Consider the following 43,019-nt stretch of genomic DNA (forward strand, 5'->3'; position numbering starts at 1 on the left):
ATGCTGGAGGCCATGGCCTCCGGTTGCCTGGCCCTGGCACCGGATCGTTTGGCTTACCCGGAGTATGTGCCCCAGGCACAGCGGTACACCCGGTTTGATGACGACGTTGAACAGGAGTCGCAAGGCGCAGCGATCACCCTGATTCAGCTAATGGCAGGCAATGAGGCTCCGGCGGTTCCTGAGGCGTGGCGGTTGTCCCGGCTTGGCCGGCGATACCGTGAGCTGATTCAGGAGCTGCTGGGATAAGGGGGCTACCCCGGCCGATGGGCCAGCTGCCGCAATCGCTCATCCAGTGCCTCTGAGGGCAGCGGTTCCGGGCTGATGATCTCCAATCGCGATACCTCCTGGCGGCTGGCGGAAGTGATCGAGACGGTATCGTCCGCGACGTTAATGGCGCGCCAGCCGGAGGTGGTATGAATCACCCCTTTGATGCGGAGAACCGGTAACCCCGCGGTCAGCGCCAGCAGCTCCGTTTCCGGGAAGGTGAAGCGGGGGTGCAGCCGCCAACCGAGACTGAAGTGGCCAAGCCCCTTATTGCTGACCTGCTGCCAGGGTTGATCCTCCACGGACACTGGCGGCGCAAGAGGCTCCTCGTGATGGTGGGGCCGGTGGTGGCTGTCAGGCGGGCTGGGGTCGGTGCCGGCGTGATGGCCCTCTAGCCAGGCCAGTTGCAGCTGGCCGTTCCGGGTGTGGTGGATGGCCCTTTTGGTGGGCCTGAAACCCTGGGCCCAGGCGTCAAAGTGGTGCAGTTCCCCGGCCGAGCATAGGTCCGTCTTGTTGGCGACCAGGATGTCGGCGGTGGCAGCCTGATCCCGAAATTGCTCATTCTCCAGCACCCGCGGGTCGGCCAGCCTGCGGGGGTCCACCAGGCCGATGACGGGGCCAAGCGTCAGCACATCCCGGTAGTGTTCGTTGGTCAGGGTCTGGATGATCTGGCTTGGATGGCCCAGCCCGGTGGGCTCAATCAGCAAGCGGTCTGGCCTGGCCTGGTGGATCAGCCGGTTCAGTCCGATCTGCATGGGCAGTCCGGCCACGCAGCACATGCAGCCTCCGGGTATTTCCCGCACTACGGCGTTTTGATCGGACAGCAAGGCTCCGTCGATACCGACTTCACCAAATTCGTTGACCAGAATGGCCCAGGATTCATGGGCGGGCTTGAGCTGCAACAGGTGACGGATCGCGGTGGTCTTGCCGACGCCGAGAAAGCCAAGTATCAGGTTGGTGGGAATGGCGCGCTGCACGGGTTCTGCCTTTGGAGCGGTGGGTGGCTGAATTGTTATAATATAACAGTTGAGGCTGATCTGAAACCGCGATGATCTCAGCTGTATACGACCACCTGGTTCCGCCCGGCTTCCTTGGCCTGGTATAGGGCACTGTCGGCCTGCTTGAGCCATTGCTGACAGTTTTGAGCGCTTTCAGTCAGTACGGCAACACCAATGCTGACGGTGATCTGGATGGCGCCGCTCGGGGCATCCAAGGAGAACTGGGCCAGGCTGTCCCGGATTCGTTCGCAAATGCAGAGAGCCCCTTTGGCATCGGTTTCCGGCAGGATAATGCCAAATTCGTCACCACCGAAGCGTCCGGGACGGTCCGCCTGGCGCAGCTTCTCCCGAATGGTCTGGGCGGTTTTCAGAATGACTTCATCGCCACGTAAGTGGCCATGGGTATCGTTGATGGTTTTGAAGTGGTCGATGTCCAGCAGGGCCACTGCTGCGTGGTGGCCGTAACGGAAATAGCGTTCGTATTCGGCGTCCAGCAGGTTTTCCCAGGCCACGCGGTTGAACAAACCGGTGGCGCGGTCGGTGACGCTTAACCGCAGCAACTGTTCATTGGCCTGTTCCAGCGCCCGCTTGCTGGAAGCCATGTCCGTGACGTCATAGACCGTCAGGCAGACCTTCTCCACCGAGCCGTCAGTGCCATTCAGTGGGCTGATGGTCAGGTTCTGGAACATATACTCTTCAATGCCGGTGACGGGCCGGGTATTGCGAAAGCGAAAGACCCAGGGACGCTGTTCCCATGAGGTGAAGGTACGGGTATTCAGCGTGGCCACGGTGTTGATCTTGCGGACCAGCCAGGCCTTCGGCAGCTCGGGAAACAGGTCGAACAGATTGCGGTTGTGCACACGGCTGGCGGTCAGTCCGCTGTGATTCTCCATAAACCCGTTCCAGGCCTGGACCCGATGATCGAGATCCAGCACCACCAGACCCACTTCCACCGATTCCACCATATCCACCAACCAGTGGAAGGCATGCAGATCCGCGTCCTCTGAACTCATGGGGCTACTCCACTAAAAATTGTAACTGCTGTTCCAGGTGGGGGATCGAATCCTCGGTCAGTACCACCAACAGGTCGCACTGGGTCTGGTGCCCCTCGATTTCATAGCGGATCTCGATGCACTGCAGTTCTTCCTGCCGCCCACCATGATGCTCCAGCAAGGCCGCCACCGGCTGATGCTGGCCGAGAACGGAGGGGTGTCCCAGGGACAGTTTCAGGTTCAGCTGGTCGCCGAAGCTCTTGATGAAAGCGCCGAACAAAATGCTCGACAGGTCCATCAGCACTTCAAGCTCGACTTCTCCGGAGTCCTCTTGATCGTACCCCAGCAACGTGGCCAGATCCCGGACGTGAGCATCGGTGAAGAGCAGTAGGGCTTCGCCCGCCACCCCGGCGCCGGTAAATCCCTGGCAGACGGCGGAATAGGCCGCCCGATTGTCCGCAGCGGAGATGGCCATATAGAGCTCTGACCGCGCCAGCTTGGCCACCTTGGGTACCGGCAGCTTGACGAAGGCGTTTAACAGACGCGCCATAAGGTCCGATGCCTGGCCCATGGCGACGTTGGCGATTTCCTGGAGGAATTCCTGGCATCCGACGGCGCCGGGCTCCGTCGTCTCCGACGTGGGCAAACTCGCGGCTTTGGCCTTGGCTTCGCCTTTGTCGTTCCATTCGCCATCTTCGTCCCGGAGTATGCCGTACTCCCGCAACAGGGCTTCCACCTGCTCTGGCTGTGTGGGCTTTCGAATGAAGCCCAGTGCGCCCATCTTCAGTACCCGCGCCTGCGCCTGTGGCTGCACATCACCGGACACCACGATAGTCATCACGGGCAAATCTTCCTTGGTAATGGTGCGAAGCACCGAGTAACCATCCATTTCCGGCATGTTGAGATCGAGAAACAGCACATCCCAGGCACTGTCGCGAAGCATGTCCAGGGCTTGTCGGCCGTGTTCGGCAAAGCCGATGTCGGGCGTCCACTGTTTGGGGAGGGCGCGGGCCATTTGTTTTCTGGCCAGGGCGGAGTCATCACAAATCAGGACTCGAAGGGTCATACCGGCGGGCGCTCATATCAACGGGGCGGCCTGGTTCAAAGGCATCGCAGCGATCATGTTGTTTTGGCTAGCAGTATAGCAGTCGTGCAGAGAGTCGGCCGGTGTCTGTTTTTCGGGGGCTGTCATCTACCAGTAGATCCCAAGGGAATGAGACCTGGATCATAAACCGTCGGGGTTAACGCTTTTGTAATGGCCGGATGTGACCGGCCTCACTCAATTGGTCGCAGCGACTTGATTATAGTGGCGCTGCGGCAACAAAACGTAACAAAGCGACACATAACAAATCGCCGCGGTTGGCCAGACCAAGCGTGATGACCTTGAGCACCAGAACCCAGGGCATCAGCAAACCGAGCATTCGAACTCGGCGGCCAGCCATCAGAGACCACCGGTGTACCCGTGCAGCCCGCTTGGCGGGGGACGGATGTTGCGGGCGCCGGTATAAACAGAATCGATCAGAGACACATCAACACCATGACCAGGAATGCGATAGGAAGCGCGGTCCTTGTCACCTTGTGCCTGGCTGGAACACAGGATGTCCGGGCCGAACTGCAACCTATTTCCGATACGGAGATGGGCGCGGTTCAGGGACAGGCGATGATTGCGGTAGATCAGGTAATGGGGGGCAGTCAGCATTTCACGCGTATCACCATGGGGATGGACGTTGCTGTCCAAACCAATGTGAATGCGCTCGCCATTGGCGAGACGGCTGCTGGAACGGACCTTGCTGTGAACCAGTTGTCACTGGGGCATATATCCGAGGATGAATCCCGGGTTCAGCTGGACGGGCAAACCTACGCCGTTGGCGACATTGTGCCTTTCGAGGCGGCGAACCCGTACTTCGAATTGGCGCAAGTCAACGATGAAGTTGTGGGATTCCGCCTCGGGCTCGGTCAGGCCCGGGGTACATTGTCCGGAGAAATGGCCAGCTTTTCCGGCCACCTGGGGCTGCAGCTGGAGGACGCCAGCGGCACCGCGGCTGCGGCCACCCTCTACGACGCCACCACGGCGGCCACAAACTACCAGGCCACCCACGTGGGCTTGGCCGGCGCCACCACCGATTGCGCCAGTGGTGTCCAGTGCGCGCCACTAACCAACCTGAAGACCTTTGAGGTTGGGGCGGATAACGGTGACGGCACCGTGGGCTTTGCGAAGGACTTCTTCCTGGCGTTTCAGGAACAGGCGGTGGATTGGCAAAGCCTGGACGGTAGCCGGACGGTGACGGCCGCTCCGGGGGTTCACCTCAACTTGCCCACCGCGATGACTATAGATCTGCAAACGTTGCAAAACGGCATTCCTCGGGTGCGCACCGAGTACATCGACCGCGGACTGGGGGTGTTCTGAGTCCGATCCGCCGGGCCGGTAGGCCGATCGGAACGAAGCGGATGCTGGCCGGCATAGCTCAGGCCGGTATCCGCCGCCCCTTTCTGCTAGACTGCGCCGATGCCACATTTATGGACAGGTGCAGGAGTCCTTGCAGTGATACGGTCGTTTTACTGGCACGATTATGAGACCTTTGGCGTGGACCCGGTCCACGACCACCCGGCCCAGTTTGCCGGGGTTCGTACCGACGAAAACCTCAACATCATCGAAGATCCTCTGGTTATTTACTGTAAGCCGACGGACGATTACCTGCCGTCGCCCGAGGCCTGCCTGATTACGGGGATCACCCCACAAAAGGCGATGACCGACGGTTACCCGGAGGCGGAATTCATTGCCCAGATCAACGAGGCGTTCAGCCAGCCGGGCACCTGTGTGGTGGGCTACAACAGCTTACGGTTCGATGACGAGGTAACCCGTCATACCCTGTACCGCAATTTGCGTGACCCCTACGCCCGGGAGTGGCAAAACGGCAACTCGCGCTGGGACATCATCGACATGGTTCGCCTGACCTATGCCCTTCGCCCTGAAGGTATCGAGTGGCCCACCAAAGAGGATGGCAGCCCCAGCTTCCGGCTGGAAGAACTGACCGTGGCCAATGGCATCGCTCACGAAAGTGCCCACGACGCCATGTCCGATGTTGAGGCCACTATTGCGGTGGCCCGCCTGATCCGGGAGCAACAGCCCAAGCTGTTCGATTTCGTGCTCAACAACAAGGACAAGCATTCGGCGAGGGCCTTGCTGGATACCCAGAGTATGAAGCCGGTCTTTCACATCTCCTCAAAGTATCCGGCAAGCCGAGGCTGTTGTGCGATGGTAGCGCCGGTGGCCGAGCATCCCAGCAACAAGAATCTGGTGATTGCCTACGACCTGCGGGAGGACCCGACCGAACTGATCAACGCGTCGGTGGAAGAAATCCGGGAGCGGGTATTTACCTCTCAGGCCGAGCTGGGGGAAGGGCGATCCCGTTTCGCCCTGAAGGGCATTCAATTGAACAAGTGTCCGGTTCTGGCTCCGGCCACCATGCTAAAAACGTTGTCGGCCGAGCGGCTGGCGGCGCTGGAACTCGATGGCGATACCTTAAGGGCCAACCTGACCAAGCTGCGTCAGGCCGCCGACCTGCCAGCCCGGATCGCGGCGGCGTTCGATCAGCCCCATGACTCTGAGCTGACCGACCCCGACGAGCAGCTCTACGCAGGCGGCTTTATCAGCAAGACCGACCGCGAAAAACTGAACTGGGTGCTGAAGCAGCCGGTGGCGTCGTTGGGCGAGCAGGACGTCCGGTTTGACGATGATCGCCTGTCGGAAATGCTGTTCCGCTATCGCGCCCGCAATTACCCGGACACCCTAATGTCTGAAGAGCAGGAGCGCTGGGAATCGTTTCGGCAACAACGGCTGATGCAGCCGAAAGCGGGCTGGCGTTCGCTGGAAGGCTACTTTCAGAGCCTGCAGACCCTGGCGGCGGACCCGGAACTGGACCCGGCCAAGCAGCACGTCCTGGAAGAGCTGCACCTGTATGGCGAGTCTCTGATTCCCTACGGCTGATCGGCTTTGGGAAGGCGGTAGCCGCGGTGATGCGATTCGCGTTGCTCATCGCATCCTACGGGGTGGTGTTGGTTCGGGGGCAGACCGCCGCAGATAGGGGACAGACTTGAAGTCTGTCCCCCGTCCATCCTCTTTGCCCGAGGCGCTAGCGACGTTTCAGGAAGTACAGGCTCAAATCCTGCCCCATCAGGCTTTGCACTTCGCTGCCCCGGGCTTCGGCCTGCAGCTGGCCTTGCACCGGGGGCGTGGCCAGGCTGTGACCATCCGTATCCCGCGCCTTCAGCAGTTTCCAATGTACTTCGTTGCTGACCAGGCCCATCAGTTCCCTCAGTTGCCGCGGGTCTTCGGCACGAAACCAGCGATCCTGGCATCCGCCGAGTCCGAAGAAATCCGGCGAGGCCAGTAGCGTCTGCCACTTTGGGTCTTTGGGGTTGTTCAGGACCATCTGTCGCAGGCGGCGTAAATTGTTGCGGCTGGGTTGCAGGCCGTGCTTGTCGATCAGCGTACGCATCTGGCGGTCGCCAGGGGTTTGGTCCGATACGGTAGTGTGCAGGTGGACCACGCTGCCATTGGACGTTGCCGAATTGATCAGGGCGGCCAGGGAAAGGTCGGTCATGGCGGCCGATGGTAGCCGGCCAACCTCAATCCAGTGGACGGTCTGGTTGTCGGCGACGAAACGTTGGGCCACCGACCAGGGCCAGAACACGATGTTGCTCATGGCCAGCTCCTGAGCCCGTCGCGTCGCCATGGCGATATTGGGCAGCGACTCGTCCACCGCGATCACTTCCACGTCATCCAGATAGTGAGCCAGCTCAAGTGCTCGCTGGCCGGATTCCGCACCGCAGATCATAATGCGCAGCGTTGACGGCAGGGCGCTGGTGTCCAGGCCTAGCTCCGATGCCATCAGCGCTTTCAGGCTGCTCTGGTTTCGATAGGCCAGTTGCGACCAGCTCGGCCAGGCCTGGGGTACATCGACCCGGTCCAGGCAAAGCTCGGCGGCTTTTTCATCGAAGTTCTGTTTGATGGCCTCTTCGGTGGCCCGGTGGTAGTAGCTGGCAGCCATCATGGGCTGCAGCGCCAGCGGCCAATCCACCAGGCACCACTGGCCTAGCTGATGAGCAAAGCCCTGATGGAACAGCGCGCCGTACATGGCGCTGACCAGCAACGATCCGATCATCGCGTCCATCGGTTCTGTCATAGCCAGCTGCGCGACGATACTGTCGTTAATGGTGGCGATCAGGCGCTCCTCGTCGTCCGCACTGATCAGGGCATAGCCGGTGCGATCACTGTACCGGGCAATGGCCAGGGTAAGCCGTTGCAGTTCATCCCGCAGCTGCGCTGTCTGCGCCACTTCAGCCAGGATCTCCCGGCGTAGCAGGGTGATCAGCTCTTCCACGGCCGCATCCGGCATCAGGGTCTTTTCCAATGCCAGGAGCAGCAGCTCATCCTCGCAAGCCGCGGCGAGAAAGATGGAGGCCTGGGGATTGTCGAGATCGTACTGCGCCCGGACAATCGCGCCCACAAAGCGGCCGATTTGCTGGTGCGGGAGTTCTTCCCGGCTCAGCAGGGCAATGGCGTCCATGGCCAGTTCGTGGTCGGCTTTCGCGACCGCCAGGTTTTCGGCACAGGTCAGCATTCCGCTGTACACCGATGGCCAGCTCAGTCCCAGCTGCATCAGCTTGCGGTAGTGGAGATAGGCACTGTCGAACTTGCCTTGACCCCGCTTGGCATGGGCGATGCCGCAAAAAGCGGCGGCAGATTGCCGATCCAGCTCCAGCGCCTCCAGAAAATACTGCTCGGCCAGCACTGGCCGCTCGGTGGCTAGAGCCCAATATCCGAGGTTGGCGTATTGCTGGGGCTGCTGATCGTCGACGTCCAGGCTTTGCCAGAATAGGGTATGGGCCTGTTCCAGGTTGCCTTCATCCATCGCCAGACGCCCTAGCAGGCCAATGGCTGTCGGCTGGTGGGGCGATACCTGCAGGATCGATTCCAGCATCTGACGGCATTCGCGACGGGCAGCCAAACGGTCCGGGAGTGAGCGCTTGGCGTTATTGGATTCCCGGTAGGCTTCGTTGGCCTGCAACAGGTTCCTGGCGATGTCTGCCTGGTTAACCAGCGATGTCTGGGGTTGATGCTGTGCATGCATATCTACACCTCGTAAGTGGCACCGCGGCAATGGGAAGCGGCAAGAGTCTGCAGTCGGAATGTGTTTTGGATCAGTTGAAGGGGACAAAGCGAAAGCTATGCCAGAAATGGAGCAATTGAGTGCGTATATACTGAGGGAGCCTAAGGTTGCGCTTATAGTTAAAGGCTCCTTGAGTTCTTGACTGAAAGGTACACTGCCATGCGGGACATTGAGCGTATGAGTCGACTGGAGAAAATTCAGGCGATGGAGCAGCTTTGGGAATCGTTAACCAGTGAGGGGAGGCTTCCTGAAATTCCTGAGTGGCATGGGGAAGAACTAGCCAGTCGAACTGAAAGGATCAGTGAGAAGAAAGTTTGTTATATCGGGCTAAGGGAATTGAAGGAAAGGGGGCGCGTTGGAAGATGACGTAACCATTGTTGTTGCCGTGCTGGGCTTCCGTAAAAATCCAGGTTACACAAACAGAAAGTTGTCCTAAAAACGAAAACAGCTGGCGAGTGCCAGCTGTTTTCGTTTCGCCGGAAGCTTACCCTTGCAGCAACTGCAACACCTGCTGGGGCCGCGCGTTGGCCTGGGCCAGAACCGACAGCCCGGCCTGTTGCAGCACCTGGGTGCGGGCCAGTTCGGCCGATTCGGCGGCAAAGTCGGCATCCCGAATGCGGGAGCGGGCCGCCGACAGGTTCTCGGAAGTGGTGCTCAGGTTGGCGATGGTGGACTCCAGGCGGTTCTGGGCGGCGCCCAGGTCGGCGCGGATGCCGCTGATGGTTTCCAGGGCGGCATCGACAATGGCCAGGGCATCGGTGGCCCCGTCCACGGTGCTGATGTCAATGCTGGCGACATTTTCCGGCGTTGACCCGGTCGCTACGTCTGCCGCGCTATTGAGCACGCTGCCGGCACCCGGGGCCACGTCCGAGGTTGCTGCGAAGCTGACGGACGAATCCAGGGTTATCTCTCCGGCAACTCGGGTGGCGTTCGCTCCTCCCGTGGTCAGCTCGATCGGGGTGGGATCGCCGCTGCCTTGAACCGCCAATTGCTCACCGGCGCCTGCGGTGAAATCCTCTATGGTGATGTCCTTGCCCTGTTCCTGTACCAGGGTGATGCTGCCATCGCTTTCCACTTCGGCGGTGACGCCAATCTTGCCCGACGCGGAGTTGATCTCCTGGGCCAGAGGGGAGAGGTCGGTCGCATCGGTGATCTGAGCGGAAATCGTCGCCGTGCTGCTGCCATTGCCGATGGTCATGGTGATGGTTTGCGGCACAGCGATTGGCGTGGTGGCGGTATTGCTTAGGGTCACACTGGTCCTGGCCATTGCTGCCACGCCAGTGGTGGAGGCAATGTTATTGATGTCTGCGGCAATGTCCTCCGCGGTATCCCCTGCGGTAATCGGCACCACCACGGTATCCAGAGAACTCGATAGCGTCAGGTTCTGGGTACCGATGGTATTGGCGGCAGGCAGAGCGGCTGCCGCGGCGGTGGTGGAACCGGTGCCCTGGTTCAGGGTTGCGTTCTGTGCGGTGACAGTGTTGTTTGCCAGGTCTTCGGTTCGGGCGCCTTTAATGGACACCGCAATGGTTTGGTTCTCGTTGGCGCCAGCCTGGAATTTCTGCGCCTGGAAGGTGCCATCCAGCAGCTTAAGGCCGTTGAATTCCGTGGTGGTGGCGATTCGCTCCAGTTCTTCCTTTAGCTGGTTGACCTCAGCCTGCAAAGCCTGGCGGTCGGACGCGGAGTTGGTGGCGTTGGCGGATTGCACGGCCAGTTCCCGGATACGCTGCAGGATGTTGCCGGATTCCCCCAGGGCGCCTTCGGCGACCTGAGCCAGAGAGATGCCGTCATTGGCATTTCGTATTGCCTGGTTCAGGCCTTCAATCTGAGAAGTGAACCGTTCCGAGATGGCCAGGCCCGCGGCGTCGTCTTTGGCGGAATTGATCCGCAGCCCTGACGACAGTCTTTGCAGCGCGGTGTCGGCATCCCGCTGCGAGGTGTTGAGGTTCCGTTGGGCATTCAGTGATGCGGTATTGGTATTGATGATCTGAGGCATATCGTTTCTCCCAGTTCAGAGATGCCGGTCGCTCAGTGCCCAATCACAAGGACGCCCTGCCGGCCAAAGTCCAGATTTGTCGGTTTGCCAGGGATAAGCGAACGCTATGCCAGTTCTATAAAAATAATAGTATCTAGCTGTTATTAAACAATAAAAATCATTTTGCTCTGGGACGTTTTGAAAAGCGCTTGCCGGTTTTTTGACTAGGCTGGGGGAGAGGGATTGCCGCTTATTACCCGTTTTTACAAACCTTAACAATATATGCCGCTTTTTTTCTAAAGGATTTCTGGGGTGCGCCGTTAAGCATTCCAGCAGGGCGGCGTACCCAAACAAACGAGAACGGGCGCCAGACCTCTTTCAGCAGAAAACAACACTGTTTAAAGGAGAAGCACTATGGCTCTCGGTATCAACACCAACGTCGCATCACTCAGCGCCCAGAACCAGCTGAACAAGTCCCAGGGTCTGGCTGATCAGGCGCTGCAGCGTCTGTCTTCAGGTCTGCGCATCAACTCGGCCAAAGACGATGCGGCCGGTTTGGCGATTTCTTCCCGTTTCGAGTCCCAGGTTCGTGGTTTGAACCAGGCGGTTCGTAACGCTAACGACGGTATCTCGCTGGCACAGACCGCCGAAGGCGCTCTGGGTGAAACCGGCAACATCCTGCAACGGGTTCGTGAGCTGGCGGTGCAGTCTGCGAACTCCTCCAACTCTTCTGCTGACCGTCAGGCGCTGCAAGACGAAGTGAACCAGCTGGTTTCCGAGCTGGATCGTATCGCCACCACCACTAACTTCAACGGCCAGAACCTGCTGGACGGCACTTTCGGTACTGCCAAGTTCCAGGTGGGTGCGAATGCCAACGAAACCATCACCGCGTCCACCGCCAACCTGCGCACCAGCAAGTACGGTAACAATCAGGTGATCTCGGAAGGCCCGGCCGCAGCGGCAGCGGCATTCGGTGCCAACGGCATTACCGCCGGTTCTGTGGCGATTAACGGCTCGCTTGGCTCAGCTACGGTGACCATTGGTGCCAACGAAACGGCACAAACCATCGCCACCAACATCAACACTCAGACGGGCGACACCGGCGTAACCGCCACAGCTCGCACCGAAACTGAGCTGGCATTCGGTGCCGCGGGCAGTTACACCCTGAACCTGCGTTCCGACAACGACGCGGATCAGTCCATCTCCTTTACCCTGGACGCCGCTACCGGAGCGGACTCTCTGTCGGCTGCCGTTGCCGCTATCAACGATCAGTCTTCCAAGACTGGCGTCACCGCCGAAGTGGCGGAGGATGGCAACTCCATTATTTTGAGCAACGATACCGGCAATGATATCCGGGTGGCGGACACCGCGGTGGCCAATGCCGGCAACGTGACCGTGACCAAGCAGGCTCGGGATGCCGATGGCGAATTGGTGGCGGTTGCCGGTGCCGTAACTCTGACCGCGGATACCACTGCTGACGATTCCATCACCAGTGGCTACATCCAGCTGGATTCGGACAAGTCCTTCTCTACCGATGTGACTACGTCCAACGCCTTTGCGGATGAGGCTTCCACTCTGAACAAGGTGTCTGAGCTCGATATCACCTCCTTCGAGAAGGCTACTCAGGCCCTGAAAACAGTGGACGCCGCTCTGAGCTCCGTCAACGCCCAGCGGGCCAAGTTCGGTGCTCTGCAGAGCCGCTTTGAGACCACCATCTCAAACCTGGAATCCACCTCCACCAACCTGAGCGCAGCCAACAGCCGTATCCTGGATGCCGACTTTGCGGCGGAAACCGCCAAACTGTCCAAGTCCCAGGTGCTGCAGCAGGCTGGCATCTCAGTGCTGGCGCAGGCCAATGCCCGGCCGCAGCAGGTTCTGTCCCTCCTGCAGTAATAGGGATGATCGGACGGTAACGGAGTCGGCCCCGCCAAGGGGCCGGCTTCACGCCGTTAGAGGATAGCGAGGTGCGCTATGAATGACGTAAACCTGAACCGCCCGGATTTGAAGCTGGTAAGTTCCAGTGACCATGCTCCGGCTCGGGCACCTACGTCACCTCCGATCGAAGGCAGTGATGTCTCCGCTCAGTCTGTGACTTCAGCCAGCTCAACACCAGACGTTGCCGATGCTGTCCGCCCGAAGGGCGAACCGCAAGCGCGGGAAGGAGAGAGGGTGCAGTTGGATGATGCCGTTTCCAGGTTGAATGATTTTATCCAGAACGTACAGCGGGACCTTCAGTTCGAGATAGATCATGAGCTGGGGGAAACCATTGTGCGGGTGGTGGATCAGCAGACCCAGGAAGTCATTCGGCAGATGCCTGATGAAGTCGCATTGAGGTTGGCAGAAAATTTGCAGCAGGATGAACCGCTGACGTTGTTTAACCTGAAAGTCTAGCGGAATGCCTGTTTAGGCTTTCGGCTGACAACGGTGTTTCAGCACCGCCGCTCCCACTGGGACCGGCGGTGCTCTGCGTTTTGTACCTGCGCACCAAGAGGTACATACTGTTACAAAATGCCGGCTGGAAGGGGCAAAGTTTTGCCGCCTTTGGCCGATAACTTCAGTAGTGAAACGATTGTGCCTTCCTGAGGGGCTGAGTCATGGCGGGAATATCATCTTTAGGCATCGGTTCCGGTGTCCTTACATCGGACCTGGTCGATCAGCTGGTTGCGGCGGAGCGTAAGCCTACGCAGGCTCGCCTGGACTTCAATCAGCAGAAAGCTGAAGCCCTGATCTCTGCTTACGGCGCCTTTCGGAGTGCGATTACCGAATTGCGGCTGCCCATGCGCCAGCTCAGCTCGGCAGAAAGCCTGATGGCATTTTCGGCGACCTCCTCCAATGACGAAATCGAAGTGTCCATTGACAGCACCCAGGCCAAACGGGGCAGTTATTCCGTGGTTGTGGATCAATTGGCACAAGCCCAGTCGCTGGCTTCCGGAACCTTTGCGGATAAGGACACCGCCACCCTGGGCACCGGCACCCTTACCCTGAATGTTGGCGGGGAGAGTAAGGAGCTGACCATTGACAGCTCCAACAACACCTTGCAGGGGCTGGCCGATGAGATCAATGACGCGGGTATTGGTGTCAGTGCCGGTATTATCGACACGGGCAATGGCTTCCGCCTGGTGTTGTCCGCCGAGGAAACCGGCGTGGACAATGCCATCACAATCTCCGTTGCCGACGACGATGGCAACAACACCGATACCACGGGCCTGTCCCAGTTGGCCTTTGATGGCACCACCAATAACCTGACGGAAACCGTTGCCGCCCAGGATGCCATCGTGCAGGTCAACGGCATTTCCATTTCCCGGCCCACCAACACGGTAGCCAACGTGGTGGATGGCGTCACCTTCGAGCTCAAGGCAGAAGGGGCGACCTCGACCGTTAAGGTAGATCAGGATTTTGGCGCCGTGGCCGATCGCGTGCAGGCCTTTGTCGACAAGTTCAATTCGTTTCAACAGGCCATCGACAGCCTGGCCGGCTACAACGCCGAGACCCAGCAAGGTGGCCTGCTGACCGGTGATGCGACGGTTCGGGGTGTTCAGCGGCAGTTGAGGAGCTTGCTCACCGGTATCGTTCCTGGGCTGGAAAAGGGCGCGGTTCGATCTCTGGCCGATGTTGGTATCACCACCAACGCTCAAACCGGCCAGCTCGATTTTGACCGCACGGTGTTCCAGGACCAACTGGAAAAGAATTCAGACGATGTCATTGCCCTGTTTGCGGAACAGGGGCGGGCCAGCGACGGACAAATCGAATTTCTTCGCAGTGGCAGCAGTACCCAGCCTGGTAACTACGCGGTTAACATCACCCAGATTGCCACCCAGGGTTCGCTGCAGGGTGAGAATGTCGGGACCGGCTCGGTCACGATCGACGCCGATAACGACGAGCTGACCCTTGTGGTTGATGGCTCGACGACGGCATCGATTCAGCTGACCGCCGGAACCTATACCCGGGACGAGCTGGCGGCGGAGATTCAGAGTCAGCTGAGCAGTAATTCCGCCCTGGGCGCGGACGGCCGCTCGGTTCAGGTAGAGTTTGATGCGGTGAACGGCGTATTTTCCTTCAAATCGGGAGAGTATGGCGGTGATTCCAATGTCAGTCTGACGGCTGTGGACACCAATTCGGCCGCGACCCTGGGCTTGTCGGTCAAGACCGGCACCTTGGGCAAGGATGTCGCTGGCACCATTGGCGGTCAGGCCGCGACCGGTGAAGGTCAGGTCCTGGTGGTTGAGGGCAGTGGCGGTGCCTCCGGTATGCAGGTCCGAATCACCGGTGGTGACACCGGCGCCCGGGGATCCATCAACTTTATCCAGGGTGTGGGTGATCGAGCGGTTGATCTGATCAACAGCATTGTGGGCGCCGATGGTACGCTGGAGAGTCGCACCGACGGTCTTCAGCGTGAGCTCGAGTCCATCGCCGAAGACCGGGCCCGGTTGGAAGTCAGGATTGAATCCTATCGGGAGCGACTGGTTAAGCAGTTCAGCGCGGCGGATTCGCTCATTGCCCAGCTGCAGAGTACTCAGGATTTTGTCAGCCAGCAGCTTGCGGCTCTGGCTCCGCGGAACAACCAAAATAACTGATCCGGCCTCCGGACAGTGAGAAGGGGTTAATTATGAATGGCTTGCAGGCCTACCAGCGTGTCAGTACACAGACCAGTATCACCGACGCGGATCCTCACAAATTGATCCAGTTGCTGTATAACGGGGCCTTGGAGCGTATTAATATGGCCAAGGCCCGTATGCAGGCCGGGGATATCGAAGGCAAGAGTCGGCTGATCGGCAAGGCCATTGAGATTGTCGGTGGCTTGAAAAGTTTTCTCGACTTTGAGCGGGGCGGAGAGCTCGCCGAGCGGCTGGAAGGTCTCTATGACTACATGGAGCGGACCCTGTTCGAAGCCAATGCCAGGAACGATGTCGCCAAGCTTGACGAAGTCGCCAGCCTCCTGCGCCAGATTAAAGAGGGCTGGGACGGTATCCGCGAAGAAGTGGTTCAGCACCAGCAGGCGGTTTAAGGCCCTTAGTCGATAGAGGTCGGGGACAGATTTGAAATCTGTCCCCTTTGCGTTTTTCTTTTTTCTCTCGCCATTTGTCCATCTGGCCCCCGGCCGTTGACTGCCGTACAATATCGGCCCTTATCTGCAGGAGCCTCTGAATAACTCCTGTTGTTCATCGCCTCTGGCATTAGAGAGGCCCAGGTATTGTTCAGAGGCTTCCGAATCCATCCTGTTCAGTCTGGAGCAAGGGCATGTCTGATTTTAAAAAGGTGGTGCTGGCCTATTCCGGTGGCCTGGATACCTCGGTTATCGTTCGCTGGTTGCAGGACACCTACAACTGCGAAGTGGTCACATTTACCGCCGACCTGGGTCAGGGCGAAGAAGTAGAGCCAGCCCGTGCCAAGGCCGAAGCGTTGGGCGTGAAAGAAATCTACATTGAAGACCTGCGTGAAGAGTTTGTTCGCGATTACGTTTTCCCCATGTTCCGCGCCAACACCATCTACGAGGGCGAGTACCTGCTGGGCACCTCCATTGCTCGTCCGCTGATTGCCAAGCGCCTGGTCGAGATTGCCAACGAGACCGGTGCCGACGCGATTTCTCACGGCGCAACGGGCAAGGGCAATGATCAGGTGCGTTTTGAACTCGGTGCCTACGCTCTCAAGCCGGGTGTCCACGTCATCGCCCCCTGGCGAGAGTGGGATCTGAACTCCCGTGAAAAACTGTTGGCCTACTGCGACGAGCGCAATATCCCTGTTGAGAAGAAGAAGGGTAAGTCCCCTTATTCCATGGACGCCAACCTGCTGCATATTTCCTATGAGGGTATGGTCCTGGAAGATCCATGGGCCGAAGCAGAAGAAGATATGTGGCGTTGGAGCGTGGCCCCTGAGCAGGCGCCAGACCAGCCGACCTACATTGAACTGACCTACGAGAAGGGCGACATCGTTGCCGTCGATGGCCAGGCGATGAAGGCCCACGAAGTGTTGGCGCACCTCAATAAAGTGGGCGGCGAGAATGGCATCGGCCGTATCGACATCGTCGAGAACCGTTACGTGGGTATGAAGTCCCGTGGCTGCTATGAGACTCCGGGCGGCACCATCATGCTGCGGGCTCACCGCGCCATCGAGTCCATCACCCTGGACCGGGAAGTGGCCCACCTGAAAGACAGCATCATGCCCCGCTATGCCGAAGTGATTTACAACGGTTACTGGTGGTCGCCAGAGCGTGAGGCGCTGCAGGCATTGATCGACCAGACGCAGACTTACGTTAACGGGACCGTGCGGCTGAAGTTGTACAAGGGCAACGTGGACGTTGTGGGCCGGAAGTCCGAAGATTCCCTGTTCGACGAGAAGATTGCCACCTTTGAAGAAGACCAGGGTGCCTACGATCAAAAAGATGCGGAAGGCTTCATCAAGCTGAATGCGTTGCGGCTGCGGATTGCGGCCGGTAAGGGGCGCAAGCTCTGAGTTGTTCGGTAGGATGCGGTTTGGCTGCGCCTCACCGCATCCTACGGCACTGAAATGAGAACGGGGGCAGCTGTGATGGCTGCCCCCGTTTTTTTGTGCGGCAAAAATACAAAAAGGCCAGCTAAGAAGCTGGCCTTCGAATAAGGGAACAAGGGTGCCTGAAAGTCCGTGTTCTGTGGAGGGCCCCATAAATCGGCGAAGGGACTGCTTAACTTCGTGACGGTACTGCTCGATTCCGGCACGAGACGACTTAACTCCTTCGCCGTGGGGGATACTGCTTAAATCCACGATGTCAGAATACGGTTTGGCATCTGTCCTGTCTGTGCATTAAGTGTGTCGCGGTGTTACAGAGTGTTTTTCTGGCACCCGTCAGGCAAGTTCAGCAATTTCCGGCTGGATTTCGGTAAAGCGCCGGGTTTCATAAGCCTCCATCAGGCCTTGAACCGCAGCCCGTTCGATTTCTTGCACCGAGGGCGTACCGAGTTGGGCGTCGGCCCGGCACAGAGTGATGCCTGCCTCCACAGAGATATAGCCGGCAGTGGTCTTAAGGGCTTTGTGGTTGATGCCGTCGAAAATTCGCCGAAAGGCCGCGGTTGTACATTGATCGCTGTGCGGGAAGTGGGCGATAACGGCGTATTGGTTGTCGCCTACACGGCACAGAGCATCCATGGGGCGGATCAGGTTGCTGAGTCGACGTGAGATGCCGACGGCGAGTTCGCTTATGATCGCGGGCGTATGCTGGCGTTTGAGGTCCTGCCAGTTGCGAATGCCACAGAGCAGATAGGCGGCGGAGCCGCCCCGGGCTTCTGTCTGGCGCAGGCATTTGCCCATGCGTTCGCGGGCGTAGCGGTTGTTACACAGACCGGTTTCCAGATCGATGATATTGCTGGCTTCCAATTCCCGATTGTTTTCCATGAGCAGGGTGTTCGCCCGCAGCAGGGCGTTCTGCCGGTCGGCAATTCGATCAGCCGCGTAGATCCGCGGAATGAGCTGCTTGCTCATGTCGGATTTGTAGACGAAATCGTCCACCCCCCGGTCGAAGGCCTCTGCCAGGGCTTCCACGCTTTCCTTGGCCGTCAGCAGAACGATATAGGTATAGTGATTACTCTGTTCGTCCTGTTGGCGTACCCGGTCGGTGAGTTCCAGGCCGTCCATCTCCGGCATCAACCAGTCGGCAATCAGGACGCTGACGGGCCTTTCTTCCATTAACTTAATCGCTGCGGGGGCGTCGTTGGCGACGCGAACATCCCGGTAACCGGCATTGCGCAGGGCTCGGCTGACCACCATGCTGCTGAATTTGGCGTCGTCCACCACCAGAATCGATAGGTCCAGGTTTGGCATACTTCTACTACTCACCAGTCCATTGTCAGATGCGGTACCAGCCCTGACTTGTTATTCTTTGGCATCTTGCGATGCGGCGTTTCCGGCCAGATCCTGGCGGGGTTTGCAAAAGAGGCCATTATAGCCAATCGAGGCAGGCCGAAAGCCTTGAAGTGTTAAACATGCGGAATTGGCACCCACGGATTGCTCTGGACGTGACGGCCTCCACATTTTGGGGTGTTTGTGCCTCCCGCAAGGTAACATTGCCGCATTCAGTCAGCCTATAACTGGTTCAGTACCTGGCGTTTCCAGTAATTAACGTGCTGAACAAAAACCAATCACCTTGCAGGAGTACCAAGCATGCCGTCCTTTGACATTGTTTCCGAAATCGAAATGCACGAAGTGTCCAACGCGGTGGACCAGGCCAAGCGGGAACTGGGCAATCGCTGGGATTTCAAGAATGTCGAAGCGGACATCGAGCACGACGACAAAGGGATTACCCTCAGTGCCGAGCAGGATTTCCAGCTGGAGCAGTTGCAGGACATCTTGCGCATGACCTTTGCCAAGCGGAATATTGACAGCCGCGCCCTGGCCGAAGATGGTGACAGCAAGGCTGGCAAACTGGTCAAGCAGCATTTCATCCTGCGCCAGGGGATCGAAACCGACATGGCCAAGAAAATCGTCAAGATGATCAAGGACGCCAAACTCAAGGTGCAGGCCAGCATTCAGGGGGACAAGGTGCGGGTTACCGGCAAGAAGCGGGATGACCTGCAATCGGCAATTGCCCTGTTGAAAGAGGCGGACCTGGAGTTGCCGCTTCAATACAACAACTTCCGCGACTGACTGGGGGCTCGTTATCCAACCACAAGCGCGTACGACGGCGTTGCTGGCACTGATCCGCATCTACACCCGGTGGCAGGTCATTGCATTGCTGTTCCTGGGATTTTCTGCGGGCTTGCCGTTCCTGTTGGTGTTCTCAACGCTCAACGCCCGGCTGGCGGACGTGGGTGTGGATACCGCCACCATCGGTTTCTTCAGTTGGCTGGGCATTACCTACTCGATCAAGGTGCTTTGGGCGCCGGTGGTGGATCGGCTTAAATTGCCAGTACTCGACCGTTTGCTGGGGAAGCGGCGCAGCTGGATGCTGTTGGCGCAGGTGGGGATCGCGACCGGCCTGTACCTGATGGCCCAGGTTGACCCGGTGTCGGCGCCGCAGATGATGGCGCTGTGCGGGCTGATCGTCGCCTTCTCATCCGCCACTCAGGACGTAGCCATCGATGCCTATCGTATCGAGATCGCCGATGAGCGATTGCAGGCGGCGTTGGCGGCCACTTACATTTTCGGTTATCGGCTGGCGTTGCTGGTGGCTGGTGCTGGGGCGCTGTATCTGGCCGAATACTGGTCCTGGCAGGTGTCCTACCAGGTGATGGCCTTGCTGGTGGGCGTGGGTGTACTGACCGTTCTGGTGGTTCGTGAACCTGAGGTGAATCATTTCGCCGCCGCGAAGGACATCGCCGAGCGGGTTGCCCGGGAGGCTCACAAGCGTGCCCATCTGGGGCCTCGGCTGGCTCGATTCGCTGGCTGGTTCTCCGCCGCGGTGGCCGGTCCGTTCCTGGATTTTTTCAGTCGATACCGGCAGTTTGCCCTGCTGATTCTGCTCACCGTGGCGGTGTATCGGATTTCCGACATCGCCATGGGTGTCATGGCCAATCCGTTTTACCTCGACTTCATGGGCTTCTCCAAGATTCAGGTGGCGGACGTGACCAAGATTTTCGGGTTTTTCATGACCATCGCCGGTTCCCTGGTGGGCGGGATTCTGGTCGTTCGCTACGGCGTTCGCAGGATTTTATTGTTGGGCGCGGCCATGACCGCGGCCACCAATCTGCTGTTCGTGTTGCTCGCCCAATACCCGCCGAACCTCTACACCCTGGCAGTGGTGGTCAGCGCCGATAATCTCAGCGGTGGCATTGCGAACGTGGCCTTGATCGCCTGGCTGTCCAGCATGACCAGCGCCTCGTTCACCGCTACCCAGTACGCCCTGTTCAGCTCGCTGATGACCCTGCCGGGCAAGTTTATTGGTGGTTTCTCCGGTATGGTGGTGGCGGGATTCGGATACGCCGAGTTCTTCCTGGTGGCAGGGCTGATGGGCGTTCCGGCGATCGTGCTGGCGCTCTACATGATCCGCCATGGCGCGACACTGGATGCCTTGGCCCCGAAGAATCACAGCGATCACTCTGGTGAACTAAAAGGGCAGGGGGCTGCGTCCCAGGGAGCGGGTTAGGCGGGCCTGGTGTCCCTAACAGAAGCTCGCCTCAGGGTTCCCAGCGAAAACGTGACATGGAGACCCTGCCGTTGGCGACCTCCACACCGTCCTTCGTGAGCAGTTCCACTTGCCGCCGGAACTGCTCGGACCCCTCAGGGAAGGCGATCTGCCCATTGCTGCGGATCACCCGGAACCAGGGCAGGTCATGGTCCGACGGCAACATGCCTAGTGCCCGCCCGACAAAGCGAGCCTGTCGCCCCAGGCCAGCCATGGCGGCCACCTGACCATAACTCACCACTTTGCCTGCCGGTATGGCACTGACCACTTGCCAGATACGTTGTTCGCGTGAGGGTTCCATCTGACCATCCCGAGAGATATCACCGAAGCTCGAATGTGGCGAATAAGAGGGCTTCTGGAGCAGCGGCAAGGACGCCGCGGTGCCCGACCAGGTACAGGACGTACCTTGGAGGGCAGCGGAAGAAGCCCTCTTATTCGCCACTGGCTCTGAAATGGCAGGCTGCGTTCATAGCGGCCAATTCAGGCTGAACTATTAGAGCCGCAAAGCCCCATCCACCTCAATCATGCGCCCGGACACGTAATCATTCTCCACGATAAACGCCGCCGCAGAGGCTATGTCTTCCGGCTTACCCATCCGCTTGAGGGGAATACCCGCTGTCATTTTCTCCTGTGCCTCCGGCTTCATGGACGCGGTCATTTCGGTTTCGATAAAGCCCGGCGCGATGCCCATCACGCGAATGCCGTACCGGGCCAGCTCTTTTGCCCACACCGGCACCAGCGCAGCAACGCCAGCCTTGGCGGAGGAATAGTTGCTTTGGCCCATGTTGCCAGCACGGGATATCGAGGAAATATTGATGATCACGCCTTGATTGCCATTCTGGATCATCTGGGCTGCGGCCTCGCGGCCGCACAGGAATACGCCGGTCAGGTTGACGTCAATCACCGCCTGCCATTCCGCCAGGCTCATGCGCTTGACGATTTCGCCATCCTTCACTTTGAGCATCAGTCCGTCGCGGAGAATGCCGGCGTTGTTGATCAAACCGTTGAGCTGGCCAAAGTCGGCGCTGATGGCGCTAAAGGTCTGCTCGACTTCAGCTTCCTTGGCCACGTTGCAGACATAGGCCTTGGCATCCCCTCCGGCCTGTTTGCAGGCCTCGACCGCGGTTTCCAGTTTTTCAGGCACCAGGTCGATCAGCGCGAGTTTGGCGCCTTTGGCGGCCAGATACTCGGCCATTGCGCGTCCCAGGCCCTGGCCGCCACCGGTAATTGCAATCACGGAATCTTGAAGTTTCATTATTTGCCCTAACTGATTGAGTGAGGGAACGGCCGAGCGGGCGTTCCTTAAAGAGCCTCTGGTTGGGCGAGTATATCAAAGCCCCAACCTCCCCAAAGACTAAATCAAAGGCCGTTGCATGGGCATTTTTCTTCTGCTTTTCATCATCATGCCAATCGTTGAAATGACGATCCTGATCAAGGTGGGCACTCTTATCGGTGCCCTGAACACGATTGGGCTGGTGTTGTTGACGGCGGTCATTGGGGCAGCGCTGCTACGGCATCAGGGCTTTGCGACCCTGCTCAGGGCCAACGAGCGGTTGAACAGTGGTGAATTGCCCGCCAGGGAAGTGGCCGAAGGCCTGATTCTTGCCGTCGGCGGTGCCTTGTTACTGACCCCCGGTTTTGTCACCGACACCGTCGGGTTTTTGTGTCTGTTGCCTGGTAGTCGCCACTGGCTGGCGGCGCAGGCGCTGAAAAAGCTGGTCGTGAGCAGTCAGCACCAGGGCTTTCGGTTCACCATGGGCACTGGCGAGCCGTTCCAGCCTGGACGCGGTCCGCGCGGGAAAGACGACATCATCGAAGGTGAGTACACCGACGAAACGGAGCGGGGCCATGACCGAATCGAAAAACGATAATTTTTTTTCGTCCGGGCATTGAAAACCGGTCGGCTGCACCCCAGATAAAGTCCACAAGTCCGCTGAGGGCGAATAATCCCGCTGAAAACAGGTGGTTATTTACTTCGGCTTTTAACGCAAGTGTCATTGCCAAAGACAACCTGACTATTGGAGATACCGAGCAATGAAAATTCGTCCGCTTCACGATCGTGTTGTCGTGCGCCGTAAGGAAGAAGAAGAGAAAACTGCGGGTGGCATCGTGCTGCCGGGTAACGCAAAAGAAAAGCCTTCCCAGGGTGAAGTGATCGCCGTGGGCAACGGTCGCGTGCTCGACAATGGTGAAACCCGTCCGCTGGCCGTCAAGGTCGGTGACGTTGTGGTCTTCGGCCAGTACTCTGGCAATACCGTAAAGGTTGACGGTGAAGACCTGCTGATCATGAGCGAAAGCGACATTTTTGGCGTTCTCGAGTAATCGGACCGAATCCTACCAACCACTCGATAGAACCAACATTGAGAGTTTAACGAACAGGAATTAAGAACTATGGCAGCTAAAGACGTTAAATTCGGTGACAGCGCCCGTAAGCGCATGGTAGCTGGTGTCAACATCCTGGCGGACGCGGTCAAGGTTACCCTGGGTCCCAAGGGACGTAACGTTGTTCTGGATAAGTCCTTCGGCGCTCCCACCGTCACCAAAGACGGTGTTTCCGTGGCCAAGGAAATCGAGCTGAGAGACAAGTTCGAAAACATGGGTGCCCAGATGGTCAAGGAAGTGGCTTCCCAGACCAACGACACCGCCGGTGACGGTACCACCACCGCCACAGTGCTTGCCCAGGCCATCGTTAACGAAGGCATCAAGGCGGTAACTGCCGGCATGAACCCGATGGATTTGAAGCGTGGTATCGACAAGGCTACCCAGGTGGCCGTGAAGGCGATCCGCGACATGTCTCAGCCCTGCGACGACAGCCGCAACATCGCTCAGGTTGGCACCATCTCCGCCAACGGTGATGAGACCATCGGCAAGATCATCGCCGACGCCATGGAGCGTGTTGGTAAAGAAGGCGTGATCACAGTAGAAGAAGGCCGTGGCCTGGAAGACGAGCTGGACGTGGTTGAAGGCATGCAGTTCGACCGCGGCTACCTGTCTCCGTACTTCATCAACAATCAGGACAGCATGTCTGCCGATCTGGAAGACCCGTTCATCCTGCTGGTTGACAAGAAAATCTCCAACATCCGCGAGCTGCTGCCGACCCTGGAAGCTGTTGCCAAAGCTGGCAAGCCGCTGATGATCATCGCTGAAGACATCGAAGGCGAGGCGCTGGCTACCCTGGTGGTCAACAACATGCGCGGCATCGTGAAAGTGGCCGCCGTCAAGGCGCCTGGTTTCGGCGACCGTCGTAAGGAAATGCTGCAGGACATCGCGATCCTGACCGGTGGCACCGTGATTTCCGAAGAAGTTGGTCTGACTCTGGAAAACACCACCCTGGATGACCTGGGGACCGCAAAGCGTGTCAACATCACCAAGGAAAACACCACCATCATCGATGGTGCCGGTGCTGAGGGCGACATCGAAGCGCGCGTTGAGCAGATTCGCCGTCAGATCGAGGAAAGCTCTTCCGACTACGACAAAGAGAAGCTGCAGGAGCGTGTTGCCAAGCTGGCCGGCGGTGTTGCCGTGATCAAGGTTGGCGCAGGCTCTGAAGTGGAAATGAAAGAGAAGAAAGCCCGCGTTGAAGACGCGCTGCACTCCACCCGCGCTGCCGTTGAAGAAGGCATTGTCGCTGGTGGTGGCGTCACTCTGGTGCGTGCGCTGGCGTCTCTGGACAACCTGGAAGTGGAAAACGAAGAGCAGGCCGCGGGTGTCAACATCCTGCGTCGCGCCATGGAAGCGCCTCTGCGTCAGATCGTGACCAACGCCGGTGGCGAGGCTTCCGTGGTTGTGGCCAAGATCCGCGAAGGCGAAGGTTCCTTCGGTTTCAACGCTGCCAAGGAAACCTACGGCGACATGCTGGAGATGGGTATCCTCGATCCGGCCAAGGTGACCCGTTCTGCGCTGCAGGCGGCCGCCTCCGTTGCTGGCCTGATGATCACCACCGAGGCGATGGTGACTGACGAGCCGGAAGACGAGAAAGCCGGTGCCGGCATGCCTGACATGGGCGGCATGGGTGGAATGGGCGGCATGGGTGGCATGATGTAAATCGGCCTCCCGCAAGCCCTGTTTCGTGCAGGGCTTGGCGCCTTTATGAAAAACCCCGCATTACTGCGGGGTTTTTTGTTTTTTCGCCATGGACTTAATGGCTGGCTTTGTTAGACTCGGGGCCATCCAAACGCCTCGATTAACCGGTATGTCCGAACCCAGTCATTCCACCTTCCTCCGCCCAGGCAAACTCATGCTGCTCATTTTTGCAGGCGTGGTTGTATACCTGTGTGCCTTGCTGTGGCTGATACCGGCCGGTTGGTTGTGGCAGCAGGTTTCCGGGCAAGTGCGTTTACCGCCGCAAGTGAAGGTGGTGTCGGTGAGCGGCTCATGGTGGGATGGCGTTGCCGGATTGCGCTTCCAGGGGCGGGATTTGCGCTTTGAATGGGCGCTGAGCTGGCCATCGGTGGCTGATCTGGAACTCCCGGTCAGCTTTGGCGTGCAGACCGCCTCGTCAAGGCTTAACGGTCACTTGGTCCTTGGCTGGCCGGACGAAGCCGCCTTGCAGGCCGCTGGCCGAATACACGTACCCGAATTCGAAGACCTGATTCGGCAGAGTAACGGTGCCCTGCTGGAAGGAGACGTCGTTATTGATCGACTCCAACTGAAGTGGGCCGAGAATCAATTGGCGGAGGCCACGGGGCGTGGGCATTGGCCGGGTGGACGAGTGACCTGGCCAGTAGGGGATGGTGTGCAAAGTGCCCAGTTCCCGGCGATGTCCGCCAGCCTGGAGCAACTCAGTGACGGTGTCACATTGACGGTTGCCCAGCAGGGCCAGCCCGATCCCGCCGCCGAGGCGGATATTCTGCGTAATGGCATGTTGGAGGTTCGGGTGTACAAGCGCCTGATCGACTTGGCAGGGCAGCCCTGGTCCGGCACGGCCAGTCCCGGTGATGTGGTGTTTCGGGTGCAGCAACCCTTGATACCAGGAGCGCGATTCTGATGGCAGCGCAGGGCTATGGACGGTGGGAACGGCTCGGTCGCCTGGCGGCCAACCTGTTGCTGGTGGCGTTGGTGCTGTATCTGGCGGTCACTCTGGCCAGGGTGACCTGGATGGTGTTGTGGCAGGAACAGCCTGCGCTGCAGATGACGACGATGGCGTCTTCCGGGAATACGGCGACCCGACAACTGTTGAATCAGCCCCTGGCTGGCTACGAACTGTTCGGGCGAGGCGAGGTCAATACCCGCCAGGTCGCCGAATCGGTGCGCCAGTCAGCTCCGGAAACCCGCCTCCGCTTGCGGTTGGAGGGAGTATTGGTAGCTGAGCGCGCGGAGGACTCCGGTGCTATAGTTGCAGGAACTGACGGGATAACGGAACACTATCGAGTTGGCGATACATTGCCTGGAAACGCCGAGCTGGTAGAAGTCGAACCGGGCAGAATCCTGATCCGGCGAAACGGACTGTATGAGACCCTGACTTTCGAGGACAGCCAACCCGAGGAGTTGGTGACGGAAACCGAGCCCGTGAATCTGGCCTCGCCTCAGGCGTTCGTTGACGATGTCCAGGCTCGGCTGGACGCTCAGGGTGCCGCGGCACTGGTTGCATTTGGTTTGAGGCCAGTTCAGGATGGGAGCGCCTCGGGCTATGTCTATGATGGCTCCAATCCCATGTTACGAGCGGTGAATCTGAAAGCGGGAGATGTGATTACCGCCATCAATGGCCAGTCTTTGGGCGATATGGAACAGGACCGGGCCTTGCTGGAATCCTGGCGTTCCCAGTCCCAGCTCGATATTGAAATCGAACGTAATGGTGCCCGCTTTTCGGTGAGCTACGCGCTGCCCGAAGAGTGGCGACAATAGCGCCGCGCTCATAGCCGTCAAGGAAATAACAATACCCGGCGAACGGGTTCTATCGATACAGGATGCGATCGTTGCATGAATAACCATAAAACCCCCTTCATCCGGGCTCTTGCGCTGATTTTTCTGCTTCCGCTGATGTCAGTGGCCCATGGACAGGAAGGCACCTGGCGCCTCAATCTCAAAGATGCGGATATCCGGGCTTTTGTAACCCAGGTGGCGGATATCACCGGCTACAGCTTTGTGGTCGATCCCCGGGTCAAGGGTAAGGTGACGGTGCTCTCAAGCGCGCCGATGAACAAGGATGAGATTTACGATCTGTTCCTGGCGGTGTTGCATGTCCATGGCTTTACTGCCATTCCGGGTGAAGAGGTTATCAAGGTTGTCCAGCAGGTGGATGCCAAACAGCTGGCAGAGAATCTTGACGGGTTCGACGAGGTGCCGTCGGAACAATTAGTGACTCAGGTCATCCAGGTGGACAACGCCAATGCCTTGGAATTGGTGCCCATCCTTCGACCCCTGGTTGCCAAATACGGACACCTGGCGGCGGTTGCGGCTGCCAATGCCCTGATCGTCAGCGACCATCAGGCCAACATAGCCCGCATTCAACAAATCGTGCGTGAGTTGGACAGCCCCTCCAAATATGAGGTGGAAGTGATTCAGCTTCAGGAGGCCTGGGTCGGGGATATGGTGACCCTGTTGCAGGAACTGGCGCCCCAGGAGCTGGGCAGTGCTGGCTCTCAGGATGCCGCCCGCAAGTACAGCGTTACCGCAGACGAGCGTAGTAACCGCCTGATCCTGAGGGGCGACGAATCCTTCCGGGACAAGATTCGCGGGTTGATTCAGCAGCTTGACCAGCCATCGGCCACCGGCGGAACCACCAAGGTGATTCGCCTGAATCACGCCGACGCCAAAACCCTGGTTGAAATTCTCAAGGGCGTGATGGGCGACGTCGCCAGCGAAGCCCCCGGTGCTTCGGCGTCCGGCGGTGGCTCCGCAGGCCGTCAGACTAACTTCTCCATTTTTGCCGATGAAGGCCTCAATGCCTTGGTCATCCGCGGCGAGCCGTCCCTCATGCAGGAGGCGGAGCTCATTGTTTCCCAGTTGGATGTCCGTCGCGCCCAGGTCTTGATCGAAGCGGCCATCGTTGAGATCAGCGACGAACTGGGTGAGGACCTGGGCATCCAGTTCGCCGTTGGCGATGAATCCGGCGAATCCACGCCGCTGGCCGGCACCAACTTTAACAACGTCGGTCGCAGCCTGACCGACGTGCTCTCGGCCCTTGTCAGCGATACCGTCATTGCCCCGGCCACTGGCGGCATCACCATTGGCGCTGCCCAGCGGGATCGGGACGGCATTACCTGGGGCGTGTTGCTACAGGCGCTGTCGACGTCTGCGGCCGCGAACTTGCTGTCAACGCCGAGCATTATCACCCTGGACAATCAGGAATCCGAGATTATCGTCGGTCAGAATGTACCGTTCCGTACCGGGGAATCGACGGTGACTGGCGATGGCACCACCAATCCCTTCACCACCATTGAACGACGGGACGTGGGCCTGACCCTGAAGGTGACGCCAACGATCAGCCGTGGCGGCCTGGTGCGACTGGTGGTTGAGCAGACCACAGAGAACATTGCGGACAGCATCGAGGACGCTTCCGATATCGTCACCAACAAGCGGGAAATCAAGACCACGGTTCTGGCCGACGACGGTGAGACCGTGGTGTTGGGCGGGCTGATCCGGGATGACTTCATGGTTAATGAGAGCAAGGTGCCTTTCCTGGGCGATATTCCCTATTTGGGCAGGCTGTTTTCCTCCCAGTCTGAACGTCGTGTGAAACGGAACCTGTTGGTTTTCCTGCGGCCGACGATCATGTTTGACAAGGAAGAAGCCGTGGCGGTGACAGACGACAAGTTCAACAGCCTGTGGGAAGTGGATCTGGGCATCCGCGAAAAGCTGGGTATGCCTGCGCCTGCAGACCCCGCGCAGCGGCCGCCCGTCGAATCGTTGTTTGATCCGGGATCACGGCCTTAAACCAGGTTGCTCAGTTGATATAAAAGCCGTGTCGATCGACACGGCTTTTTTCGTTCTGTTGGTAGGATGCGGTGAGACGCAGCCGAACCGCATCGTTCTCGTTGTTGGCCTAGAGTCGGTTTTGATGCGGTTCGCTTTGCTCACCGGCATCCTACGTGTCGTTGGTCAGTTTGGGCGTTAGCTGTCCACGGCGATGGGCGGCATCGGGCAGTCCAACTGGTCGGCCACCAATCGCAGCATTTCGTACTCGGTCACCGTGACCTGGCCGTCGTGACTGACACAATCGCCGCAGGCATCGATAATCGCCGGTTTAAGCAGTGGTGACAGGCTGTTGAGCTGCACCAGGGCGTCCCGTAGTTCCGCGATGGTGACCCTGTCGGCAAGCGGCTTGAGGTCGGCTGGGTTGGCAAAGCCAGCCAAGGCTTCGCGATACAGCTGGCCAGCACCCTCGGCCGACGAACTGCCGGCGCGGGCCATTAGGCTGAACAGGCGGTGTAGCGGGGTCTGCACGACTTGATAACTGCGATATTTTGTCGTCACCGCGGCGCCGGCGTTGACGCCCAGATGGCGCTGCAGGAAGCTGATCATGGCAAACTCGAACAGCGATACCCGTCCGTCGGCTTTCACCAGCCTCTGGGCGTATTCGATCAGTTGCCGCCGTTCCTCGGGATCCAGCTTGCGCAGAGCCGGCATGGCCAGCTCTAGTGAGGGAAAGCGGCTGGCTGCGCCCAGGGCTTTCAGGGTAGGGGTGAGCTTAGCAATCAGTGCGGGCTGGGGGGCGAGCAACGGATGGTCCTCGAGCAAGGACAGCACCTGTTCCTGGGCCGCTGCATCCAGTTGGTCCGTGAGCAGGGCATAGCAGAGCTGAACGGCGCCTGAGCGGGTATAGAGCAGGTCCAGAAAAGTGGCTGGCAATCGCTCCAGCAGATTTTTCGCATAGACTTCGCTGCGCTCAGTCACCTGCCCAACCGAACGGGATAAGCGATCGGCAGGGGTGTAGGTGATAGGAGGCAGCTCCTGCTCGGGTGCCGGTACGCCGGTGCCGGAAAAACCCGCGGCGGCCATGGGGGCAGTCTGTCCGCCACGGATCTGTGCGGCAGGCCGGGTGTCTCGCTGTCGGCTTTGCAGGCGGGCCAACAGACCGGGTTGGATGGCGTTAATACGTGCAGCGATGGGCGGATGGGAGGCCAGTAACCGTGAGAACTTCATAGCCGTGCTTTCGCCGAAGCACATGTGGTTCATGTCAGAGGCGTGACTGGTGGACTTCAGCAACCCACCCTGGAAACCGATCTTGTACAAGGCCGAAGCGATTCCTTCGGGATTGCGAGTGAACTGCACGGATGAGGCGTCGGCCAGCAGTTCCCGTTGCCGGGAAACCGCAGACTGGATCAGGCGGCCAAAGAACAGCCCCACGTAGCCGATCACCACCAGCGCCAGACCAAGGATGACGGCTGCTCCCTGTTCCTTGTTTCGGCGCGAGGAATAGCTGCTGGGGCTGGCGCTGTGAAGCAGGAAACTGCCGATCTGACCAATCATCAGTATGCCGGCGAGCACGGCAATCAAGCGCACATTGATTCGCATATCACCATTGAGGATGTGGCTGAACTCATGCCCGACAACCCCTTGCAGTTCGTCCCGGTTGAGTTGAGTAAGCGCGCCGTGGGTCACCACCATTACTGCTTCGCTGGGGCTGTAGCCCGCGACAAAGGCATTGATGCCGGTTTCCCGGTCCATGACATAGAGTTGCGGTACAGAAACCCCGCTGGCAATGGACATTTCCTCGACAATGTTGCGGAGTTTCCGCTCATCCGCGTCTTGGGTGGAAGGGTCGATCAGCCTGGCGCCCACCATGCGCGCTACACGTTCGCCGCCACCGGCCAGATCAATCCAGCGCACCAGCGAGCCGAGAACAATCAGGCAGACTACCGCGCCGGCGGTCATCAGGCCGTGGCTGCTGATCAGCCAGTCCATAAAGCTCAGGGAGGTGGTCTCGCTGCGGGTAACCAGATAGCCCACCAGGCAGACCGCCAGGCTGATGATGGCTACCGCCAGCAGGAACAGTGCAATCAGCAGCGTGGTGTTGCGCCGGGCGTTGGCCTGGCGCTGGAAGAACCCGGGATTTGCCATGACGCTACCGCTCAGAACGCGACTTTCGGGGCCAGGCGGGCTTCTGGGGATTCCAGCTCCAGCTGGGCGGTCTGCTTGAAGGCGAACAGGCCGGAGATAATGTTATTGGGGAACTGTTCGCGGAAGGTGTTATAGGTCATGACGCCGTCGTTGTAGGCCTGGCGCGCAAAGGAAACCCGATTTTCCGTGCTGGACAGCTCCTCCATGAGTTGTTGGATGGTTTCGTTGGCTTTCAGCTCCGGGTAGTTTTCTGCCACGGCGTAAAAATTCGCCAGCGCCTTGGTCAGCAGGTTTTCGGCGCTGCCGAGCTTTTGAATTTTGTTGCCATCAGCGGGGTCTCGGGCTGCGGTTTTCTGGGCGGCAACGGCGCCATTGCGAGCCTCCATGACCTGGGTCAAGGTGGATTTCTCGTGGCTCAGGTAGGCTTTCGCGGATTCCACCAGGTTGGGGATCAGGTCGTGGCGACGTTGCAGCTGGACATCAATCTGGGCAAAGCCGTTCTTGAACTGATTGCGTAGTGATACCAGTCGGTTGTAGATGAATACCAGGTAAAGCACAGCAATGGCGATGACGCCGAGTCCGATCAGGGTGGTGGTCATGGAGGCTCCTTGCTCATGGGTGTCTGGGCGCGGGTGGCGATTAGGCGTTGTTCTCCGCCATCTTACCGTGAAATTCTGCGACAAACGACACAAACTCCTGTGCAGGCAAAGGCTTGGAGAAGTAATAGCCCTGAGCGAGCTGGCAACCCCGTTGTCGCAGGTAAAACTCCTGTTCGGCGGTCTCGACACCCTCGGCGATAACCGACAGGTTCAGACTCTTGCCCAAGTCAATGATGGTGTTGGCGATACGGGTGTCGTCTTCGTTCACCAGAAGATCCTGAACAAACTGTTTGTCGATTTTCAGGTGTTGCACCGGCATCCGCTTCAGATAGGTCAGCGATGAATAGCCGGTACCGAAGTCATCGACTGCGATCTGGATGCCTTCTCGTTTCAGGAGCTGGAGTTTGCTGATGGCATCTTCCAGATTGGTCATGACGCTGGTTTCGGTGACTTCGAGCTCCAGTCCGCCCGGTGGGATCCGGTGCCGGGACAGGGTGTCGAGCACGATGGCGAGGATGTTGTCCTGGCGCAGCTGGACCGCGGAGAGGTTGACAGCCATGCGTAGGGAAAGGCCATTGGCGGCCCATTCCGCGGCTTGGCGGCAGGCTTGATCCAAAACCCAGGCTCCGATTTCGACGATCTGCCCATTCAGTTCCGACAGGGGGATGAAGTGGTCGGGAGGAATGAGTCCCCGCTCCGGGTGTTGCCATCGGATCAACGCCTCGGCGCCGATCACCCGACCAGTATCCAGGCTGATTTGGGGCTGATAGAGCAGGTGGAACTCGTTCTCGGCCAGAGCCCTGGCCATGTCTTTCTCAAGCTGCTTGCGCTCACGCATTTCCTGGTCGACGCTGGCCACGTAAAACTGGTAGCTGTTTCGGCCACTGTCCTTGGCCAGGGTCATGGTTTGCTCGGCGTACTGGAGCAGCCTGTCAAGCTCGTCGGCATCATTTGGGAACAGGGCAACGCCGATCGTGGCGGTTAAGGTGATCGAACGGTTGTGCGCGGGTACCGGCTGGCTGAACAGCTCCAGTAATTTTTCGGCCGTGATGGCCGCCTGGTAGCCTGTCGCCAGCTGTTTTTGCACCAGGACAAACTGGTCGCTTCCGAGCCTGGCTTTGAGAAAGTCGCGGTCGTTGAAACCGGAATCCAGGCGATCGGCAATGCCTTGCAAGATCAAGTCGCCGTTTTCATACCCCAACTGATCGTTGATGCTTTTGAAATCGTCGATGCCGCAGCAGAAAACGGCGGTCACCTTGTGCTGCTTTCGGGCATCATCCATGGCGCTTTTGAGCAAACTGAGCAGATATTCCCGGCTGGGCAATCCGGTGAGTTTGTCGAAGCGGGACAGTCGGGTCACCCGCTCCTCCGCTTCTCTTTGCTTTTTTTGGCTGTCGGAGATGGCGACCAGCAAGTTGTTGGTGGCATTCACCCACAGTCCCAGCTCATCCCGTGTGTGACCCTTGACCGTGGTGATCAATCGGGTGTCCGGGTGGTCCGGGTCAACCTGGGCCAGAGAGGCGATGATTTTCAACAACGGCTTGGTGAGCAACAAGTGATACACCATGAACAGCACCAGGGCGAGAATCATGGCCCGGGCCAGGCCGGAGCCAAAGGTGAGCGTGGCTCTTTCCAGCCAGCTCTCGGCGGTGGGGCCGGTATCGTAATGCATCTCCAGATAGCCATAGACCGTGGGCTGGCTCTGGTGGCGGGACAGTTCGATTCGATAGCTCCGCTCTGCCAGGAAAATGGTGTCGGTTAACGGGCGATAGGGCGCTTGCTGCAGGGGGCGGGTGCGTTCGCCAAGGGGCTGACCGTCGGGGTGAGTAATCCGCGCCAGCCGGACGGTTTGTTGCTCAAACAGGCCGTCAACCACTTGCTGGGCAAGTTCTTCATCGATACTGAACACGGCCTGGGTGGCGGCATCCCGAACCAGGGCCATGGTTTGATAGGCCTGTCGATCCAGGTCGGTGGATACCCGTTTGGCATCAATGACGATCTGGCTCGCGCTCAGCACGATACCGGAAACCAAGGCTATCGAAAGGACCCAGCGTAAAATCCGGTATCCCAGCCGGTGTTCGATCTTGAATGACGTTTTCATTGATGGCCGAGTTTGTTGTTATGGTTGCGTTGGCGTCGATAGCCGAGATAGACCGCGTAGTTAAGATATCTATTCTTATCAATTCTGGCGCCGAAGCCTATGCCGAATTGTAAGATATTAAAAAAAACGCCCGCAAAAGCGGGCGTTTTTGGGGGTGGCAGGTCAAAACTGCCACGAAAGTCCGGTTGGCTTACGCCAGGTTTTCGTTGACGAAATCCCAGTTCACCAGCTTCCAGAAAGCTTCCAGATAGTTCGGACGGGAATTGCGGTAGTCGATGTAGTAGGCGTGCTCCCATACATCGCAGGTCAGTACCGGCTTGTCGGCGGAAGTCAGTGGTGTTTCGGCGTTGCTGGTGTTCGCGATGGCAACGCTGCCGTCCGCTTTCTTGACCAGCCAGGTCCAGCCGGAACCGAAGTTGTTGGCGGCCTTGTCGTTGAACTCCTTCTGGAAGTTTTCGAACGAACCGAAAGCGGCGTTGATGGCGTCAGCCGCTGCACCGGTCGGAGCGCCACCGCCATTGGGGCTCAGGCAGTGCCAGTAGAATGTGTGGTTCCAGATCTGGGCGGCGTTATTGAACAGTGGGCCGCTGGAGCTTTTGATGATGTCTTCCAGAGACTTATTGGCATCGTCGGTGCCTTCCACCAGCCCGTTCAGCTTGGTGACGTAGGTCGCATGGTGCTTGCCGTAATGGTATTCCAGCGTTTCCTCGGAAATGTGCGGTTCCAGTGCATTCTTTGCGTAAGGCAGTGCGGGAAGTTCAAATGCCATGAGGTCGTTCTCCCTGGTTTCTCTCAGTTTAGCAATGGGCGGAGGGCGCCCATTGAAGTGTATCCTATTTGCCGAATTTTACAGTCGGCGGCTGTCAAATGGCATTCACCGATCCGCGAATACCACGCAACCACTTACTATCGGGGCCGCGGATGGCAGTTTCAAGCCCTGTCATGGCCCGGCCCGTCAGAGTCTGGTCAAGGAGCAGTCAAAGTCCGGAGAGCCGGGCAAAAACTCCACGCAATTACGCACTCGCCAGACCAGCTCTTCATAGCTGTCCGCCAGCACGTTGATATGTCCCAGCTTGCGCCCTGGCCGTTCGCCCTTGTCGTAAAGGTGCACGTGGGCGTAGGGCAGTTTGAGGATGCTGTCGATGTCGCCATGCTCACCAATAATGTTGATCATGCAACTCACGCCCCGGGGGGAGGTGTCGCCAAGGGCGTGTCCGCTCACCGCGCGAATGTGATTCTCGAACTGGCTGGTCACAGCGCCTTCAATGGTCCAGTGCCCGGAATTGTGGACGCGCGGAGCCATTTCGTTGGCGACCAGGCCGGTGGCTGTTTCAAACAGTTCCAGCGTCAGCACGCCGACGTAGTCCAGCTCGCTGAGCAGGGCCCGGATATAGCGTTCCGCTTCGGTTCGGGTGTCTTCCGACAGTTTCGGTGCCGGGGCGATGGAGTAGCGTAGGATGCCCTCGTGATGGGCATTCTCCGCCATCGGATAGAAGCTGATTTGGCCATCTTCGGCGCGGGCGGCAATGATCGACACTTCCCGGGAGAACTCGACAAATTTCTCGACGATCAGGCGCGGGTGGCCTATCGCCTGCCAGGCTGCCTCGGCTTCTTCCGGTGAGCGCAGTACCGCCTGTCCCTTGCCGTCGTAGCCTTCGGTGTTGGATTTGGCCACCACTGGACAACCCAGGGCCTCCGCGGCTTGCTTCAGGCTTTCGGCGCTATCGGCAATTCGCCACTGCGGCGTGGGAATGCCCAGTTCTCCGAACAGCGTTTTCTCCGCTTCCCGGTTTTGGCAAACTTGCAATGCGCGGGGGGAGGGGAACACCGGTTTTTCGGCAGCGATGCGTTCGGCAATCTGGACGGGGAGGTGCTCGAACTCATAGGTGACCCGGTCGACGCGGCTCAGGAAGTCCTCAAGATACTGGCCCTCCCGATCGACGATGACCTCGCCGAGCCCAACGCTGGGGCTGCCGGACATATCGTAAAAAACGAATTTTTTTGCCAGAGGGTAGCCGGCCAGGGCCAGCATCCTGCCCAGTTGTCCGGCGCCTAACACACCAATTCGCATGGGAATCTCCCGAAGTTCCAAAGGTGGCAACACTGTGGTGCTATGACGTTAGGACCCCTTCGGGTCCGGATTGTCCAGTATGGTCTGGGTCTGGGTGGTGCGGAATGCGTCCACCGCCTGCCGGACCTGATCATCGAAGGTGCCGATGATCTGAGCGGCCAGCAGGCCGGCATTGGTAGCGCCTGCCTTGCCGATGGCCAGTGTGCCTACCGCAATGCCGCCCGGCATCTGTACGATGGACAGCAGGGAGTCGAGACCGTTCAATGCCTTGGACTGCACCGGTACTCCAAGCACGGGCAGGGAGGTCTGGGAGGCGACCATGCCAGGCAGATGAGCTGCGCCACCGGCGCCTGCAATGATGACCTTCAGACCCCGCTCCGAAGCGGTCTTGGCGTAGTCAAAAAGCAGGTCAGGCGTTCGATGAGCGGAAACCACGCGGGTTTCGTACGCTACACCCAGTTTATCCAGCATATCAGCGGCGTGTTCCATCGTCGGCCAATCCGACTTGGAGCCCATGATGAGTCCTACCAGCGGTTGCATAAGAAGCAGTCCCGAAGAGTGTCAAGAAAGCCGGCCATTGTATGTACTGCCGGGGGCTCATGCAAATAACGTCCTGGGCCTATTTGGTCGGATGCCTGCAGGGCGGTATTATCAAGGCCTTATCTTACAACCGCCCGATGGTGAACTGAGGTCAGTATGGAACCGATTCGTCCCGATGACGATGAGCTGAGAGGCATGCGCCCCCAAAAATCTCCAAAAACAAAAGCCGGCAACAGCGCTGTGGCCAAGCCTGACATCGCCGCCAGTGGCGTCAAGAAGACCAGCAAGCCTCGACAGCCCAGTAAGCCCGGCGGCCGCGGGCATGGGGGTGCTGGCGTTGGGCTTTGGTTGTTGGCGTTGCTGTTAGTGGCGGGCTCTGCGCTTGGCGGGGCGGCCTGGTTCAGCCAGCAACAGCGAATCGCCGCGTTGGAATCGCAGCTTGAAGAGGCGGACTATTGGGCTCGGCAAAGCAAGTTGGCCCTGGCCCGGTTTGAAGGGGAGTTGAGTGAGACCGGCGAAAGCCTGGAAGAGACCGGGGCGTCCATGGCCGAGCGATTGCAGGCGCACTCTGGGCGGCTGGATACCGTCGACCAGGAGATCGGCAAGCTGTGGGTGCTGGCAAATGAGCGAAACCGCAAACAGTTGGTTGAGCAGCAAGCCCGGATCGGCACTCTCGGAACCGCCATGGCTGGGCAGCAGGAAGCATTAACGGCGATCCAGGCCGACATCGCCGCTCTTGGGGGCCGGCTCGACGCGGCTATGGCAAAGACCAATGAGCGAATGGACGCGCAGGGCAACCAGTTGGCCGGTCGGCTGCAAGAGCTGAGCGGGCAGCTCGACACCGTGGGTGACCAGGTGGAGCTGCGACTGCGGCGGTTTGTTCAGGAGCGCAGTCTGGCGGAGCAAGAGGTCCGTACACGGGTGCAGGCGCTGGAGCGAAGGGCCGGTCAGCAGGCAGAAGCCAGCGCACTCGATCAAGCCGAGGCCCGTCTGGCGCAGTTGGAGCAGACCGTCAGATCCATTGACTCCTCCCGTTCGCAACTTACCTCACGGTTGGTTAGGTTGTCGGACGAGGTTGCAACTTTGCGGCAACAGATGGCCACCCAATAAGAGCGGGCTAGCGCCTGTCTGTAACGGTTTGTAGTCATCTCTTGAGGCAGCTCTCAGTTCGGTGGCGTCTTGGCTGCTAGAATCAGGCATCCATAATGGCCCAAGAGATTGATAACAATGACCACGCCGTTGCTGTTCAGAACTGCTTTGGCGCTTACCCTGGCGCTCTTGTCTGGTTGCCACGTCTACCAGTCCATCGGCAAGAGCACCGGGGCCTTCCTTCACCCTGTTTCGGGGCATGATTTTGTCCACATAGGTAACGACGAGTGGGATCCGCGCCACGCCCTGATCTACTTTTATCGAACCCACTCCCAGTGGGCGGCGGATGAAATCGAGGCGCCAAGCGTCTATGTGGATGACAAGCACTACTTCAATATCCGTAACAACAGCTTTACCTGGCTGGAAGTGAGTCCTGGTGAGCGCCAGATTGCAATGCGCCGGCCCCTGATGGGCCTGGAAGGGCTTGGTGACTTCAGTTTGAGTCTGATCGTCGATGCCACGTTGATGGTTGAGCCAGGAAAAATCTACTACCTGCGCTACAACGAACTCAGCGCGCCGGAAACCGGGCATTCCAGTCTGGACCCGGAGCACCCGCTAGCGACCAGCGATCTGAGGCTGGTGACCCGGGACGAGGCCATGAGAGCAGAGGAGCTGGTCTCTACCCAGTTCCTCAACAGCGATCTGCTGGCGCCCAACCATGCCGCTACCTCCATTGCCCGTGATAACGAAGATGCCGCCTATGAGCGGGATATGGTGAGACTGCAGCAAGAGCGCGAAGAGGAAGTCGCCGCGCTGGTGGAGCAGGGGCTGTACGACGAGCCGGCTTGGTACTGGCCGTTTGGCGGCGGCGCAAGGGTTCCATTGCAGACCGAGCGAAAAATCCGCGAGCGAGAGAACGCCTATGCCCTGTTGCAGCGTGAGCGTGAACGGGAAGACGAGCGGGCTGGTGATGGTTGGTGGATTTTCTAGGTGTTAGTTAGGGCGCCGCTTAAGGGATTTCCGGTTGTCGCCTCAATAGTGTGACGCTCGTCTCGGAAAGTTTGGCCAAAATAACACTGCATTTTGTTTCGCCTGCAATTGTTCCGGGCCGACATCATTACTAGACTGAGGGAACGGTTTATTGTCGAGGAAAGGGAGTATGTCATTAAAGGAAACGGTCTTGGGGAATGTTCGGCGGCTATCTGAGGAAGTGGTCCCCGGCATTTTGACGGCAGTGGATGAGCGAGTTGGGCAGCTGAAAGAGCGTATCGATGAGATCAACTGCTCGCTGGCCAGCAGGGCGCTGCCGGCGGCACGGAGAGAACGGGTCAAGACGCTGTTGCTGGAGCAGAAGGCGGCGGTAGCCAGCCAGAAACGGAAAGCGATGAAAGTGGTCCGGGCATCGCGGCAATCAATCACTCGCGGTCGGGCTTCTTAAGTGTTGGAGTTGTATGAACTTTGTTCGGTTTTAAGTGGTTTGAAATTTTTTAAAGAAAATAGCGGGAAAAGGTTTGACAGCGCCGGAGAAATGCTTAAAATGCGCGTCTCAATTGGTTGAGACAGCAGCGCTGACTTAGCCAATGCTGGAAAGTGGGTGGTTAGCTCAGCTGGGAGAGCATCGCCCTTACAAGGCGAGGGTCACTGGTTCGATCCCAGTACCACCCACCATTTTTCAGCTCGACCGGATCACCCCATCCGGTCATCGATTCTGAATCGAAAGCGATTCGAGAGTCAATGCGGAGCGGTAGTTCAGCTGGTTAGAATACCGGCCTGTCACGCCGGGGGTCGCGGGTTCGAGTCCCGTCCGCTCCGCCATTTCTTTTCCTGGGTGGTTAGCTCAGCTGGGAGAGCATCGCCCTTACAAGGCGAGGGTCACTGGTTCGATCCCAGTACCACCCACCATTTTTTCGCACGATCTTAAATTAACCGTCTTCTGGTGAGATAACCGGATGGATGGTTTTTTTGCGTCTGTGTTTTTTGCCCGTTGCTGCCTGTGAAGGTCGTTGCGATTAACGGAATCAGGCTTTCGGGCTGGCAGGGTAGTGAGCGGGTGGAAGTCCGGCGGGTAAGGCCGGGGACAGATCTGAGACCTGCCCCCGGGCTTCGGGCTTATTGCGTTACTTGCCGATCAAAGACTGGCCGCACACCCGTACTACGTTGCCGTTGACGCCGACGGAGGCCGGGTTGCAGTACCAGCCAATGGTCTCTGCAACGTCAACCGGCTGACCACCCTGAGACAGGCTGTTCATGCGTCGTCCGGCTTCGCGGATCGTAAGCGGCATGGCAGCGGTCATCTGGGTTTCGATAAAGCCGGGGGCGACGGCATTGATGGTGATGCCGTTCTTCAGCTGTTTGGCCATGGCTTCCACGTAACCAATGACGCCTGACTTGGCGCAAGAGTAGTTGGTCTGACCGAAGTTGCCGGCGATGCCGCTGATGGACGACACGCAGACGATGCGGCCGTTTTCCCGCAGCAGTTCCCGGCTCAGCAGTTCTTCGTCGATCAGTTCTTCCGCGGTCAGGTTGACCGCAATGGCCATGTCCCAGAAATGCTCGGGCATGTTGCCCAGGGTCTTGTCCCGGGTAATGCCGGCATTGTGGATCACCAGGTCGATGCCGTCGAAGTGCTCGCTCACGAAATCGGCGATCAGCTTGGGCGCTTGGCTGTCAGTGATGTCGCAGGCCAGGGCCTTGCCCTTGATCCGGTCGGTCACCTTCTGCAGGTCGTCCATGGCGGGAGGGATGTCCAGACCGATGACCGTGGCGCCGTCGCGGGCCAGGGTTTCCGCGATAGACTCACCAATGCCGCGGGAGGCGCCTGTCACCAGGGCGACTTTGCCGGCCAGCGGTGCTACCGGGTTTGTTGCCACAGGGGGCTGAGAGGACTTGGCGATATGGGCAACCTGACCGGAAACGTAAGCGGAACGCGGAGACAGGAAGAAGCGGAGGCTGGACTCAATCTGCTTCTCTGCTCCGGGCGCTGCCAGCAACAGGTTGGCGGTGGCGCCCTTTTTGCCAATTTCCTTGCCAATGCTCCGGGTGAACCCTTCCAGGGCGCGCTGAGCCGCGGCCTGGGCCGGCTTTTTGCTGTTGCTGGGGTCTTGCCCGATGATCACTACGCGGCCGTTGCGGGCGAGGCTGCGAATGGTGGGGTGGAAAAAGTCGTACAGGGCGCGAAGCTCGGCTGGGCCGGACAGGCCGGTGGCGTCGAACACCAGTGCCGCGAACTTGCGGTCAATGTCAGAATTCAGGTCCAGAGCCGTGGCTTTGTTACCGGCTTTGGCTGAATCCGCAATGGTGTCTGCGCCACTGGCGTGAAAAACCTCGGCCGGACTGGCGCCCAGAATGCTACCGATGGTGGCAATGGCCTTGCCGCCCTGGGCCGCGCCCACCAGAACGTCGCCTTCAACAAAGGGTTGATCGGCGCGTTTCCAGCGATTGAGGGGGACGGGTGCGGGCAGGCCCAAAGACTGGGCGGCGGACTTGCCTACCGGTGTATTGACGAATCTCAGGTACAGATCTGACATGGAGCGTTCCTTTTCATCGGCGCTGGAGGCGCCGGTCTTGTGTTTCTGTGTGGTGCAATCGTATTCAAAGGCCCTAAGGTTAAGGGATCGACAGCTATTTGAATTGACTTAACGCGAATACCCTATTGTCAGGCCTGCCAATGAGCGGGAAGTGCATGGCGTTAGACTGCAAGGCAATCCAACGTTAGGGAGCCTCTGAATAACTCCCTTAAAAGAACCACGCTGACACTAGGAAAAGACTATGGCACAGAGTAAAGGCGCCGCTCAGGCAAAAGGCAAGAACAGTGGAAGTCAGACCGGGCAGATTCGCCGAGTTGCGGTACTTGGTGGCAACCGGATCCCCTTCGCACGCTCCAACACTGCCTACAGCAAGGTCAGCAACCAGGAGCTGCTGACGGCTGCACTGCGTGGCCTGGTGGATCGCTACAATCTCCAGGGTAAGCAGCTGGGTGAAGTGGTTGCCGGTGCCGTTATCAAGCACTCCCGGGACTTCAACCTGACCCGTGAGGCGGTACTGAGCTCCGGGTTGGCCCCAGAGACCTCCGCGTACGATATTCAGCAGGCCTGCGGCACAGGGCTGGAAGCTGCTATCCTGGTCGCTAACAAGATTGCTCTTGGCCAGATTGAATGCGGCATTGCCGGTGGCACGGACACCACTTCCGATGCGCCCATCGGTGTGGGCGAGGGTCTGCGGGAGATTTTGCTGGATCTCAATCGTGCCAAATCCAACAGCGAGCGTCTGAAGATTCTGGGTCGTTTCCGTCCGAGCCACCTGGTTCCGAACATTCCGGAGAATGGCGAGCCTCGCACCGGCATGTCCATGGGGGATCACTGCCAGGTCACCGCCCATGAGTGGGCCATTCCTCGCGACGAGCAGGACCAGCTGGCCTATGAGAGCCATCAGAAGCTGGCGGCGGCCTTTGAGGAAGGTTTCTTTGAAGACCTGATGACACCGCTGGCCGGCCTGGAAATGGATAACATCCTGCGTCCGGATACCTCTCTGGAAAAGCTTGCCAGCCTCAAGCCGTGCTTCGATCGTGAGAACGGCACCATGACTGCTGCTAACAGCACCGCTTTGACCGACGGCGCCTCCTGCGTGCTGTTGGCCAGCGAAGCGTGGGCCAAGGAAAATGGCTACGAGGTTCAGGCGTATCTGACCTTCTCCGAAGTGGCGGCGGTTGATTTTGTCGAGAAGAAAGAAGGGCTGTTGATGGCACCGGCCTATGCGGTGCCGCGCATGTTGGAAAAAGCGGGGCTGACCCTGCAGGATTTCGATTTCTACGAAATCCACGAGGCCTTCGCCGCTCAGGTACTGTCTACGCTTAAGGCCTGGGAAGATCCCGAGTTCTGTAAAGAGCGCCTGGGTCTGGACAAGCCGCTGGGTAGCATCGACCGCAGCAAGATGAACGTTAAGGGCAGCAGTCTGGCGACTGGGCACCCGTTTGCCGCGACCGGTGGCCGGATCGTTGCAACCCTGGCCAAGCTGCTGGAGCAGAAGGGCAGTGGCCGCGGGCTGATCTCGATCTGTGCCGCCGGTGGTCAAGGTGTGACTGCGATCCTGGAGCGTTAAGGGGAGAGAGCGGTTCTCCGCCGAATAGCCTGGCACCGTTCAAAGGCCGTGCTGGGCCATTTGTAGGATGTGGAGAGGCGCAGCCGAACCGCATCATTCGTGCCGGCATGTGGGGGCGTTGATGCGGTTCGCTGTGCTCACCGCATCCTACGACTCTTTGGCGTGGCATTCCCAGTAATACTCGACGAACCAAAAAGCTGCTTTTCCCTTTGACTTGCGAGGCCGCGCACCGTATTATGCGCAACCTCGCTGGGAAACGCAGTACCCAGTGTCCAGTTTTGATGCGGGGTGGAGCAGTCTGGTAGCTCGTCGGGCTCCCAATATCCGCAAAAGCCGAAGGGAGTCGCCGACCTTCGGATTATGAGCCCGACCAAGCGGCAGGCTCTGAAGATTCAGGCGAGTACAAGTTTTGATGCGGGGTGGAGCAGTCTGGTAGCTCGTCGGGCTCCCAATCTCCGCAAAAGCCGAAGGGAGTCGCCGACCTTCGGATTATGAGCCCGATCAAGCGGCAGGCTCTGAAGATTCAGGTGAGTACAAGTTTTGATGCGGGGTGGAGCAGTCTGGTAGCTCGTCGGGCTCATAACCCGAAGGTCGTTGGTTCGAATCCAGCCCCCGCTACCATTTTAAGAAAAGCCGGTCTGTGACCGGCTTTTCTTGTTATTGTTGGGGGCTTTTGAGTCAGCGCTCTTTGTTTGCGCTGCGCGCGGTAGGGTTGCTGCCGCAGAAGCTGGTCGCTTCTGCTCCCCGCTACCATTTTAAGAAAAGCCGGTCTGTGACCGGCTTTTCTTGTTATTGCTGGGGGCTTTTGAGTCAGCGCTCTTTGTTTGCGCTGCGCGGGGTAGGGTTGCTGCCGCAGAAGCTGATCGCTTCTGCTCCCCGCTACCATTTCAAGAAAAGCCGGTCTGTGGAGGCTGTGTGAAAACAGTCTCCGAAGCTGGCAAAATAACCGCGACATGGTTCGCGGTTATTTTTATGAGGCACAAGGAAGGCACACCTCGCAGTCAGACGCTTCTGCTCCCCCCGAGCGT

Annotated in this window: 38 protein-coding genes and 4 tRNA genes (1 of these 42 only partly in view); 26 read left to right on the top strand and 16 right to left on the bottom strand. The window is 58.8% G+C overall.

From position 1 onward, the window contains the following. A protein-coding gene (locus N6L25_RS14770; RefSeq protein ID WP_271981744.1) for a tRNA-queuosine alpha-mannosyltransferase domain-containing protein crosses the window boundary here: on the top strand, positions 1 to 246 show its 3' portion. Its footprint begins 852 nt before the window's first position; the window shows 246 of its 1,098 coding nt (coding positions 853–1,098); the start codon falls outside the window, past its left edge; its stop codon occupies positions 244 to 246. 5 nt (positions 247 to 251) lie between these two features. Here N6L25_RS14770 and N6L25_RS14775 read toward each other — a convergent pair whose 3' ends face one another. From N6L25_RS14775 to N6L25_RS14790, 4 genes are all read right to left on the bottom strand, one after another. Next, the gene (locus tag N6L25_RS14775) at positions 252 to 1,241 is read right to left on the bottom strand and encodes a CobW family GTP-binding protein (RefSeq protein WP_271981746.1); all 990 of its coding nucleotides are present in this window, start codon (positions 1,239 to 1,241) and stop codon (positions 252 to 254) included. A 77-nt stretch (positions 1,242 to 1,318) separates the two neighbouring features. After that, on the bottom strand, positions 1,319 to 2,275 hold the full coding sequence (locus N6L25_RS14780) for a sensor domain-containing diguanylate cyclase (protein ID WP_271981748.1): 957 nt from the start codon (positions 2,273 to 2,275) through the stop codon (positions 1,319 to 1,321). A gap of 4 nt (positions 2,276 to 2,279) precedes the next feature. Further along, on the bottom strand, positions 2,280 to 3,320 hold the full coding sequence (locus tag N6L25_RS14785; protein ID WP_271981750.1) for a response regulator: 1,041 nt from the start codon (positions 3,318 to 3,320) through the stop codon (positions 2,280 to 2,282). Positions 3,321 to 3,695: 375 nt separating this feature from the next. Next, on the bottom strand, positions 3,696 to 3,953 hold the full coding sequence (locus N6L25_RS14790) for a hypothetical protein (protein ID WP_271981752.1): 258 nt from the start codon (positions 3,951 to 3,953) through the stop codon (positions 3,696 to 3,698). Between the two features lie 93 nt (positions 3,954 to 4,046). Between N6L25_RS14790 and N6L25_RS14795 the strand changes: the two genes are divergently transcribed. Further along, entirely contained in the window at positions 4,047 to 4,661 is a 615-nt protein-coding gene (locus tag N6L25_RS14795; RefSeq protein WP_271981754.1) for a hypothetical protein, read from the top strand. Between the two features lie 135 nt (positions 4,662 to 4,796). Beyond that, positions 4,797 to 6,242 (top strand): exodeoxyribonuclease I, encoded by a 1,446-nt coding sequence (sbcB, locus tag N6L25_RS14800; protein WP_271981756.1) that lies wholly within the window; start codon positions 4,797 to 4,799, stop codon positions 6,240 to 6,242. A 145-nt stretch (positions 6,243 to 6,387) separates the two neighbouring features. On the opposite strand, the gene N6L25_RS14805 is transcribed toward sbcB, so the two are convergent. Then, positions 6,388 to 8,388, bottom strand: coding sequence for a hypothetical protein (locus tag N6L25_RS14805; protein WP_271981758.1), 2,001 nt, complete (start codon positions 8,386 to 8,388; stop codon positions 6,388 to 6,390). Positions 8,389 to 8,604: 216 nt separating this feature from the next. Between N6L25_RS14805 and N6L25_RS17735 the strand changes: the two genes are divergently transcribed. Next, a complete protein-coding gene (locus N6L25_RS17735; RefSeq protein ID WP_442915253.1) occupies positions 8,605 to 8,793 on the top strand; it encodes an addiction module protein in 189 nt (62 codons plus the stop codon). A gap of 118 nt (positions 8,794 to 8,911) precedes the next feature. On the opposite strand, the gene N6L25_RS14810 is transcribed toward N6L25_RS17735, so the two are convergent. Further along, positions 8,912 to 10,423: a flagellin N-terminal helical domain-containing protein gene (locus N6L25_RS14810; RefSeq protein ID WP_271981760.1), complete on the bottom strand. Its 1,512-nt coding sequence runs from the start codon at positions 10,421 to 10,423 to the stop codon at positions 8,912 to 8,914. Positions 10,424 to 10,816: 393 nt separating this feature from the next. Here N6L25_RS14810 and N6L25_RS14815 point away from each other — a divergent pair, with 393 nt between their 5' ends. From N6L25_RS14815 to N6L25_RS14835, 5 genes are all read left to right on the top strand, one after another. Next, the gene (locus N6L25_RS14815) at positions 10,817 to 12,295 is read left to right on the top strand and encodes a flagellin N-terminal helical domain-containing protein (protein WP_271981762.1); all 1,479 of its coding nucleotides are present in this window, start codon (positions 10,817 to 10,819) and stop codon (positions 12,293 to 12,295) included. A 78-nt stretch (positions 12,296 to 12,373) separates the two neighbouring features. Then, positions 12,374 to 12,793, top strand: coding sequence for a flagellar protein FlaG (locus N6L25_RS14820; RefSeq protein ID WP_271981764.1), 420 nt, complete (start codon positions 12,374 to 12,376; stop codon positions 12,791 to 12,793). A gap of 203 nt (positions 12,794 to 12,996) precedes the next feature. Next, a complete protein-coding gene (fliD, locus tag N6L25_RS14825; RefSeq protein ID WP_271981766.1) occupies positions 12,997 to 14,976 on the top strand; it encodes a flagellar filament capping protein FliD in 1,980 nt (659 codons plus the stop codon). 32 nt (positions 14,977 to 15,008) lie between these two features. Continuing rightward, entirely contained in the window at positions 15,009 to 15,407 is a 399-nt protein-coding gene (gene fliS, locus N6L25_RS14830) for a flagellar export chaperone FliS (protein WP_271981768.1), read from the top strand. A gap of 233 nt (positions 15,408 to 15,640) precedes the next feature. Continuing rightward, on the top strand, positions 15,641 to 16,852 hold the full coding sequence (locus N6L25_RS14835) for an argininosuccinate synthase (protein WP_271981770.1): 1,212 nt from the start codon (positions 15,641 to 15,643) through the stop codon (positions 16,850 to 16,852). Positions 16,853 to 17,221: 369 nt separating this feature from the next. Here N6L25_RS14835 and N6L25_RS14840 read toward each other — a convergent pair whose 3' ends face one another. After that, complete coding sequence (locus N6L25_RS14840) at positions 17,222 to 18,193, bottom strand: GGDEF domain-containing response regulator (RefSeq protein ID WP_271981772.1); 972 nt, start codon at positions 18,191 to 18,193, stop codon at positions 17,222 to 17,224. A 339-nt stretch (positions 18,194 to 18,532) separates the two neighbouring features. Here N6L25_RS14840 and N6L25_RS14845 point away from each other — a divergent pair, with 339 nt between their 5' ends. Further along, positions 18,533 to 19,015, top strand: a complete 483-nt coding sequence (locus tag N6L25_RS14845; protein WP_271981774.1) for a YajQ family cyclic di-GMP-binding protein — start codon at positions 18,533 to 18,535, stop codon at positions 19,013 to 19,015. A gap of 40 nt (positions 19,016 to 19,055) precedes the next feature. Further along, positions 19,056 to 20,453 (top strand): AmpG family muropeptide MFS transporter, encoded by a 1,398-nt coding sequence (locus N6L25_RS14850; RefSeq protein ID WP_442915254.1) that lies wholly within the window; start codon positions 19,056 to 19,058, stop codon positions 20,451 to 20,453. A gap of 31 nt (positions 20,454 to 20,484) precedes the next feature. Here the strand turns inward: N6L25_RS14850 and N6L25_RS14855 are convergent, their stop codons facing one another. Together N6L25_RS14855 and N6L25_RS14860 are read right to left on the bottom strand one after the other, a co-directional pair. Further along, positions 20,485 to 20,793 (bottom strand): MGMT family protein, encoded by a 309-nt coding sequence (locus N6L25_RS14855; RefSeq protein ID WP_271981776.1) that lies wholly within the window; start codon positions 20,791 to 20,793, stop codon positions 20,485 to 20,487. Between the two features lie 192 nt (positions 20,794 to 20,985). Beyond that, positions 20,986 to 21,747: an SDR family oxidoreductase gene (locus tag N6L25_RS14860; RefSeq protein WP_271981778.1), complete on the bottom strand. Its 762-nt coding sequence runs from the start codon at positions 21,745 to 21,747 to the stop codon at positions 20,986 to 20,988. A 118-nt stretch (positions 21,748 to 21,865) separates the two neighbouring features. Between N6L25_RS14860 and N6L25_RS14865 the strand changes: the two genes are divergently transcribed. The 6 genes from N6L25_RS14865 to gspD all read left to right on the top strand — a co-directional run bounded on the left by N6L25_RS14865 (position 21,866) and on the right by gspD (position 28,367). After that, the gene (locus N6L25_RS14865; RefSeq protein WP_271981781.1) at positions 21,866 to 22,363 is read left to right on the top strand and encodes an FxsA family protein; all 498 of its coding nucleotides are present in this window, start codon (positions 21,866 to 21,868) and stop codon (positions 22,361 to 22,363) included. Between the two features lie 163 nt (positions 22,364 to 22,526). After that, positions 22,527 to 22,814, top strand: coding sequence for a co-chaperone GroES (gene groES / locus N6L25_RS14870; protein WP_271981783.1), 288 nt, complete (start codon positions 22,527 to 22,529; stop codon positions 22,812 to 22,814). Between the two features lie 69 nt (positions 22,815 to 22,883). Next, positions 22,884 to 24,536 carry a chaperonin GroEL gene (groL, locus tag N6L25_RS14875; protein WP_271981785.1) on the top strand — a complete coding sequence of 551 codons (1,653 nt, stop codon included), beginning with the start codon at positions 22,884 to 22,886 and terminating at the stop codon, positions 24,534 to 24,536. A gap of 193 nt (positions 24,537 to 24,729) precedes the next feature. Beyond that, the gene (gene gspN, locus N6L25_RS14880) at positions 24,730 to 25,479 is read left to right on the top strand and encodes a type II secretion system protein N (RefSeq protein WP_271981787.1); all 750 of its coding nucleotides are present in this window, start codon (positions 24,730 to 24,732) and stop codon (positions 25,477 to 25,479) included. Further along, a complete protein-coding gene (locus tag N6L25_RS14885; protein WP_271981789.1) occupies positions 25,479 to 26,336 on the top strand; it encodes a type II secretion system protein N in 858 nt (285 codons plus the stop codon). Before gspN ends, N6L25_RS14885 begins: the two co-directional genes overlap by 1 nt. 75 nt (positions 26,337 to 26,411) lie before the next feature. Beyond that, a complete protein-coding gene (gene gspD, locus N6L25_RS14890) occupies positions 26,412 to 28,367 on the top strand; it encodes a type II secretion system secretin GspD (RefSeq protein ID WP_271981791.1) in 1,956 nt (651 codons plus the stop codon). A gap of 177 nt (positions 28,368 to 28,544) precedes the next feature. On the opposite strand, the gene N6L25_RS14895 is transcribed toward gspD, so the two are convergent. From N6L25_RS14895 to purE, 6 genes are all read right to left on the bottom strand, one after another. Continuing rightward, on the bottom strand, positions 28,545 to 30,494 hold the full coding sequence (locus tag N6L25_RS14895; RefSeq protein ID WP_271981793.1) for a M48 family metallopeptidase: 1,950 nt from the start codon (positions 30,492 to 30,494) through the stop codon (positions 28,545 to 28,547). An 11-nt stretch (positions 30,495 to 30,505) separates the two neighbouring features. Then, positions 30,506 to 31,093 (bottom strand): LemA family protein, encoded by a 588-nt coding sequence (locus N6L25_RS14900; RefSeq protein WP_271981795.1) that lies wholly within the window; start codon positions 31,091 to 31,093, stop codon positions 30,506 to 30,508. Between the two features lie 40 nt (positions 31,094 to 31,133). Then, a complete protein-coding gene (locus N6L25_RS14905) occupies positions 31,134 to 33,194 on the bottom strand; it encodes a putative bifunctional diguanylate cyclase/phosphodiesterase (protein WP_271981797.1) in 2,061 nt (686 codons plus the stop codon). 190 nt (positions 33,195 to 33,384) lie between these two features. After that, entirely contained in the window at positions 33,385 to 33,963 is a 579-nt protein-coding gene (locus N6L25_RS14910) for a Fe-Mn family superoxide dismutase (protein WP_271981799.1), read from the bottom strand. Between the two features lie 186 nt (positions 33,964 to 34,149). Next, the gene (locus N6L25_RS14915) at positions 34,150 to 35,265 is read right to left on the bottom strand and encodes a 5-(carboxyamino)imidazole ribonucleotide synthase (RefSeq protein WP_271981801.1); all 1,116 of its coding nucleotides are present in this window, start codon (positions 35,263 to 35,265) and stop codon (positions 34,150 to 34,152) included. Positions 35,266 to 35,313: 48 nt separating this feature from the next. Continuing rightward, positions 35,314 to 35,805: a 5-(carboxyamino)imidazole ribonucleotide mutase gene (purE, locus tag N6L25_RS14920; protein WP_271981803.1), complete on the bottom strand. Its 492-nt coding sequence runs from the start codon at positions 35,803 to 35,805 to the stop codon at positions 35,314 to 35,316. A 156-nt stretch (positions 35,806 to 35,961) separates the two neighbouring features. Here purE and N6L25_RS14925 point away from each other — a divergent pair, with 156 nt between their 5' ends. From N6L25_RS14925 to N6L25_RS14950, 6 genes are all read left to right on the top strand, one after another. After that, on the top strand, positions 35,962 to 36,915 hold the full coding sequence (locus N6L25_RS14925) for a hypothetical protein (RefSeq protein ID WP_271981805.1): 954 nt from the start codon (positions 35,962 to 35,964) through the stop codon (positions 36,913 to 36,915). A 117-nt stretch (positions 36,916 to 37,032) separates the two neighbouring features. Then, positions 37,033 to 37,884 carry a DUF2846 domain-containing protein gene (locus N6L25_RS14930; RefSeq protein WP_271981807.1) on the top strand — a complete coding sequence of 284 codons (852 nt, stop codon included), beginning with the start codon at positions 37,033 to 37,035 and terminating at the stop codon, positions 37,882 to 37,884. A 169-nt stretch (positions 37,885 to 38,053) separates the two neighbouring features. Then, entirely contained in the window at positions 38,054 to 38,332 is a 279-nt protein-coding gene (locus tag N6L25_RS14935; RefSeq protein WP_271981809.1) for a hypothetical protein, read from the top strand. Positions 38,333 to 38,486: 154 nt separating this feature from the next. Continuing rightward, positions 38,487 to 38,562: transfer RNA gene (locus N6L25_RS14940), tRNA-Val, on the top strand. Between the two features lie 70 nt (positions 38,563 to 38,632). Further along, positions 38,633 to 38,709, top strand: a tRNA-Asp gene (locus N6L25_RS14945). Between the two features lie 11 nt (positions 38,710 to 38,720). Continuing rightward, positions 38,721 to 38,796, top strand: a tRNA-Val gene (locus N6L25_RS14950). Between the two features lie 215 nt (positions 38,797 to 39,011). Here the strand turns inward: N6L25_RS14950 and N6L25_RS14955 are convergent. Continuing rightward, positions 39,012 to 40,421: a 3-oxoacyl-ACP reductase gene (locus N6L25_RS14955; protein WP_271981811.1), complete on the bottom strand. Its 1,410-nt coding sequence runs from the start codon at positions 40,419 to 40,421 to the stop codon at positions 39,012 to 39,014. A 241-nt stretch (positions 40,422 to 40,662) separates the two neighbouring features. On the opposite strand from N6L25_RS14955, the gene N6L25_RS14960 reads away from it, so the two are divergent. From N6L25_RS14960 to N6L25_RS14970, 3 genes are all read left to right on the top strand, one after another. Then, positions 40,663 to 41,991: an acetyl-CoA C-acetyltransferase gene (locus N6L25_RS14960; protein WP_271981813.1), complete on the top strand. Its 1,329-nt coding sequence runs from the start codon at positions 40,663 to 40,665 to the stop codon at positions 41,989 to 41,991. A gap of 544 nt (positions 41,992 to 42,535) precedes the next feature. Continuing rightward, positions 42,536 to 42,612 (top strand) — tRNA-Met (locus tag N6L25_RS14965). Positions 42,613 to 42,631: 19 nt separating this feature from the next. Continuing rightward, complete coding sequence (locus N6L25_RS14970; protein WP_271981815.1) at positions 42,632 to 42,910, top strand: hypothetical protein; 279 nt, start codon at positions 42,632 to 42,634, stop codon at positions 42,908 to 42,910. Positions 42,911 to 43,019: the final 109 nt, after the last annotated feature.

Origin of the sequence: Marinobacter sp. SS21 (assembly GCF_028369065.1) — a bacterium.
Taxonomy (GTDB): Bacteria; Pseudomonadota; Gammaproteobacteria; order Pseudomonadales; family Oleiphilaceae; genus Marinobacter.

Bases quoted from the DNA above. Each gene is read 5' to 3' on its own strand.
- N6L25_RS14780 (WP_271981748.1), bottom strand. From the start codon at position 2,275: ATGAGTTCAGAGGACGCGGATCTGCATGCCTTCCACTGGTTGGTGGAT.
- N6L25_RS14785 (WP_271981750.1), bottom strand. From the start codon at position 3,320: ATGACCCTTCGAGTCCTGATTTGTGATGACTCCGCCCTGGCCAGAAAA.
- N6L25_RS14790 (WP_271981752.1), bottom strand. From the start codon at position 3,953: ATGCTGACTGCCCCCCATTACCTGATCTACCGCAATCATCGCCTGTCC.
- N6L25_RS14805 (WP_271981758.1), bottom strand. From the start codon at position 8,388: ATGCATGCACAGCATCAACCCCAGACATCGCTGGTTAACCAGGCAGAC.
- N6L25_RS17735 (WP_442915253.1), top strand. From the start codon at position 8,605: ATGAGTCGACTGGAGAAAATTCAGGCGATGGAGCAGCTTTGGGAATCG.
- N6L25_RS14810 (WP_271981760.1), bottom strand. From the start codon at position 10,423: ATGCCTCAGATCATCAATACCAATACCGCATCACTGAATGCCCAACGG.
- N6L25_RS14815 (WP_271981762.1), top strand. From the start codon at position 10,817: ATGGCTCTCGGTATCAACACCAACGTCGCATCACTCAGCGCCCAGAAC.
- N6L25_RS14820 (WP_271981764.1), top strand. From the start codon at position 12,374: ATGAATGACGTAAACCTGAACCGCCCGGATTTGAAGCTGGTAAGTTCC.
- fliD (WP_271981766.1), top strand. From the start codon at position 12,997: ATGGCGGGAATATCATCTTTAGGCATCGGTTCCGGTGTCCTTACATCG.
- fliS (WP_271981768.1), top strand. From the start codon at position 15,009: ATGAATGGCTTGCAGGCCTACCAGCGTGTCAGTACACAGACCAGTATC.
- N6L25_RS14835 (WP_271981770.1), top strand. From the start codon at position 15,641: ATGTCTGATTTTAAAAAGGTGGTGCTGGCCTATTCCGGTGGCCTGGAT.
- N6L25_RS14840 (WP_271981772.1), bottom strand. From the start codon at position 18,193: ATGCCAAACCTGGACCTATCGATTCTGGTGGTGGACGACGCCAAATTC.
- N6L25_RS14845 (WP_271981774.1), top strand. From the start codon at position 18,533: ATGCCGTCCTTTGACATTGTTTCCGAAATCGAAATGCACGAAGTGTCC.
- N6L25_RS14855 (WP_271981776.1), bottom strand. From the start codon at position 20,793: ATGGAACCCTCACGCGAACAACGTATCTGGCAAGTGGTCAGTGCCATA.
- N6L25_RS14860 (WP_271981778.1), bottom strand. From the start codon at position 21,747: ATGAAACTTCAAGATTCCGTGATTGCAATTACCGGTGGCGGCCAGGGC.
- N6L25_RS14865 (WP_271981781.1), top strand. From the start codon at position 21,866: ATGGGCATTTTTCTTCTGCTTTTCATCATCATGCCAATCGTTGAAATG.
- groES (WP_271981783.1), top strand. From the start codon at position 22,527: ATGAAAATTCGTCCGCTTCACGATCGTGTTGTCGTGCGCCGTAAGGAA.
- groL (WP_271981785.1), top strand. From the start codon at position 22,884: ATGGCAGCTAAAGACGTTAAATTCGGTGACAGCGCCCGTAAGCGCATG.
- gspN (WP_271981787.1), top strand. From the start codon at position 24,730: ATGCTGCTCATTTTTGCAGGCGTGGTTGTATACCTGTGTGCCTTGCTG.
- N6L25_RS14885 (WP_271981789.1), top strand. From the start codon at position 25,479: ATGGCAGCGCAGGGCTATGGACGGTGGGAACGGCTCGGTCGCCTGGCG.
- gspD (WP_271981791.1), top strand. From the start codon at position 26,412: ATGAATAACCATAAAACCCCCTTCATCCGGGCTCTTGCGCTGATTTTT.
- N6L25_RS14895 (WP_271981793.1), bottom strand. From the start codon at position 30,494: ATGGCAAATCCCGGGTTCTTCCAGCGCCAGGCCAACGCCCGGCGCAAC.
- N6L25_RS14900 (WP_271981795.1), bottom strand. From the start codon at position 31,093: ATGACCACCACCCTGATCGGACTCGGCGTCATCGCCATTGCTGTGCTT.
- N6L25_RS14905 (WP_271981797.1), bottom strand. From the start codon at position 33,194: ATGAAAACGTCATTCAAGATCGAACACCGGCTGGGATACCGGATTTTA.
- N6L25_RS14910 (WP_271981799.1), bottom strand. From the start codon at position 33,963: ATGGCATTTGAACTTCCCGCACTGCCTTACGCAAAGAATGCACTGGAA.
- N6L25_RS14915 (WP_271981801.1), bottom strand. From the start codon at position 35,265: ATGCGAATTGGTGTGTTAGGCGCCGGACAACTGGGCAGGATGCTGGCC.
- purE (WP_271981803.1), bottom strand. From the start codon at position 35,805: ATGCAACCGCTGGTAGGACTCATCATGGGCTCCAAGTCGGATTGGCCG.
- N6L25_RS14925 (WP_271981805.1), top strand. From the start codon at position 35,962: ATGGAACCGATTCGTCCCGATGACGATGAGCTGAGAGGCATGCGCCCC.
- N6L25_RS14930 (WP_271981807.1), top strand. From the start codon at position 37,033: ATGACCACGCCGTTGCTGTTCAGAACTGCTTTGGCGCTTACCCTGGCG.
- N6L25_RS14935 (WP_271981809.1), top strand. From the start codon at position 38,054: ATGTCATTAAAGGAAACGGTCTTGGGGAATGTTCGGCGGCTATCTGAG.
- N6L25_RS14955 (WP_271981811.1), bottom strand. From the start codon at position 40,421: ATGTCAGATCTGTACCTGAGATTCGTCAATACACCGGTAGGCAAGTCC.
- N6L25_RS14960 (WP_271981813.1), top strand. From the start codon at position 40,663: ATGGCACAGAGTAAAGGCGCCGCTCAGGCAAAAGGCAAGAACAGTGGA.